General features: G+C 70.5%; 50 protein-coding genes and 1 tRNA gene (1 of these 51 cut by a window edge). 30 read left to right on the top strand and 21 right to left on the bottom strand.

The features are described 5' to 3' along the window. The 3 genes from rdgB to AC07PU_RS33510 all read left to right on the top strand — a co-directional run. Window positions 1-218 carry the 3' portion of an RdgB/HAM1 family non-canonical purine NTP pyrophosphatase gene (gene rdgB / locus AC07PU_RS33520; protein ID WP_495322572.1) on the top strand. 382 nt of this gene lie to the left of the window's left edge, so the window shows 218 of its 600 coding nt (coding positions 383-600); its start codon lies off the left edge, out of view; its stop codon occupies window positions 216-218. After that, window positions 209-1483 (top strand): radical SAM family heme chaperone HemW, encoded by a 1275-nt coding sequence (gene hemW, locus AC07PU_RS33515; RefSeq protein WP_495322571.1) that lies wholly within the window; start codon window positions 209-211, stop codon window positions 1481-1483. Before rdgB ends, hemW begins: the two co-directional genes overlap by 10 nt. Before the next feature lie 35 nt (window positions 1484-1518). Further along, window positions 1519-1606, top strand: a tRNA-Ser gene (locus tag AC07PU_RS33510). Between the two features lie 137 nt (window positions 1607-1743). Here the strand turns inward: AC07PU_RS33510 and AC07PU_RS33505 are convergent. Together AC07PU_RS33505 and AC07PU_RS33500 are read right to left on the bottom strand one after the other, a co-directional pair. Further along, on the bottom strand, window positions 1744-2817 hold the full coding sequence (locus AC07PU_RS33505) for a Shedu immune nuclease family protein (RefSeq protein ID WP_495322570.1): 1074 nt from the start codon (window positions 2815-2817) through the stop codon (window positions 1744-1746). A gap of 385 nt (window positions 2818-3202) precedes the next feature. Further along, a complete protein-coding gene (locus AC07PU_RS33500; protein WP_495322569.1) occupies window positions 3203-4885 on the bottom strand; it encodes an InlB B-repeat-containing protein in 1683 nt (560 codons plus the stop codon). Between the two features lie 188 nt (window positions 4886-5073). Here AC07PU_RS33500 and AC07PU_RS33495 point away from each other — a divergent pair, with 188 nt between their 5' ends. The 5 genes from AC07PU_RS33495 to paoC all read left to right on the top strand — a co-directional run bounded on the left by AC07PU_RS33495 (window position 5074) and on the right by paoC (window position 11574). Next, window positions 5074-5682: a response regulator transcription factor gene (locus AC07PU_RS33495; RefSeq protein WP_495322568.1), complete on the top strand. Its 609-nt coding sequence runs from the start codon at window positions 5074-5076 to the stop codon at window positions 5680-5682. Continuing rightward, on the top strand, window positions 5679-7466 hold the full coding sequence (locus tag AC07PU_RS33490) for a sensor histidine kinase (protein ID WP_495322567.1): 1788 nt from the start codon (window positions 5679-5681) through the stop codon (window positions 7464-7466). Before AC07PU_RS33495 ends, AC07PU_RS33490 begins: the two co-directional genes overlap by 4 nt. A 288-nt stretch (window positions 7467-7754) precedes the next feature. Further along, the gene (gene paoA / locus AC07PU_RS33485; protein ID WP_495322566.1) at window positions 7755-8411 is read left to right on the top strand and encodes an aldehyde dehydrogenase iron-sulfur subunit PaoA; all 657 of its coding nucleotides are present in this window, start codon (window positions 7755-7757) and stop codon (window positions 8409-8411) included. Next, window positions 8408-9358, top strand: a complete 951-nt coding sequence (locus AC07PU_RS33480; RefSeq protein ID WP_495322564.1) for an FAD binding domain-containing protein — start codon at window positions 8408-8410, stop codon at window positions 9356-9358. Before paoA ends, AC07PU_RS33480 begins: the two co-directional genes overlap by 4 nt. Before the next feature lie 5 nt (window positions 9359-9363). Continuing rightward, complete coding sequence (paoC, locus tag AC07PU_RS33475) at window positions 9364-11574, top strand: aldehyde oxidoreductase molybdenum-binding subunit PaoC (protein WP_495322563.1); 2211 nt, start codon at window positions 9364-9366, stop codon at window positions 11572-11574. Window positions 11575-11580: 6 nt separating this feature from the next. Here the strand turns inward: paoC and AC07PU_RS33470 are convergent, their stop codons facing one another. From AC07PU_RS33470 to AC07PU_RS33445, 6 genes are all read right to left on the bottom strand, one after another. Continuing rightward, complete coding sequence (locus tag AC07PU_RS33470) at window positions 11581-12672, bottom strand: agmatine deiminase family protein (protein ID WP_495322562.1); 1092 nt, start codon at window positions 12670-12672, stop codon at window positions 11581-11583. A 28-nt stretch (window positions 12673-12700) separates the two neighbouring features. Beyond that, a complete protein-coding gene (locus AC07PU_RS33465; RefSeq protein ID WP_495322561.1) occupies window positions 12701-13861 on the bottom strand; it encodes an agmatine deiminase family protein in 1161 nt (386 codons plus the stop codon). Between the two features lie 76 nt (window positions 13862-13937). Continuing rightward, window positions 13938-14822, bottom strand: coding sequence for a LysR family transcriptional regulator (locus AC07PU_RS33460; protein ID WP_495322560.1), 885 nt, complete (start codon window positions 14820-14822; stop codon window positions 13938-13940). 52 nt (window positions 14823-14874) lie between these two features. After that, window positions 14875-17943, bottom strand: a complete 3069-nt coding sequence (gene ydiJ / locus AC07PU_RS33455) for a D-2-hydroxyglutarate dehydrogenase YdiJ (protein ID WP_495322559.1) — start codon at window positions 17941-17943, stop codon at window positions 14875-14877. A 20-nt stretch (window positions 17944-17963) separates the two neighbouring features. Then, a complete protein-coding gene (locus tag AC07PU_RS33450) occupies window positions 17964-18956 on the bottom strand; it encodes a tripartite tricarboxylate transporter substrate binding protein (RefSeq protein WP_495322558.1) in 993 nt (330 codons plus the stop codon). A 22-nt stretch (window positions 18957-18978) separates the two neighbouring features. Beyond that, window positions 18979-19857 (bottom strand): amidohydrolase family protein, encoded by an 879-nt coding sequence (locus AC07PU_RS33445; RefSeq protein ID WP_495322557.1) that lies wholly within the window; start codon window positions 19855-19857, stop codon window positions 18979-18981. 116 nt (window positions 19858-19973) lie between these two features. Here AC07PU_RS33445 and AC07PU_RS33440 point away from each other — a divergent pair, with 116 nt between their 5' ends. From AC07PU_RS33440 to AC07PU_RS33420, 5 genes are all read left to right on the top strand, one after another. Beyond that, the gene (locus AC07PU_RS33440; RefSeq protein ID WP_256222360.1) at window positions 19974-20921 is read left to right on the top strand and encodes a LysR family transcriptional regulator; all 948 of its coding nucleotides are present in this window, start codon (window positions 19974-19976) and stop codon (window positions 20919-20921) included. A gap of 132 nt (window positions 20922-21053) precedes the next feature. After that, complete coding sequence (locus AC07PU_RS33435) at window positions 21054-22532, top strand: aldehyde dehydrogenase (RefSeq protein ID WP_495322556.1); 1479 nt, start codon at window positions 21054-21056, stop codon at window positions 22530-22532. 48 nt (window positions 22533-22580) lie between these two features. Beyond that, window positions 22581-24062, top strand: a complete 1482-nt coding sequence (locus AC07PU_RS33430) for an FAD-dependent oxidoreductase (protein ID WP_495322555.1) — start codon at window positions 22581-22583, stop codon at window positions 24060-24062. Between the two features lie 90 nt (window positions 24063-24152). After that, window positions 24153-25124, top strand: coding sequence for a Bug family tripartite tricarboxylate transporter substrate binding protein (locus AC07PU_RS33425; RefSeq protein ID WP_413762437.1), 972 nt, complete (start codon window positions 24153-24155; stop codon window positions 25122-25124). 60 nt (window positions 25125-25184) lie between these two features. Next, complete coding sequence (locus tag AC07PU_RS33420) at window positions 25185-26117, top strand: LysR family transcriptional regulator (protein WP_495322554.1); 933 nt, start codon at window positions 25185-25187, stop codon at window positions 26115-26117. Between the two features lie 78 nt (window positions 26118-26195). Here AC07PU_RS33420 and AC07PU_RS33415 read toward each other — a convergent pair whose 3' ends face one another. The 3 genes from AC07PU_RS33415 to AC07PU_RS33405 all read right to left on the bottom strand — a co-directional run bounded on the left by AC07PU_RS33415 (window position 26196) and on the right by AC07PU_RS33405 (window position 28723). Next, window positions 26196-26597 carry an HU family DNA-binding protein gene (locus AC07PU_RS33415; protein ID WP_093341107.1) on the bottom strand — a complete coding sequence of 134 codons (402 nt, stop codon included), beginning with the start codon at window positions 26595-26597 and terminating at the stop codon, window positions 26196-26198. Between the two features lie 130 nt (window positions 26598-26727). Next, window positions 26728-27924 carry an arabinose transporter gene (locus AC07PU_RS33410; RefSeq protein WP_495322553.1) on the bottom strand — a complete coding sequence of 399 codons (1197 nt, stop codon included), beginning with the start codon at window positions 27922-27924 and terminating at the stop codon, window positions 26728-26730. Window positions 27925-28057: 133 nt separating this feature from the next. After that, window positions 28058-28723: an O-methyltransferase gene (locus AC07PU_RS33405; protein ID WP_495322552.1), complete on the bottom strand. Its 666-nt coding sequence runs from the start codon at window positions 28721-28723 to the stop codon at window positions 28058-28060. An 83-nt stretch (window positions 28724-28806) separates the two neighbouring features. Between AC07PU_RS33405 and AC07PU_RS33400 the strand changes: the two genes are divergently transcribed. Continuing rightward, entirely contained in the window at window positions 28807-29439 is a 633-nt protein-coding gene (locus tag AC07PU_RS33400; protein WP_495322551.1) for a TetR/AcrR family transcriptional regulator, read from the top strand. A 68-nt stretch (window positions 29440-29507) separates the two neighbouring features. Here AC07PU_RS33400 and AC07PU_RS33395 read toward each other — a convergent pair whose 3' ends face one another. The 5 genes from AC07PU_RS33395 to AC07PU_RS33375 form a co-directional block, all read right to left on the bottom strand. Beyond that, the gene (locus AC07PU_RS33395; protein ID WP_057591388.1) at window positions 29508-30845 is read right to left on the bottom strand and encodes an MFS family transporter; all 1338 of its coding nucleotides are present in this window, start codon (window positions 30843-30845) and stop codon (window positions 29508-29510) included. A gap of 168 nt (window positions 30846-31013) precedes the next feature. Next, window positions 31014-31628 carry a response regulator transcription factor gene (locus tag AC07PU_RS33390; protein WP_209541795.1) on the bottom strand — a complete coding sequence of 205 codons (615 nt, stop codon included), beginning with the start codon at window positions 31626-31628 and terminating at the stop codon, window positions 31014-31016. After that, a complete protein-coding gene (locus AC07PU_RS33385) occupies window positions 31625-33793 on the bottom strand; it encodes a sensor histidine kinase (protein WP_495322550.1) in 2169 nt (722 codons plus the stop codon). The genes AC07PU_RS33390 and AC07PU_RS33385 overlap by 4 nt, the downstream gene beginning before the upstream one ends. 84 nt (window positions 33794-33877) lie before the next feature. Beyond that, window positions 33878-34864 (bottom strand): tripartite tricarboxylate transporter substrate-binding protein, encoded by a 987-nt coding sequence (locus AC07PU_RS33380; protein WP_495322548.1) that lies wholly within the window; start codon window positions 34862-34864, stop codon window positions 33878-33880. A gap of 116 nt (window positions 34865-34980) precedes the next feature. Next, window positions 34981-35652, bottom strand: a complete 672-nt coding sequence (locus AC07PU_RS33375) for a TetR/AcrR family transcriptional regulator (RefSeq protein ID WP_495322546.1) — start codon at window positions 35650-35652, stop codon at window positions 34981-34983. A 110-nt stretch (window positions 35653-35762) separates the two neighbouring features. Between AC07PU_RS33375 and AC07PU_RS33370 the strand changes: the two genes are divergently transcribed. Both AC07PU_RS33370 and AC07PU_RS33365 read left to right on the top strand, forming a co-directional pair. After that, the gene (locus AC07PU_RS33370; protein ID WP_495322545.1) at window positions 35763-36347 is read left to right on the top strand and encodes an SCO family protein; all 585 of its coding nucleotides are present in this window, start codon (window positions 35763-35765) and stop codon (window positions 36345-36347) included. After that, the gene (locus AC07PU_RS33365) at window positions 36344-37891 is read left to right on the top strand and encodes a linalool dehydratase/isomerase domain-containing protein (RefSeq protein WP_495322544.1); all 1548 of its coding nucleotides are present in this window, start codon (window positions 36344-36346) and stop codon (window positions 37889-37891) included. Before AC07PU_RS33370 ends, AC07PU_RS33365 begins: the two co-directional genes overlap by 4 nt. Before the next feature lies 1 nt (window position 37892). Here AC07PU_RS33365 and AC07PU_RS33360 read toward each other — a convergent pair whose 3' ends face one another. After that, window positions 37893-38573, bottom strand: a complete 681-nt coding sequence (locus AC07PU_RS33360; protein WP_495322543.1) for a class II aldolase/adducin family protein — start codon at window positions 38571-38573, stop codon at window positions 37893-37895. Between the two features lie 55 nt (window positions 38574-38628). Continuing rightward, entirely contained in the window at window positions 38629-39909 is a 1281-nt protein-coding gene (gene otnK, locus AC07PU_RS33355) for a 3-oxo-tetronate kinase (protein WP_495322542.1), read from the bottom strand. A gap of 111 nt (window positions 39910-40020) precedes the next feature. On the opposite strand from otnK, the gene AC07PU_RS33350 reads away from it, so the two are divergent. The 13 genes from AC07PU_RS33350 (at window position 40021) to alkB (ending at window position 52905) form a co-directional block, all read left to right on the top strand. Beyond that, a complete protein-coding gene (locus AC07PU_RS33350) occupies window positions 40021-41274 on the top strand; it encodes an aminotransferase class III-fold pyridoxal phosphate-dependent enzyme (protein WP_495322541.1) in 1254 nt (417 codons plus the stop codon). A gap of 39 nt (window positions 41275-41313) precedes the next feature. Then, window positions 41314-42456: an ABC transporter ATP-binding protein gene (locus tag AC07PU_RS33345; protein ID WP_057591381.1), complete on the top strand. Its 1143-nt coding sequence runs from the start codon at window positions 41314-41316 to the stop codon at window positions 42454-42456. Beyond that, on the top strand, window positions 42453-43358 hold the full coding sequence (locus AC07PU_RS33340; RefSeq protein WP_296785415.1) for an ABC transporter permease: 906 nt from the start codon (window positions 42453-42455) through the stop codon (window positions 43356-43358). Before AC07PU_RS33345 ends, AC07PU_RS33340 begins: the two co-directional genes overlap by 4 nt. Continuing rightward, entirely contained in the window at window positions 43355-44185 is an 831-nt protein-coding gene (locus tag AC07PU_RS33335) for an ABC transporter permease (protein ID WP_495322540.1), read from the top strand. The genes AC07PU_RS33340 and AC07PU_RS33335 overlap by 4 nt, the downstream gene beginning before the upstream one ends. A 46-nt stretch (window positions 44186-44231) precedes the next feature. Further along, window positions 44232-45302, top strand: coding sequence for an extracellular solute-binding protein (locus tag AC07PU_RS33330; protein WP_093341086.1), 1071 nt, complete (start codon window positions 44232-44234; stop codon window positions 45300-45302). Window positions 45303-45399: 97 nt separating this feature from the next. Further along, window positions 45400-46149, top strand: a complete 750-nt coding sequence (locus tag AC07PU_RS33325; protein ID WP_093341085.1) for a GntR family transcriptional regulator — start codon at window positions 45400-45402, stop codon at window positions 46147-46149. Next, window positions 46146-46484, top strand: a complete 339-nt coding sequence (locus tag AC07PU_RS33320; RefSeq protein WP_177239245.1) for a N,N-dimethylformamidase alpha subunit family protein — start codon at window positions 46146-46148, stop codon at window positions 46482-46484. The genes AC07PU_RS33325 and AC07PU_RS33320 overlap by 4 nt, the downstream gene beginning before the upstream one ends. 22 nt (window positions 46485-46506) lie before the next feature. After that, the gene (locus AC07PU_RS33315) at window positions 46507-48756 is read left to right on the top strand and encodes a N,N-dimethylformamidase beta subunit family domain-containing protein (RefSeq protein WP_495322539.1); all 2250 of its coding nucleotides are present in this window, start codon (window positions 46507-46509) and stop codon (window positions 48754-48756) included. 8 nt (window positions 48757-48764) lie between these two features. Continuing rightward, the gene (locus tag AC07PU_RS33310) at window positions 48765-49577 is read left to right on the top strand and encodes a shikimate dehydrogenase family protein (protein ID WP_495322538.1); all 813 of its coding nucleotides are present in this window, start codon (window positions 48765-48767) and stop codon (window positions 49575-49577) included. Between the two features lie 145 nt (window positions 49578-49722). Further along, on the top strand, window positions 49723-50283 hold the full coding sequence (locus tag AC07PU_RS33305) for a TetR/AcrR family transcriptional regulator (protein ID WP_093341080.1): 561 nt from the start codon (window positions 49723-49725) through the stop codon (window positions 50281-50283). A gap of 118 nt (window positions 50284-50401) precedes the next feature. Then, complete coding sequence (locus tag AC07PU_RS33300) at window positions 50402-51142, top strand: SDR family oxidoreductase (RefSeq protein WP_495322537.1); 741 nt, start codon at window positions 50402-50404, stop codon at window positions 51140-51142. Between the two features lie 46 nt (window positions 51143-51188). Continuing rightward, window positions 51189-52169 carry an NAD(P)H-dependent flavin oxidoreductase gene (locus AC07PU_RS33295; protein ID WP_057591373.1) on the top strand — a complete coding sequence of 327 codons (981 nt, stop codon included), beginning with the start codon at window positions 51189-51191 and terminating at the stop codon, window positions 52167-52169. 82 nt (window positions 52170-52251) lie between these two features. After that, window positions 52252-52905, top strand: coding sequence for a DNA oxidative demethylase AlkB (alkB, locus tag AC07PU_RS33290; RefSeq protein WP_495322536.1), 654 nt, complete (start codon window positions 52252-52254; stop codon window positions 52903-52905). A gap of 9 nt (window positions 52906-52914) precedes the next feature. On the opposite strand, the gene AC07PU_RS33285 is transcribed toward alkB, so the two are convergent. After that, a complete protein-coding gene (locus AC07PU_RS33285) occupies window positions 52915-53712 on the bottom strand; it encodes a 2-keto-4-pentenoate hydratase (RefSeq protein WP_495322535.1) in 798 nt (265 codons plus the stop codon). Between the two features lie 115 nt (window positions 53713-53827). Between AC07PU_RS33285 and AC07PU_RS33280 the strand changes: the two genes are divergently transcribed. After that, window positions 53828-54349, top strand: coding sequence for a hypothetical protein (locus AC07PU_RS33280; RefSeq protein ID WP_495322534.1), 522 nt, complete (start codon window positions 53828-53830; stop codon window positions 54347-54349). Between the two features lie 10 nt (window positions 54350-54359). Here the strand turns inward: AC07PU_RS33280 and ureG are convergent, their stop codons facing one another. Next, window positions 54360-55010, bottom strand: a complete 651-nt coding sequence (gene ureG, locus AC07PU_RS33275; RefSeq protein WP_093341072.1) for an urease accessory protein UreG — start codon at window positions 55008-55010, stop codon at window positions 54360-54362. 23 nt (window positions 55011-55033) lie between these two features. Beyond that, complete coding sequence (locus tag AC07PU_RS33270) at window positions 55034-55705, bottom strand: urease accessory protein UreF (protein WP_296785431.1); 672 nt, start codon at window positions 55703-55705, stop codon at window positions 55034-55036. Between the last annotated feature and the right edge of the window lie 117 nt (window positions 55706-55822).

The following is a 55822-nucleotide window of genomic DNA, read 5'->3' as shown; positions in this document are numbered from 1 at the left end:
ACGACGACCCCGAGCCGCTGATCGCGGTGGGCCGCGTCGCCGGCGAGATCGCACCGGCGCCGGTCGGCGACAACGGCTTCGGCTTCGACCCCGTGATGTACCTGCCCGCCTTCGGCAAGACCTTCGCCCAGCTCACGCCCGAGGTGAAGAACGCCCACAGCCACCGCGGTCAGGCCGCGCGCGCCATGCTGGCGCTGATGCGCGAGCGATGGCTGTGAGCGGTCCCTCGTCCGTGGTTCCCATCCAGCCCGCGGCGCCGGTCGGCGCGCCGCATGCCAACGACGTGCTGCACTGGATGCGCCCCGGCCCGCTGCAGCTGACGGCGCTGCCGCCGCTCACGTTGTACATCCACCTGCCGTGGTGCCTGCGCAAGTGCCCGTACTGCGACTTCAATTCCCACGAGTGGCGCGCCACGAGCCCCGCCGAGGCCGACGGCATGCCCGAGTCCGCGTACATCGACGCGCTCATTGCCGACCTCGATGCCGCGCTGCCGCTGATCTGGGGCCGCGGCGTGCACGCCATCTTCATCGGCGGCGGCACCCCGAGCCTGTTCTCGCCCCAGGCCATCGACCGCCTGCTGGGCGACGTGCGCGCGCGCTTGAAGCTCACGCCCGACTGCGAGATCACGCTCGAGGCCAACCCCGGCACCTTCGAGCGCGACCGCTTCCGCGCCTACCGCGCGGCCGGCGTCACCCGGCTGTCGCTGGGCGTGCAGAGCTTCAACGACGAACACCTGAAGGCGCTGGGCCGCGTGCACGACCGCGCCCAGGCGATCGCCGCCGCCGAGGAGGCCGCGGCCTCGTTCGACACCTTCAACCTCGACCTCATGTACGCGCTGCCGGGCCAGTCGCTCGAGCAGCTCGACGCCGACCTCACGCAGGCGCTCGCGCTCGCGCCGCCGCACCTGTCGGTCTACCACCTCACCATCGAGCCGAACACCTGGTTCGCCAAGTTCCCGCCGCAGCTGCCCGAGGACGACATCGCCTACGCCATGCTCGACCGCATCACCGAACGCACCGGCGCCATCGGCATGTCGCGCTACGAGGTCTCGGCCTATGCGCGGCCCGGCCATACCTGCGCGCACAACCTCAACTACTGGCAGTTCGGCGACTATCTCGGCATCGGCGCCGGTGCCCACAGCAAGCTCAGCTTCGCCCACCGCATCGTGCGCCAGGTGCGCTTTCGCGAGCCGCGCCTGTACATGGACAACGCCCGTGCCGGCACCGCCGTCGCGCAGAGCGACGAGGTCGCGCTGGCCGACCTGCCGTTCGAATTCATGCTGAACGCCATGCGCCTGAAGGCCGGCTTCACGCTGATGCAGTTCGGCGAGCGCACCGGCCTTGCCTTCACCGCGATCCAGCGCGGTCTGGAGGAGGCCGAGCGCAAGGGCCTCGTCGAACGCGACCTGAGCCGCGTGTGGCCCACCGAGCGCGGGCTCGATTTCCTCAGCGACCTGCAGACCCTGTTCCTGCCCGAGGACTGAGCACGGGCCGAGGTCGGCATAGAATCGCCGGCTCCGGAGAGTTGGGTGAGTGGTTTAAACCAGCAGTCTTGAAAACTGCCGACGGGCGACCGTCCGTGAGTTCGAATCTCACACTCTCCGCCAGCCATCGATGTCTCTCATCGGTGCTCGACCAATGGAAGCCTAACTTTGGCTCATGAGTTGGTTGATCACTTGCCCAGAAGCTAAGACCCGAGTGGAATCGGTTGTATGACACCTGCTACTGTGCTTCGTGCCAGGGTTCAGGGGCGACGAAGCTTTCTCAGCCATGAGTCCCACGATTCGAGCTTGATCGACGGGGTGAAGGAGCGTTCGTATTCGTTTCGCATGCGACTTTCGACGGCATCGTCCCGAGTCCGGCCACCAATGACGATATAGCGCACGTTCACGTCCTTGTTCGGATCGACCTCCAGCGGAGTGCGAGGCCCGAGTAGGGCGTTGTGGATTGACGTGCCTGCCTCTGCTTTCTTGCGGATAGCGTGGACGTGCTGCCTAAAGGGCTCGTAGTTTCGGACAAACGCGCCGAGCCGGGTTCGGATCTGGTAAGCGCCCTCTTCGATCTTGCTGGCGAACTTTCCATACGAGCCGCCGTTCGCGAGGTGAAAGTCAGCGCCCTTGATCTCTACAAATATCACGTCCATTCGAGAGCGGCCTGTAAAGATGGCGAAATCTACGAAGCCGTCTTCCAGCGGAAACTCGGAGAATGCAATGTATTCCTCATCAGGAGCATAGATCTCGCCAAAGATCGATAGATCGGTCTTCAAAAGCCGCTGCAACTCGCGTTCGCCAGCACCCGCCTCGACGATGGACGCCAAACCGGCCTTCGAGATTTTTCGCTCATCGATGTTCAGCCTCTTAAGCGTAACGGATCGAGGCTCGGAAATTGGGGAGTCGATGAATGGATCGATTTGATTACGGATGCGCTCGATCAAAGTCATGAGGCGCGAATTGTTTCGAGTTTCGGAATTGAGTTCATCCGCTGAGCAGCCCAGCATCGATATTGCTTGACCGATGGGGACCGTTGCCCAAGACGGAGAGCCGTTCGCCGAAAAGGTGACGACGTCGAGACTCGGCCCCGAGCTGTGCTCATAGTGTTCGATCACCGAGGCATTGGCGTCAACCAAACCTACTTCGACCGCAGTTCGATGGATCATTTCGATCGCGTTGGTTACGGACTTACCGGTGTTGAGATCTCCCAGATCCGTCAATAGCAAAGCGATACCGCTTGTTGGAGCGAACACCCGTACGCGGCAAATTCCGTCGCGACGTGATGCTTGGCCTATGGGGAATCTAAGAATTGTGTCAACGATTTTCATGAATTGGCGGTAATCGCAATATCGAGAAAATCTTTATTTTGCCAGCTGTCGCAAAAATCTTAGGGATGAGGCTCGGCTATCGACATCTGTGAAACGCGATCTGAGGGGCAACGACTGCAGCCACAGCCAGCACGTCAGCGGGATCATTAAGGGCTAGCCGGCTTCGCCCCACGGCTATGTGAGGAGTCATATCTCAGTTTTCCGGCCCAACTAAGGCTGGAACTTGGCCCTGCTTGGCCTCTGCGCCGGCTCGATGTCTAAGAGGTGGTTGATATCCATCTTGCTGCTCATCCGCCGGGTGCAAGCTGCCTATGCAGTAAGCGAAGTTGCGCAGCAGGCCGGTGCAGCAGTCTTCACTCACGATGGACAAGTCCGAACGCAGACCCTACCGCCCCGCCCCATACCCCCGAACCATCACCCGCGTCCCGCTCCCCGCCTCGAACTGCTGCCAGGCCAGCACCGCATTCCCCAGCTCGTTCATCCCCAGATCCGGCGCAGCCGCCGCCTCATCCGTGCTCTCCTGCAGCGCAGGCGCTCCCCAGCCCCCACCCAGGGCATGTCGTGCCGCGTAGAGGTCCGCCGTCCCCAGGTCATTCGCCTGCGCCCACGCTGCGAACGCATTGCTCGCATCGTCGATCCCCAACGCAGGCAGGCTGCTCAAAGCCCGTGAGGCCGCCGCCCGCACCACGCTCCCCGCACCGAACGCAGCACCCTGCGCAGCCGCCGAAGCCATGAGCGCATTGTCGAGCCGCCCCCAGCTCAGCACCGCCGCACCGGCCGCGTTCATGCGCAGCACGGGCGTGCTGAGAAAGGCCTGCGTCGACGTGAACGGCGCACCCACGCGCGCGGTGCCGCTTTGCCAGGCGCCCGCCGAGAAGCGCTTGAACCACACCGCGCTCTCCCATTGATTGCTGCCGCCGGGCAGGTCGGCCTGGCCCCAGGCCAGCAGCGCGTTGCCGCCTGCGTCGATCGTGAGGTCATGCGCACCGATCGACTGCGCGGTGCCCGCATCCGGCACGAGCTCGGCCGCCGTGCCCCAGGTCCCGCTCGCGTTGGCGCGGTTGGTCCATAGCGAGGCGCTGCTGCCGGTGGAGCGCTTCCAGACGGCCAGCGATTCGCCCGAGCCCGCCACCACCACCGCGGGATCGCCGTTCACGACACCCACGGTCTCGTCGGTCTCGATCAGCGCAGCCGTGCCCCAGCCACCGGCCTGCGTGAAGCGGTTGGCGTAGATGCTGAAGCGCGTGGCCGGGCCGATCTGCGACCAGACCGCCACGGCGTTGCCATGGGCGTCGACGCCGACGCTCGCGTTGCCGACGGTGCCGCTGCCGGTCTCCAGCAGCGCGGGGCTGCCCCAGCCGGCGGCGAGATCGACCGGCAGCGCCCACAGGTCGTGGCCGGTCGCAGAGCTCAGTTGGGTCCACAGCACGACGGCGCGGCCGCTGGGCTTGTCGATGGTGACGCGGATGTCGCGCACCGATCCCGCGTTGGCCTCCAGGCGCTGCGGCGCGGTCCAGCCGCTGCCGGGCAGGTAGCGGCTGCCCCAGAGGCGGTCCGCCTGCGGGTTGCCCTCGATCTGGCGCCACACGACCAGCGCGCGGCCCTGCGCATCGATCGCGACCTTGGGCAGGCTGGCGCCGGCGGCCGAGAGCGCGATCGCATCGCTCCAGCCCGCGGTGGGCGGCGCGGCGACGAAGGCGGCGCTGACGCTGCGTGCGGCGTCCATGCGCACGCGGCAGGTGCTGGCATTGCCGCTGCAGGCGCCGCTCCAGCCGCCGAGGACCTGGCCCGCGGCCGGGGAAGCGCTGAGGAGCACCTCGGTGCCGGTATCGAACTCGGCTGCGCAGCGGTCGGTGCAGTCGATGCCCGCGGGTTGCGATGCGACACGGCCCCCGCCGGTGATGCCGACCTCGAGGGTGTGGCGCACGACGATCGGCGCGGGTGGGGGCGGCACGATGCCGAGAGGCGGCAACGCGCCGCCGCCCGAGCCTCCGCCTCCGCAGGCCGCCAGCAGGGCCAGGGCCCCCGCGCACACGATCCATCGTCCATAGCCGCTCGTCTTCGTCATCTCGCAGTCCTCGCTCGTAAAGAGGGGCGGATCGTAGGGACGGGACCGGCCCTCGCCCATAGCACCTTCGGGCACCTGCCCGAAGGTGCTGTTGGCCCGTGCGCCGCGCGCCTGTAGGCTGCCGGCATGGACAATGCGGCCCACGAGGAGAGGGCGCGGGCGGATCCCGCCCCGAGGATCACGGCACCATGAAACTCCTGCTCGTCGACGATCACCCGCTCTTCGGCATCGGCTTTGCGCATGCGCTGACGCACGCCCGTCCCGACTTCGAGGTGCAGACGGCGCTGTCGCTGGCGCAGGGCGTGGAATGCGCCGCCCAATGCGCGCCCGACATCGTGCTGATCGACTACCGCCTGGGCGGCGAGGACGGACTCGAAGGCCTGCGCCTGTTCGGCGCCCGGCATCCGCTGGTGTCGCGCCTGATGATCTCGGGCGACGAGGAACCGGTGCTCGCGGCGCGCGCACGCGCGGCGGGCGCGGCCGGCTTCATCGGCAAGTCGCAACCGGTGGCGCGCATCGCGCGCGCGCTCGACGAGGTGGCCGCGGGCGGCGAGTCCTTCGACCTGCTGCAGGCGCAGGCGGGCCTGCCGGCCGCGAGCCTGACACCGCGCCAGCTCGAGGTGCTGCTGCTGGTGGCGCAAGGGCGGCAGAACAAGCAGATCGCGGCCGAGCTCGAGATCGCGGAGCGCACGGTCAAGCTGCACATCACGGCGCTGCTCGACACCATGGATGCGCGCAACCGCACGCACCTGCTGGTGCAGGCGCGCCGCGCCGGCCTGCTGCTGGAGCAGCGGTGAAGCCCGCGCTCGGCGCACGCCTGGCCTTCTCGGACCTCCAGCTGCAGCAGCTGGAGCAGATGATCCGCTCCACGGTCTGGTCGTGGCTGCTGGCGGCGGTGGGCGGGCTGCTGTGCTACCTCGAGTACGCGGCGGGGCTCGACGGCGCGCGCGTGCAGGCCTGGTTCGTCGTCTACTGCGGCATCGTCGCGGTGCGGCTGGGCCTCTGGGTCGCCTGGGCGCTGCGGCCCGGCATGCGCGCGAACCCGCAGGCCATGGTGCTGCCGATCATGGCCAGCAACCAGGTGCTGGCGCTGTCCTGGGGCGTGCTCAGCGTGCTGCTGCGCCACGAGGGGCCGGCGCAGGCCGAGGCCATCCTTCACATCGCGATGGTCACGGTGGCGCTGGGCGGCGCAATCCGGCTCTCGACGATGGGGCGCGCGGCCATCGCCTACGTGGTGCTGATCCTCGGGCCGCTGGTGCTGCGCGACATCTGGTTCGGCGGCAGCTACCACCTGGCGATGGCGCTGATCGTGACGCTGATCGGGGTCTACACGCTGCTGAGTTCCAGGGAGCTGTCGTCCGCGCTGCACGAGATCCAGGCGCAGCGCCGGCGCAATGCGGAGCTGGTGATCGCGCTGCGCGCCGAGAACGAGCGCAGCAGCGCGGCGCGGCGCACGGCCGAGGAAGCGGTCGCCGCGCGCATGCGCTTCTTCGCCTCGGCCAACCACGACCTGCGCCAGCCGCTCAATGCGATGGCGCTGCTCGCGCAGACGGTGCACACGGTGAGCACCGAGCGCGCGGTCAAGGAGATGTCGGAGCAACTGGTGGCTTGCGCCGATGGCATGACCGATGTGGTGGACGACCTGCTCGACATCACGCGCGCCGATGCCGGCTCGGCCAGCCCGCAATGGGCGCCGCTGGCCATCGACGAACTGGTGCGCGAATGCTGCCGCCCGCACCAGGCGATGGCCGCGGCCAAGGGCCTGCGTTTCGAGACGGCGATCGAGCCCTGCATGGTGCACAGCGACCGTGCCCTGCTTGCGCGCGTACTCACCAACCTGCTGGCGAATGCCATCCGCTACACGCACGCGGGCCAGGTGCGCGTCGACGGCCGCATCGACGACGGCCGGCTGCGGCTGCGCATCGAGGACACGGGCATCGGCATCGCCGCCGAGCACCTGCCGCAGATCTTCGACGAGTTCTACCAGGCTGGAAATCCCGCGCGCGACCGGCGGCTGGGCTATGGCCTGGGCCTGGCCACGGTGAAGCGATTGAGCGACCTGCTCGATCTTCGCGTGGCCGTTCGTTCCTCGGCCGGGCAGGGCAGCGTGTTCGAACTGCATCTGCCGCTGGTCGATGCCGGAGCGAGCGACGGCACGGGTGACGCAGGGCGGCCCCTGCCAGCGTCGCCGACCGCCTTGGCGGCTCGCGTGCTCGTGGTCGACGACGATCGCGATTCGCTGCAGGCCCTGCGCGGGCTGCTCGTGTCGTGGGGCATGGACGTGCGCTCCGCGAGCGGCATCGCGGACGCGCAGGAGGTGCTGCAGGCGGGCTTCCGCCCGAACGCGCTGGTGGTGGACCTGCGCCTGGGCTCGCAGGCCGGCGGCATCCAGGCCATCGAGGCATTGCGTTCGTCGCTGAACGATGCGGCACTGCCCGCGCTGATCGTCACCGGCGACGTGGGCGGCGACTACCTGAGCGCGGCGCAGGCGGCGGGCCTGCCGGTCATCGTCAAGCCGGTGCGACCCTCGCAGCTTCGCGCCTTCCTCGGCCATGCGCAGGCCGTGCGCGATCCGGTGTAGGGCGCCCGGCGTACTCGCGCCGACGCTGTAAGGCCGCCTTCTTACACGCGCACCATCGCGCGGCCGCAAAGCGGCGCAAGCTCGTTGGATCAGGCAAGAAAACGCGTGAAACGCGCCATCGATCCCACGGGCCGTTCCCAAGAATGGTGCTTCGCCTCACCGGCGTCCTCGCGCGACGAGCCCCCCACGGGACCCAACAACATCCCTTCTCCTACTGCGAACCCCGGTGGCTCGCGCTATCAGAGTGTTCCCACGCGCACCCGACCCTCGAACAACAGGAGTCCCCCCATGGAAAGCCCCACGACATCGCCTACGACGTCAATCACCCGGCGCGACGCGCTCATCGCGACCGCCGCCACCGCCGCCGCGGTCTCGTCTCATTTGCCCGCCGCGGCCGCGCCGGCCGCGGCATCACCACCGCCCACGAACATGCCTCCCACCAGACTCTCGCTGCAGGTCAACGGCCAATCGCATGCGCTCGAGCTCGACACGCGCACGACCCTGCTCGACGCACTGCGCGAACACCTGCACCTGACCGGCACCAAGAAGGGCTGCGACCATGGCCAGTGCGGCGCCTGCACCGTGCTGCTCGACGGGCGCCGCATCAATTCCTGCCTCACGCTCGCGGTCATGCACGAGGGCGCCCAGGTCACGACCATCGAAGGACTGGGCACGCCGCAGGCCATGCATCCGCTGCAGGCGGCCTTCGTCAAGCACGACGGCTACCAGTGCGGCTACTGCACGCCGGGCCAGATCTGTTCGGCGGTCGGCGCTATCGACGAGGTGCGCCGCGGCGTGCCCAGCCACGTGAGCGCCGATCTCACGGCGCGGCCGCTGCTGTCGGCCGACGAACTGCGCGAGCGCATGAGCGGCAACATCTGTCGATGCGGCGCCTACTCGAACATCGTCGATGCCATCACCGAGGTGGCCGGGAGCCGCGCATGAAGCCCTTCACCTATGAACGCGCGCAGACGCCCGCGCAGGCCGCGGCGGCCGTGGCCGGCCATCCCGGCGCCAAGTTCATCGCGGGCGGCACCAACCTGCTCGACCTGATGAAGCTGCAGATCGAGGCGCCGGTGCACCTGGTCGACGTGAACCCGCTGAAGCTCGACCGCATCGAGGCGACCACCGACGGCGGCCTGCGCATCGGCGCGCTGGTGCGCAACACCGACCTGGCCGCCGACGAGCGCGTGCGCCGCGATTACGGCGTGCTGTCGCGCGCGCTGCTGGCCGGCGCCTCGGGCCAGTTGCGCAACAAGGCGACCACGGCCGGCAACCTGCTGCAGCGCACGCGCTGTCCCTACTTCTACGACACCGACCAGCCCTGCAACAAGCGCCGCCCCGGCAGCGGCTGCAGCGCGATCGGCGGCGTGACGCGGCAACTCGCGGTGATCGGCGCCAGCCAGGCCTGCATCGCGACCCATCCGAGCGACATGGCGGTGGCGATGCGCGTGCTCGACGTGGCCGTCGAGACCGTAAAGCCCGACGGGCGCATGCGCGTGATTCCGATCGCCGACTTCCACCGGCTGCCCGGCGACACGCCGCACATCGAGACCGCGCTCGAGCGCGACGAGCTGATCACCGGCGTGACCTTGCCGCGGCCCGTGGGCGGCACGCAGGTCTACCGCAAGGTGCGCGACCGCGCCTCCTACGCCTTCGCGCTGGTGTCGGTGGCGGCCATCGTGCAGCGCGATGGCACCGGGCGCGTGGCGCTCGGCGGCGTGGCGCACAAGCCGTGGCGCATCGAGGCTGCCGAGGCCGCGATGCCGCAGGGCGCGCGCGCGGTGAGCGCACGGCTGCTGGCCGATGCGCAGCCGACCCACGAGAACGCATTCAAGTTGCCATTGGCCGAACGCGCGCTCGCGGCGGCCCTGGTGCAGGCGAGGAGCTGAACATCATGAAATTCGACACCCCCGCGACCACCAACGCGATCGACCAGCTCAAGGTCATCGGCCGCCCGACCGACCGCATCGACGGCCCGGTCAAGACCACCGGCAGCGCGCGCTATGCCTACGAACGCCATGCCGAAGTGCCGGGCGCGGCCTACGGCTACGTGATCGGCGCCGGCATCGCCAAGGGCCGCATCGCCTCGATGGACCTGCGCGCGGCGCAGGCCGCGCCGGGCGTGCTGGCGATCGTCACCGCGCGCAATGCCGGCAAGCTGGGCAAGGGCGACTTCAACACCGCCAAGCTGCTGGCCGGGCCCGAAATCGACCACTACCACCAGGCGGTGGCCGTGGTGGTGGCCCAGAGCTTCGAGCAGGCGCGCGCCGCGGCGCAACTGGTGCGCATCGAGTACACGCGCGCGGCCGGCCGCTTCGACCTCGCGGCCGAGATGGCGTCGGCCAAGCCGCCGAAGGCCAGCCCCATGTCGGGCGAGCCGGAGACGAGGGTCGGCGATTTCGCGGGCGCCTTCGCCGCGGCGCCGGTGCAGCTCGACGCGACCTACAGCACGCCCGACGAGTCGCACGCGATGATGGAGCCGCATGCCTCCATCGCGCAGTGGCAGGGCGACCGGCTCACGATCTGGACCGCCAACCAGATGATCGCCTGGGGCGTCGGCGACGTTGCCAAGACGCTGGGCATCCCGAAGGAGAACGTGCGCCTGGTCTCGCCCTTCATCGGCGGCGGCTTCGGCGGCAAGCTGTTCGTGCGCGCCGATGCGCTGCTCGCCGCGCTGGGCGCACGTGCCGCGCGCCGGCCCGTGAAGGTGGCGCTGACGCGGCCGCTGATGATCAACAACACCACGCACCGGCCCGCGACCGTGCAGCGCATCCGCATCGGCGCCGCGCGCGACGGCCGCATCACGGCCATCGCGCACGAAGGGTGGTCGGGCGACCTCGAGGGCGGCCAGCCCGAGACGGCGGTCAACCAGACCCGGCTGCTGTATGCCGGCGCGAACCGGTTCACGGCCACGCGGCTCGCGGTGCTCGACCTGCCCGAGGGCAACGCGATGCGCGCGCCCGGCGAGGCGCCGGGCCTGATGGCGCTAGAGGTCGCGATGGACGAGATGGCCGAGAAGCTGGCGCTCGATCCGATCGCGTTCCGCGTGCTCAACGACACCCAGGTCGATCCCGAGAAGCCCGAGCGCCCGTACTCGCAGCGCAGCCTCATCGAATGCCTGCGCACCGGCGCCGAGCGCTTCGGCTGGAACCGGCGCAACGCGTCGCCGGGCCAACAGCGCGACGGCCGCTGGCTCGTGGGCATGGGCGTGGCCGCGGCCTTCCGCAACAACCTGCTCACGAAGTCGGCCGCGCGCGTGCGGCTCGACAACCGCGGCGTTGTCACGGTGGAGACCGACATGACCGACATCGGCACCGGCTCGTACACCATCATTGCGCAGACCGCCGCCGAGACCATGGGGCTGCCGCTCGACAAGGTGCAGGTGCGGCTCGGCGATTCGGCCTACCCGGCCTCGGCCGGCTCGGGCGGGCAGTGGGGCGCGAACAACTCGACCTCTGGCGTGTTCGCGGCCTGCATGAAGCTGCGCGAGGCGGTGGCGGGCAAGCTGGGCTTCGCGGTCGCCGATGCGAGCTTTGCCGACGGCATGGTGCGCGCCGGCGAACGCACGGTGCCGCTGGCCGAGGCCGCGGGCGCCGAGGGCCTGTCGGCCGAGGACGGCATCGAGTACGGCGACCTCGACAAGAAGTACCAGCAGTCGACCTTCGGCGCGCACTTCGTCGAGGTCGGCGTCGATGCCGTCACCGGCGAGATCCGCGTGCGGCGCATGCTCGCGGTCTGCGCCGCGGGCCGCATCCTCAACCCCAAGGCCGCGCGCAGCCAGGTGATCGGCGCCATGACCATGGGTGTGGGCGGCGCGCTGATGGAGGAGCTGGCGGTCGACAAGCGGCATGGCTTCTTCGTCAACCACGACCTTGCGGGCTACGAGGTGCCGGTGCATGCCGACATCCCGCACCAGGACGTGGTGTTTCTCGACGAGACCGATCCGATCTCCTCGCCGATGAAGGCCAAGGGCGTGGGCGAGCTCGGCATGTGCGGCGTCGCGGCCGCGGTCGCCAACGCGGTCTACAACGCGACCGGCGTCCGCGTGCGCAGCTATCCGATCACGCTCGACAAGCTGCTCGACCGGTTGCCGCCGGTGGCTTGAGGAACTTCAACGCGGCTGCTGCTGCGTGGTGCAGTGGATGCCGCCGCCGCCCGCGGCGATCGCATCGATGTCGAGCTGCACCACCTCGCGCTTCGGGAACAGCTCGCGCAGCAATGCGCGGGCGTTGCCGTCGGCGCGCGCATCGCCGAACTGCGGCGCGATGACGGCGCCGTTGCAGACGTAGAAGTTGATGTAGCCGGCCGCGAACTCCTCGCCGTCGTAGGCGTCGCGCACCGAGTCCGGCCCCGCGAGCACTTCCACGCGCAGGCGCTGGCCGCGCGCGTCGGTGGCCTGCCGCAGGATCTCGAGGTGGCGCCGGGTCACGGCGTGGTCGTAGGCATCGGGATCGTTCTCCAGGCCCGCCACCACGATGCCCGGCGCCGCGAAGCGCGCATAGAAGTCGGTGTGGCCGTCGGTGATGTCGCGGCCCGCGATGCCGGGCAGCCAGATGATCTTGCGCAGGCCCAGCAGGCGCCGCAGTTCGGCCTCGCAGTCCTCCTTGCGCCAGCCGGGATTGCGGTTGGCGTTGAGCACGCAGCTCTCGGTGATCAGCGCCGTGCCCGCGCCGTCGACCTCGATGCCGCCGCCCTCGAGCACCAGCTCCGTCGCCAGCGGCCGTGCCTTGGCGGCACCGCTCACATAGCCGGCCACCTCGGCATCGTCGGCATGGGCCTGCTTGCCGCCCCAGCCGTTGAAGTTGAAATCGACGCCGCCCCATTCGCCCGCCGCATTGCGCACGAACACCGGCCCGGTGTCGCGCATCCAGAGATCGTCCACCGGCTGCACCTCGAGCTGCACGCGGTTGCCGCACAGGCGCGCAGCCAGGTCGTGTTCGCGTTCGCGCACCAGCAGGTGCACGGGTTCGAACTCGGCGATGGTGCGCGCGATGCGGGCCAGGTGCTGGCGCACCGGCGTCAGCAGGCGCCGGCCCCAGATCGCCTCGCTCGGGCCGAAGGACATCCAGGTGGCGCGGTGCGGCGCGGCTTCGTCGGGCATCAGCCAGCTGTCGGGCGTGGCGGCGGGCGAGGCGGCGATGCAGCCCAGCGGCGCGAGGCCGAGAGCGCTGGTCAAGCGGCGGCGGGTCATCGAGAAATGCATGTCGGTCTCCTGGCGAAAGCGTTCGGGATCACGCCGGCTCCTGCTGCGTGGTGCAGTGGATGCCGCCGCCGCCCGCGGCGATGGCATCGATATCGAGCTGCACGATCTGGTGGCTCGGCAGTTCCGCGGACAGCGCCGCGCGGGCCGCCCCATCGGCCGCCGCATCGCCGAACTCGGGCAGGAACAGGGCCTTGTCGGTCAGCAGGAAATTCACGTAGCCGGCCGCGAACTCCTTGCGTGCGTAGGTGGGGCGCACCCGGCCCGGCGTGGCCAGCGTGACGATGCGCAGGGCGCGTCCGCGCGCATCGGTCGCCGTGCGCAGCAGGTCGAGGTGGCGCCGGGTCACGGCATGGTCGAAGGACTCGGGGTCGTTGTCCAGTGCCGCCACCACCACGCCCGGCTTGAGGAAGCGTGCATAGAAGTCGGTATGGCCATCGGTGATGTCGCGGTTGGCGATGCCGGGCAGCCAGATGATCTTGGTGAGTCCCAGCAGGCGCCGGAGCTCTTCCTCGGCCGCGGCCTTGGAGACACCCGGGTTGCGGTTCTCGTTGAGCACGCAGCTCTCGGTGACGATGGCCGTGCCTTCGCCGTCGACCTCGATGCCGCCGCCTTCGAGCACCAGGCGGCTGCGCAGCACCGGCACGCCCGCGAGCTCGGCCATGCGCGCCGCCACCGTGGCGTCGCGTGCATGCGGCTGCTTGCGGCCCCAGCCGTTGAAGTTGAAGTTCACGGCGGCCCGCTCGCCGCGGTCGTTGCGCACGAACACGCAACCGGTGTCGCGCGCCCAGAGGTCATCGATCGGGTGTTCGATCAGCTGCACGTTGGAGCCGCAGAGCTGGCGCGCCGTGGCGGCATCCTCGGCGTTCACGAGCATCTTCACCGGCTCGTAGACGCTGATCGCATTGGCGATGCGCGCCAGCGCGCGCTGCACCGGCTCGCGCAGCTCGGCGCTCCAGATCGATTCGCGCGCGGCGAAAGCCATCCAGACGGCGCGATGGGCACCGCCCTCGTCGGGCATGCGCCAGGTGCTGGCGGGCGCGGGGGAAGGCGCGGGCGCGGGAGCGGGCGCCGGCGGCGGAAAGGGGAGCGCGGGGCCGCCGGCATTGCCGCCGCCACCGCCGCAGGCGCTCAGCAGTCCATGGAAGAGGCCCAGGCCACCGAGGCCCAGGAGCGTTCGTCGAGTCGTCATAAGAATCAGGGTTTCTACGGAGTCCCGGATTCTGTAGACGCTCATTCATCCGCACAATTGATCTTTTCTGGCCATATCAATCGATCTGGCTCATGAAATGGCCGTCCTCGCGTGCAAACGCCCGCAGGCTGTCGAACACTTCGCGCACCAGCGGCAGCCGCGACGGGCCCTGGGTGCGAGAGATCCAGAGGCTGCCGAGCGGCAGGCTTGGGTACGTCGCGAGGTGGCGCAAGCGGCCGCTGCGCAGCGCATCGTCTGCCGAGAGCCGCGACACCAGCGCGAGGCCGCGGCCGCGCAGCGCGGCGTCGAGCAGCAGGCGCGGGTCGTCGTAGATCGCGGCCTTGCGCAGTTGGCCGAAGTGCTCGCGGATGAAGGGGCCGATGCGGTCGCTCGTGAGGTCGGCCTCGAGGCACAGCAGGCCGGTCGCGGCATCCGAGTCCTGGCCAGGCAGGCCGACCGCCACCAGTTCGTCGCTCAGCAGCGGCACCTCGAACACGTCCGGCTGCTGCAGCGGCTCGCGCGTGATCGCGATGTCCACGTCGAGCTCGTCGATGAAGCGGGCGCTCTCGTCGACCGAGACGATCGGGCACAGGTCGGGATGCGCCTGCAGCAGCCGGTCGATGCGTGGCTGCAGCCATCCGTGCGCGACGGGCGCGGGGCAGACCAGCGTGACGAGGCGGTCGTCCATGTAGGTTTCGATGCGATGCAGGCCGTGGCGGATCTGCTCGAGCGACTTGCCCACGCTGTCGAGCAGCAGGCCGCCGGCCACGGTCAGCTCCACGCCGCGCCCCTTGCGCCGGAACAGCGGCTGGCCGACTTGCTGCTCGAGCTGCGCGATCTGGTGGCTGATGGCCGATTGCGAGACGTGAAGCTCCTCGGCCGCGCGCGAGTAGTTGCCCAGGCGCGCGGCCGCTTCGAAGCCGATCAGGAATTTGAAGGAAGGCAGTCTGGCGTTGGACATGGGAACCCGGTCGATGGATCGGCGCACAAGATAGCGCCTTTCATCGATGGGTTCAGTGCGCGGCGTCGGCGTCCTTTTCGTCACCACCGCCATACAGCTGCGCCAGCACCTCCACCGGATGGCGCAGGCGCCGCGCCTGCAGCCGCTCGACCTGGCTGCGGCACGAATAACCGGTGGCGAGAAATTCCGCCGGCCCGGGCTCGGCCGCCAGCAGCGGCGCCCACGACTGCGAGAAGATCCGCTGCGAGGTCTGCAGGTTACGCTGCTCGTGGCCGTAGGTGCCCGACATGCCGCAGCAGCCGCTGGCCTGCGCCTCGAGCCGCAGGCCGGCGCGCGCGAACACCCGGGGCCACAGCGCGGCGGCCGCGGGTGCGTTGGTCTTCTCGGTGCAATGCGCGAGCAGGCGGAAGTCGCTCGGTGCGGCGCGCGGCGGCGCTTCGGCGGGCAGCGCATCGAGCAGCCATTCCTGCGGCAGCAGCACCGAAGGCAGGCGCGCCATCCGCGGCAGCTTGGCGTACTCCTGGCGGTAGACCAGCGTCATCGCGGGATCGAGGCCGACCAGCGGCACGCCGCATTGCGCCAGCGCATCGAGCATGTCGGCGTTGCGGCGCGCCGCGCGGTCGAAGGCGCGCAGAAAGCCCTGCACCTGCAGCGGCTTGCCGTTGGGCCGGAAGGGCGCGAGCCACACGGTGCAGCCCAGCCGCGCGGCCAGCGCGATGAAGGCCGCGAGCACGGGCGTCTCGAAGTAGCGCGTGAAGGCGTCCTGCACCAGCACCACCGAACGCGCGCGCTCGTCGGCGCTCAGCCGCGCCAGCGTCGAGGGCGTGGCATGGCGCACGTTCCAGCGCCGCCGGGTGGCGCCGAAATCGAAGCGGCTCAGCAGTGGCGCGTCGACCATGCCGGCATGCCGCGCGAGCAGGCCGCGCACCGCGGGCAGGGCCATCAGGCCGTTGTAGAGCGCCGGCATGCGCGCGAGGCCGGGCATGCTGTATTCGAGCGAGCCGATGAAGTAGTCCTTGAGCGGGCGCAGGTAGCGCGCGTGGTAGAGCTCGAGAAAGCGCGCGCGGAACTCCGGCACGTTGACCTTCACCGGGCATTGCCCCGCGCAGGACTTGCAGGCCAGGCAGCCGGCCATCGCCTCGTAGACCTCGTGCGAGAAGTCGTCTGCGTTCGAACGCCGCCGGCCGTTGCGCCAGCGCGCGGGCAGCCCGGCCAGGAACGAGGGTTGCCGCGCCGCGGCCTGCAGCACGTCGACGCCGGCCTCGCCCTGCAGCCGCAGCCATTCGCGCAGCAGCGAAGCGCGCCCCTTGGGCGAATGGCGGCGCTCGCGCGTGGCCTTCCACGAGGGGCACATGGCCTCGTCGGGGTCGAAGTCGTAGCAGGCGCCGTTGCCGTTGCAATGCATGCCGCTGGCGTAGCTTTGCCACACGCGCTCGTCGATGCGGCGGTCGGCGTCGGCGCGCATCGGCACCTCGTCGATGCGCAGCAGCGCCGCATCGATGCCCGCGGGCGTCGCGATCTTGCCGGGGTTGAGCTGGTTGTGCGGATCGAAGGCGGCCTTGAGTTCCTGCAGCGACGCATAGAGCGGGCCGAAGAAGGCCGGCGCGTATTCGGAACGCACGCCCTTGCCATGCTCGCCCCAGAGCAGGCCGCCGTACTTCTGCGTGAGCCGTGCCACCGCGTCGGAGAGCGGGCGGATCAGCGCGGCCTGGGCCGGGTCCTTGAGGTCCAGCGCGGGCCGCACGTGCAGCACGCCGGCGTCCACGTGGCCGAACATGCCGTACGAGAGGCCATGGCCGTCGAGCAGCGCGCGGAACTCGGCGATGTAGTCGGCGAGCCGCTCGGGTGGCACGGCGGTGTCTTCCACGAAGGGCTGCGGCCGCGCCTCGCCCTGCACATTGCCCAGCAGGCCCACCGCGCGCTTGCGCATCGCATAGACCCGGGTCACGGCGGCATGGCCGGCCGCGATGGTGTGGCCCAGGCGCGCCGCGCCGGCATCGCGCGCGAGGTGCGCGACGAAGGCCGCGACCCGGGTCTCGAGTGCCTCCAGCGAATCGCCGCTGAACTCGACCATGTTGATGCCGCGCGTGGGCGCGCTGTCTTCGCTCGAGGGGAAGTATTCGGCCACGCCCTGCCACACGATGTCCTCCATCGCGAGCATCAACACGCGCGAGTCCACGGTCTCGATCGACAGCGGCGCATGCGCCATCAGCGCCTGGGCATCGCGCAGCGCATCCATGAAGCTCGCATAGCGCACGTTGACCAGCACCGTGTGGCGCGGAATCGGCAGCAGCTTGAGCTCGGCCTCGACGATGAAGCCCAGCGAGCCTTCGGCGCCGCAGAGCACGCTGTTGAGGTTGAAGCGCCCGTCGCGCTCGCGCAGGTGCGCGAGGTCGTAGCCGGTGAGGCAGCGGTTGAGCCTGGGAAAGCGTTGCTCGATCAGCGCGGCATCGCGCTCGGCGATCCGGTGCGCGCAGCGCCAGGCATCGCCCACGCGGCCGGGTCGTGCCAGCTGGGCCTGGAGTTCGTCGGGTCCGGCAGGGCGGCTCGTGAAGCGTTCGCCGCCCGGCAGCACGACCTCGAGCGCGAGCACGTGGTCGCGCGTCTTGCCGTAGGCGCAGCTACCCTGGCCGCTCGCGTCGGTGCTGACCATGCCGCCGATGGTGGCGCGGTTCGAGGTCGACAGCTCGGGCGCGAAGAACAGGCCATGCGGCGCGAGCGCCGCGTTGAGCTGGTCCTTGACCACGCCGGCCTGCACGCGCGCCACGCGCCGTACTGGATCGATCCAGACGATGCCGTTCAGGTGCCGCGACAGGTCGACCGCGATGCCGTCGGTCAGCGACTGCCCATTGGTGCCGGTGCCGCCGCCGCGCGGCGCGAGCACCACGCGCCGGTGTTCGTCGCGGTCCATCAGCCTCGCGAGCCGCACCACGTCGTCGGCATGCTTCGGGAACACCACGGCCTGCGGCAGCCGCTGGTAGATCGAGTTGTCGGTCGCGAGCACCGTGCGGTCGGCATGGCGCTGGCTGATCTCGCCCTCGAAGCCTGCGGCGGCCAGCGCCGCGAGAAACTGCCGGTAGTGCTGCGCCAGCGTGACCGGGGGTGGAACGTGGGCGATCATGGCCGGCCGTGCAGCGCCGCTCAGTCCGCCTTGAGGCGGCCTTGCTTGACCAGCCGCATCGCCAGCACCGCGTCTTCCTGCACCAGCCGCTGCAGGTAGGCCGCGCTCTCGGCGAGGGGCTCGCTGCCCAGTTCGCGGATCGGCTTCGAGAACTCGGGCTCGGCCACCGACTTCGAGATCCAGCCCTGCAGGCTCGCGACGGTCTGCGGCGCGATGCCCCTGGGCGCGAACACGCCGACGAAGGTGGTGGCGTCGAAACTCGGAATGCCCTGCTGCGCCAGGTTCGGCACGCCGGCCAGCATGCCGCCGACCTGCGGGCCGAGCACCAGCAGCGCGCGCAGGCCGCCGCTCTTGAGGTGCGGCGCCGAGCTCGTGACCTGGTCGATCACGGCGTCGATCTGGCCGCCGAGCAGGTCGACCACGGCCGGGCCCGAACCCTTGTAGGGCACGGCATTGACGCGTGCCTTCGCGGCGTCCTCGAGCTGCAGCAGCGCCAGGTGATTCGGCGAGCCCGGGCCCGCATGGCCGATGGTCACGTTCTCGCTCTTGGCCTGGATCGCCTGCAGGAAGTCGCCGGCGGTCTTGAAGCGCGCATCGTTGGCGCGCACCACCACCACCACGGGCGTGCGGCTCAGCACGGCCACGGGCACGAAGTTGTCGGCGCGGTAGGGCACCTTGATCATCTCGGGCAGGGTGCCGAGCTGGCCCGGCGTGGCCACCAGCAGCGAATGGCCGTCGTTCTCGGCGCGCGAGGCCCAGCCCGTGCCCACGGCACCGCCGCCGCCGGCGCGGTTGTCGACGATCACCGACTGCCCCGCATGGCGCGTCAGCGGCACGCCCAGGGTGCGGGCGGTGATGTCCACGTTGCCGCCCGGCGCGAAGGGCACGATCAGCGTGATGGGCTTGGTCGGAAAGGCGCGGCCCTGCGCCATGCCGGGCCATGCCGCCGCCGCTGCGGCGAGCGCGACGCCGCCCTGGATGAAGGCCCTGCGGTTGAAGTTGTTGTCGGTCATTCGAACGTCTCCCTGTGATGAATCAATGGTTCCAGTAAAGCTGCGTGGGGTTGCGCACCAGCACCTGTCGAAGGTCGCCGTCGGGCAACCAGGCGCGCAGCGCCCCGGCCAGTTCGCTGCCGGCGGTGGCGCGCGCGTCGATGCCGGGATGCGGCCAGTCCGATCCCCAGAGGATGCGTTCGGGGTTGGCGCGCGCCAGCGCATGGGCCAGCGGGATCACGGCGGGGTCGGTGGCGCAGGCCGATGCGCTGAGCCGGTAGGCGCCCGAGAACTTGACCCAGGCGCGCCCTTCCGCGAGCAGCGCGCGCAGGTTCGCGAGCCCGGGGCCCTGCGGTGTCGCGCCGGGCGCCGGATGGCCGAAGTGGTCGACCACCACCTGCAACCCAGTGGCGGTTACGCGCGGCACCAGATCGGGATCGTGCTCGACGTCGACCAGCAGCTGCAGGTGCCAGCCGAAGGCCGCGATGCGGTCGGCGATGGCGCGCAGGCTGGCGGCCGACACGCCGCCCGAGAACAGCGCGTTGCAGCGCGCGCCGCGCACGCCTAGCGCGTGCAGTTCCTCGATCTCGCGCTCGCTCGTGTCCTCGAAGATCACGGCCACGCCGCGCATGCTGCCGGGCGCCGCCTCGCGCAGCATGCGCTTGAGCAGCGAATGGTCGCGGCCGTAGACGCTGGGCTGCACCAGCACGCAGCGCTCGACGCCCACCGGGCCGAAGGCGGCCCAGTAGTCGGCCATGGAGGCCGGGGCCGGTGTGTACGAGCGCTCGTCGATCAGCGGGAATTCGCGCGCGTCGCCGAAGACGTGGAAGTGGGTGTCGCAAGAACCTTCGGGGAATATCCGGGCGCTGTCGGGAATGGCGGAGGTCGGGGGAAGCCGGTCGTGCATGGAAAGCGATGCCATGGAGAAGAAGATCGATGCCATGGAGAGGGGGCTGGGGATGCGGGCTATTGTTCTGAGAGCCCCCCGCGTGAGGCAAGATCATCTTTGTCATCTTCATCGTGAACCGGATTCATCCCATGAACGCCGCCGGCGGCCCGCCCCTGAACCTGCGCAGCATCGACCTCAACCTGCTGGTCATCTTCGAAGCCCTGTTCGAGGAGCGCAGCGTGGTCAAGGCCGCCACCCGGCTGGGCCTGACCGCCTCGGCCGTGAGCCATGCGCTGCGCCGCCTGCGCACGCAGTTCAAGGACCCGCTCCTGACGCGCACGCCGCAGGGCATGGCGCCCACGCCCGAGGCCGTGCGGCTGGCCACGAGCTTTCGCAAGGCCTTCAGCGAGATCGAGAGCGCGATCGAGGTGCGCGGCGGCTTCGATCCCGCGACCGCGCGCCGCACCTTCCACCTGCGGCTGTCCGACTACGTCGGCGTGCTGCTGCTGCCGCGGCTGTGCATCCACCTGAGCTCGGTGGCGCCCGGCGTCAGCCTGTCGGTGCAGTCCTTCGACATGTACCAGCCCTCGGACCGCGTGGAGTACGAGGGCGTGGAGATCCGGCTCTCGGTGTCGCGCGGCCGCTCGGTGCTGTCGGCCTCGCGGCGCATCCTCGACGACCAGTGGATGGTGCTGATGCGCAAGGGCCATCCCGCGGCCTCGGAGCCGATGACGCTCGACAGGTACCTGTCGCTGGGCCATCTCAAGGTCTCGGGCGTGGGCAGCAGCATCCTCGACGAGATCCTGGCCGAGCGCGGGCTCGCGCGCCGCGTGATGATCCAGGTGCCGACCTGGCTCGGCATGGTGCCCGTGATCGAATCCACCGACCTGATCGCGGCCATGCCCGCGCACTGGATGGACAGCGTGCTCTCGGGCTCGGACTGCGTGGCGATGCCGATGCCGCTGCCCGAGCTGGGCCTGTCGATCGACGCGGTCTGGCATCCGCGCAACGAGCACGACGCGGGCCACCGCTGGTTCCGCGAACTGATCCACCAGATCTTCGAGGAGGCCTACGACAAGTCGCGCGTGCTGCGCTGAACGCCGCCGCGGCCATCGATGACGAAAGCTCACGAGAGGCCCAGGACTCATCGCTTGTGCCCCCGCGTGCCGCGCCGGAAACTGAAAGCCATTCATCCAGTTCACCCGGCCCACCCACGGAGCACGCAAGCAATGCAGCAGTACAGACTCTTCATCGGCAACGAATGGCAGGCGAGCGCATCGGCGCAGTGGTTCGATTCGCTCGACCCGTTCACGGGCGAGCCCTGGGCCCGCATTCCCCAGGGCAATGCCGAGGACGTCGACCGCGCGGTGAAGGCGGCCGAGGCCGCGATGCAGGGCCCCTGGGGCCAGATGTCGGCCACGCAGCGCGGCATGCTGCTGCATCGCCTGGGCGCGCTGATCGAGGCCAACCTCGACACCCTCACCGAGGCCGAGGCGCGCGACAACGGCAAGCTGCGCAGCGAGGTGCGCGGCCAGGTGTCGTACATGGCGAAGTACTTCTATTACTACGGCGGCCTGGCCGACAAGATCCAGGGCGCGGTGATCCCGATCGACAAGCCCAAGGTCTTCAACTACACGCGCCTCGAGCCGATCGGCGTGGTCGGCACCATCACGCCGTGGAACTCCTCGCTGCTGCTGACGGCCTGGAAGGTGGCGCCGGCGCTCGCGGCCGGCAACGCCATCGTCGCCAAGCCCTCGGAGCACACCTCGGTGTCGCTGCTCGAGCTTGCACGACTGTTCGCCGAAGCAGGCTTTCCGCCCGGCGTGTTCAACGTGGTCACGGGCTTCGGCAAGGAAGTGGGCGAGCCGCTGGTCGAGCATCCGGGCGTGGCCTGCATCGCCTTCACCGGCGGCGACGAGGGCGGGCGCCGCGTGAGCGTGGCGGCGGCGAAGCACTTCAAGCGCGTGACGCTCGAGCTCGGCGGCAAGTCGCCCAATATCGTGTTCGACGACGCCGACCTCGCGCGCGCCGCCAACGGCGTGATCACCGGCATCTTCTCGGCCGGCGGCCAGACCTGCATGGCGGGCTCGCGGCTGCTGCTGCAGGAGAGCATCCACGACGAGTTCGTCGAGCGGCTGGTCGCGATCGCCTCCAAGGCCAAGCTCGGCGACCCTTCGCTGCCCGACGTGCAGGTGGGCCCGGTGGCCACGCGGCCGCAGTTCGACAAGGTGGTGAGCTACATCGACATCGCCAAGGCCGAGGGCGCGCACTGCGCCTTCGGCGGCAAGGTGCGCAGCGGCCCGGGCTACGGCGCGGGCCAGTTCGTCGAGCCGACCATCTTCACGGGCGTGGACAACGGCATGCGCATCGCGCAGGAGGAAGTGTTCGGGCCGGTGCTGTCGGTGCTCAAGTTCAAGGACGAGGCCGACGCGGTGCGCATCGGCAACGACATCCGCTTCGGCCTCGCGGCTGGCGTGTGGACGCGCAGCCTGCACCGCGCGATGCACATGTCGGAGCGGCTCAAGGCCGGCACGGTGTGGATCAACAACTACCGCTCGACCAGCTTCACCACGCCCTTCGGCGGCTTCAAGGACAGCGGCCAGGGCCGCGAGGGCGGCGTGGAGGCGGTGAAGGAATTCCTCGAGACCAAGAGCGTGTGGATCTCGACCGAGCTCGACATGCCGGACCCGTTCATCCGCAAGTACTGAGCGGGTTCGCTCCAGGCATGCCGGCGCAAGAAGAAGGAAAGTAGAGACATGAACGAAGCATCCCTGCCCATCGACCGCTGCGACGTGCTCGTCGTCGGCTGCGGCATCTCAGGCCTGAGCGCGGCGGTGGCCGCGGCCGCCGCGGGCGCGACCGTGACGGTGCTGGAACGCGCCACGCCCGAGGAGTTCGGCGGCAACACGCGCTGGACCGAGTCCTACTTCCGCATGAAGAGCGAGACCGAGGTCAGCGACGATTTCGAGGAACTGCTGGTGGCCAATGCCGGCCACCACATCGACCCCGAGATCGTGCAGCATGCGGCCGCGCCCTACGAGGACTGGCCGCCGCACGTCAAGGCGCACGGCATGCCCGACCCCGAGCTGGTCGCCACGCTGGCCGGCGAGGCCGGCGCCACGGTGCGGTGGCTCCAGGGCTTCGGCGTGCGCTTCGCGGCGCTGCCGACCTACTTCGTGACCGCGGCCGCGCCGCGGCTGATGCCGGTGGGCGGCGGCCTCGCGCTGATCGAGGCGCTGCGCGAGGAAGCGCTGCGCCTGGGCGTGTCGATCCGCTACCGCAGCACCGCGCAGCAACTGCGGCGCGCCGATGCGCGCGGCGAGCTGGCGGTCGACACCGTCGGGCCCGACGGCAGCGTGCGGCGCATCGTGGCGCGCGGCGTGGTGCTGGGCACGGGCGGCTTCGAGGGCAACCCCGAGATGCTCACGCGCTACATCGGCCCGCAGGCGCGCTACCTGCGGCCGGTGGCGCGCGGCGGCTACTACAACCGCGGCGAGGGCATTCGCATGGCGCTCGACGCCGGCGGCGCGCCGGCCGGCGACTTCGGCTCCTACCATGCCGAGCCGATGGACCCGCGCTCGGCCCAGGTCGAGCCGCTGGTGATGAGCTTCTCGTACGGCCTGCTGGTCAACAAGGAGGGCCGGCGCTTCGTCGACGAGGCGCCGGGGCCGGTCGACGTGCACTACGACCCGATCGCGCGCGCCATCAAGGACCAGCCCGACGGCATCGCCTTCATGGTCTACGACCAGCGCATCCACGAGGTACCGAACTGGAAGAAGGGCATCCGCACCGACCAGCCGCCGCTCGAGGCCGAGTCGCTGGAGGCGCTCGCGCGCGCCTGCGGCATCGACCCGGCCGGCCTGCTGGCCACGGTGGCGGCCTTCAACGCGGCCTGCGCGGGCGATGCCGACGCGCGCTTCTCGCCGCTCGCGGTGGACGGCGTGGCCACCGCGGGCCTCGCGCCGCCCAAGTCGAACTGGGCGCTGCCGCTGGCGCGCGGTCCCTTCTGCGCCTACCCGGTGATGTCGGGCATCTGCTTCACCTTCGGCGGCGTGAAGACCAACCGCGATGCGCAGGTGGTCGACAACGACGGCCGCACCATCCCCGGCCTCTATGCGGCCGGCGAGGCCGCTGGCCTCTACCACCAGGTCTACACGGGCGCGACCTCGGTGCTGCGCGGCGCCGTGTTCGGGCGCATCGCGGGCGCGCATGCCGCGCGCCAGGCGGCGCCGCGCTAGCGCGCCCCCCGCTTTTTTCCCGGCTGCTTCGCCATCGCCGCACGCGCGGTGCGGCGCGGCACGTCCACACACACCACCAAGGAGACAGACATGCCCTTCATCACGACGCGCCGCCTCGCGGCCCTGGCCATCGCCTGCGCGGCCCTCGGCGGCTTCGCGGCCCGCGCCGACTGGGCACCGCCCGGGCCGATACGCCTGGTCGTGCCCTATGCGCCCGGCGGCGGCACCGACGTGCTCGCGCGGCTGGTCGCCACGCAGATCGGCAGCACGCTGGGCCAGCCGCTGATCGTCGAGAACCGGCCCGGGGTCAACGGCATCCTCGGCGCCAACTACGTCTATGCCGCGCCGGCCAACGGCACCACGCTGCTGTTCGCGGCGGCCGACTTCATCTCGGTCTCGCCGCACATCTACAAGAAGGCCGTGCGCTACGACCCCGACGGCTTCCAGCCCGTGGCACTGGTCGCGAAGATGGGCTTCGTGATGGCCGCGCGGCCGGCGAGCGAGACCAAGGACGTGGCCGACTTCGTGGCCCGCGCGCGTGCCAAGGAAGTGACCTATGCGCATTGGGGCCCGGGCAGCATGGCGCAGATGGGCATGGAGCTGCTGCGCTCGCGCGCCGAGGGCACGAAGGCGCTGCCCGTGCCCTATGCGGGCGCCGCGCCCGTGATGTCGGCCGTGATGGCCGGCGACGTCGAGTACGGCTTCGTGCCCACGCCGCTGGCGGTGGCGAGCCGCAGCAAGCTCAAGCTGTTCGCGCTCGGCTCGCCCGAGCGCTTCGCGGGCCTGCCCGACGTGCCGACGCTCAAGGAGCTCGGCTACGCGGTCGATGCCGACACCTGGTTCGGCATCCTCGCGCCACCCGGCACGCCCGCCGCCGTGGTCGAGGCGCTGCAGGCGCAGGTCGAGAAGGTGGTGCGCGATCCGGCGGCGCGCGCGCGAATGACCGACATCGGCTACACGCCCTCGAACATCGCGCCGCGCGACTTCGGTGCCTTCGTGAAGAGCGAGAACGCGCGCTGGGGCGCGGTGGTGCGTGCGGCGCGCATCCAGGTGGAGGAATAGGTGCCGCCGCGGCTGGTCCTGGTCAAGAATGGGGCCTCGATCCAAGGGCCGCGATCCGTCATGAAGCGAAAAATCCCCAGCACCGTCGCCTTGTCGCTGTTCGAGTCGGCCGCGCGCCACGAGAGCTTCGCGCGCGCCGCGGCCGAGATGTACCTGACCGAGAGCGCGGTGAGCCGGCAGATCGCCGTGCTCGAGGGCTTCCTCGGCGTGAAGCTGTTCAGCCGCGGCAAGAAGCAGGTGGTGCTGACCGACGCGGGCCGGCTCTATGCGCGCAACATCCGCGGCAACCTCGACGAGATCGAGCTGCACACCAAGTCGCTGATGCAGCACAAGGGCGCGGGCGGCGTGCTCGAGCTCGCCGTGATCCCGACTTTCGCGAGCCGCTGGCTGCTGCCGCGGCTGCACGACTTCCTGCGCAAGAACCCGGGCATCACCGTCAACCTGTCGGAGCGCGCCGAGCCCTTCGCGTTCCGCGGCACCAACCTCGATGCCGCGCTGCACTTCGACGACCCGGTGTGGGATGCGGTCGAGAAGGTGCATCTGTTCGAGGAGGAGGTGGTGCCGGTGCTGAGCCCGGCCCACTTCGACCTCTCGAAGCTGAAGAAGCCTGCCGGCCTGATCGCGCTGCCGCTGCTGCACAAGCGCGTGCGGCCCGAGGCCTGGCAGCGCTGGTTCGAGGCCGCGGGCGTGGCGCAGCCGGTGCCGCCGCCGGCGATGCGCTTCGAGCTCTATGCGATGGTGATCGATGCCGCGCGCGCGGGCCTGGGCGTGGGGCTGGTGCCGCGCTTCTACGTGCAGGAGGACGTGGCGCGCGGCACGCTGGCCGTGCCCTTCGACATCAGCCTCAAGCACGAGAAGCGCTATTGCCTCGTCTACCCCGAGCACAAGCGCGATTCGCAGGCGGTGCAGCTGTTCAGCGAATGGGTGGTGGAGGCGGCGGCCGAATTCAGCACGGGTGCGCAAGCGGTGCGGCGGCCTAAGAAGCGCGCCTGATCGCGGCGCGCCAAAAGAAAACGGCCCCGCGGGGCCGTCTTCATCGCGTGCATGCGGCCTGCGAGAGGCCGCGGTGCATCACTTCTTCTTCGCGGCCACGGCCTTCTTGGCGGGAGCGGCAGCAGCCTTCTTCGCGACCGGCTTGGCAGCGGGCTTCGCAGCCGACTTGGCGGCGGGCTTGGCATCGGCCTTGCGCTTGGCGGCCTTCGGGTCCACGGCGGCCTTGAAGGCGGCGCCCGGCACGAACTTCGGCACCTTCTGGGCGGCGATCTTGATCTTGGTGCCGACGCTCGGGTTGAAACCGGTGCGGGCTGCGCGAGCAACTTGCTTGAAGGTGCCGAAGCCGACGATCTGGACGGGGTCGCCCTTCTTCACTGCGGCGACGATGGAGCTGGTGACCGTTTCCACGATGCGCGCGGCTTCTGCCTTGCTGACGTTGTGGGTGGTGGCGATTTTCTCAACGAGTTCGATGCGGTTCAACTGAGTTCCTGATAGGTTTGATTCGTCATGTTGCCTATGACGGCGCAGCCTCGGATGCAGGCTGCAAGCGGCGTGGAGTGTATTCGAACGCGAGAGAGGGCCCGCGGTGCGAAGGGAGAGTGGGGCTTTCTCATGCACGCGAGACGCTGCGCAGCCGCAGTGCGATCGCGAGGCCGGCGAGCGCCGCGCCCGCGCCGATGAGGAACACGCCGCCATAGCCCGCGCGGTCCGCGAGCAGCCCGGCCACGGGGCCGGTGAGCCCGTAGGCCAGGTCCTGGAAGGCCGAGAAGCCGCCGAGCGCGGTGCCGCGCAGTTGCGGTGCCACCAGCCGCACGACCTCGCGGCCCATGGCCGGAAAGATCATCGAACAGCCGAGGCCGGTGAGGAAGGCACCCGCAAGCGCGGCGACGGGGCTCGGCGCCTGCCAGATCAGTGCCTGGCCGAAGGCCTCGACCGCCAGCGACACGATCGCCACCGGCAGCCCGCCGATGCGGTCGGGCAGGTGGCCGAACAAGATGCGCACCAGCACGAAGCCGCTGCCGAAGGCCGTGAGCCCGAGGCCCGCATGCGACCAGTGCTGGCCGCGGAAGTGCAGCACGAAGAAGGCGCCGATGGCCGCGAAGCCGATGCCCTGCAGGCACACGATCAGCCCATGCGGCCAGATGATGCCGAGCACGCTGCGCAGCGAGGGCCGGCTCGCGCCCGGCTGCACCGCCACGCCCTCGAGCCGCCACACCGCCAGCAGCCCGATGCAGGGCAGCAGCGCGCTCGTGGCCATCGCACCGGCGAAGCCGAAGCGTTCGAGCAGCGCGAGGCCGACCGGACCGCCGACCGCGAGCGCGCCGTAGATGGCGGCACCGACCAGCGCGAGCACCTGGCCCGAGCGCGCGGGACCGACGAGGCCGATGCCCCAGCCGATCACGCCGACGGCCACCAGGCTCTCGCCCAGGCCCAGCAGCAGGCGGCCCGCGACCAGCAGGCCGAAGCCGATCCACGGCGAGGGAATCCAGAGGCCCGCGAGCCACGCGACCAGCGCGCCCGCGACATAGAAGGCCAGTCCGCGCACCACGGCGCGCTTGGGACCCTGGCGGTCCGACAGGCTGCCCGCGGGGGCGCGCGTGAGCACGGTGGCGAGGAAGGCGATGCCGACCGCGAGGCCGGCCCAGAAGTTGCCGAGGCCCAGCCGCGTCGTCACGTGGACCGGCACCACGGGCAGCGAGAGGCCGACGCAGAGGTAGGAGATGAAGAGCACCGCGGCGAGCAGCAGCAGGCGGCTTTGCGCGGAGCGGGACGGCGCGGGAATTGCCGGGGCGGAAGTGGAGGTCATGGGGAGGTCCAGGTTGTTCCTCGGACGGCCGGTGCGAAAAGGAAAACGCACCCCGGCCGCGAGGATCGCGGGGGTGCGTTGCTTGACGTCAGACGCTTACGGCCAGCGGGACTGGCGGGAAAAAAAGAAAGGCTCAGCCGAGCCGCATCGAGAGCTCGACGTCGGACGCGAAGGGCACCGACAGATAGCCGGTCGCGCTCGAGCGCACGCGTGCGAGGTACTCGGGGCTGTGGTCGGCGTTGTCGGCGATCACGAGCGCGCCGGGACGCAGGCGCGCCTCGACCAGGGCCAGCACCTCGGGATAGAGCGCCTTGGCGCCGTCGAGCAGCAGCAGGTCGATGCGGTCGGGCAGGTCGCTGGCCAGCGTGCGCAGCGCATCGCCTTCGCGGACCTCGACCAGGTCGGCGAGGCCGCCGGCCGCGAGGTTCTCGCGGGCGCGCGCCACCTTCGAGGCTTCGAACTCGGTGCTCAGCAGCCGGCCGCCGCCGTTGTCGCGCAGGGCCGCGGCCAGGTGCAGGGTGGAGATGCCGAACGAGGTGCCGAACTCGACGATGCTGCGCGCGCCGTTGCCGCGCGCGAGCATGTAGAGCAGCGTGCCGGTCTCGCGCGAGACAGCGAGCGGGAAGTCCTTCAGGCGTGCGTAGAAATCGAGGTACTCGGTGCGGCTTTGCATCAGGCGCGCGAGCTCGTCGCTCGACAGGCCGGCAACGGCGGCGCTGGTGCGCGGCGAGGAGGCATCGGCCTCGGCGAACAGGCGCTCCAGCAGGGGCGCGAGCGGTGCGGTGGTCAGTGTGTTCATGGTGTTCTTCAAGAGTCGGACGGTGTGCGTCGATAATATGAAGGAAGCTTCAGATTTTCCATTCGCGTTCCGAAAGCCACGCCATGCCCACCCGCCGCAGCGCCCCGCTCTCCTCGAGAAGACAGCCCCAGCAGGCCCGTTCGAGCGACCTCGTCGCGGCGATCCTCGAAGCCGCCCTTCAGGTTCTGGCCAAGGAGGGCGTGCACCGCTTCACCACCACGCGCGTGGCCGAGCGCGCGGGCGTGAGCGTGGGCTCGGTCTACCAGTACTTTCCGAACAAGGCCTCGATCCTGTTCCGGCTGCAGAGCGACGAATGGCGCCAGACCACCGAACTGCTGTGCGGCATCCTCGAGGACGTGGCGACGCCGCCGCTCGATCGCCTGCGCCGTCTGGTCCATGCCTTCGTGCGCTCGGAGTGCGAGGAGGCCGGCATGCGCACCGCCTTGCACGACGCGGCGCCGTTCTACCGCGACGCGCCCGAGGCGCAGACCGCGCGCGCCGCGGGCGAGCGCGCGATGCAGGCTTTCCTGCGCGAGGCGCTGCCCGGCTTGTCGAAGGCGCGGCGCGCGCTGGCCGGCGACCTGGTCGCCACCACCTTCGGCGCGGTCGGCAAGCAGTTCTCGGAAACGCCGCGCACCGAGGCGCAGATCAAGGCCTACTCCGAGGCGCTGGCCGACATGCTGTGCGCCTACCTGCGCAGCCTCGGCGCGGAGTAGTCGGGCCTCAAAAAAAAAGAGTCCCGACGCGGACCCCGCGGCGGGACTCTTCTTCATGCGCGAGCGCCTTACTTGTCGTGATGCAGGTAGGTGGCCTGGCGCGGCAGCAGCAGGCTGACCAGGAAGGCCACGCCCATCATCGCCGTCACGTACCAGTAGAAGTAGGACTCGTGGCCGATCGACTTCAGGCCCAGCGCCACGTACTCGGCGCTGCCGCCGAAGATGGCGTTGCCCACCGCGTACGACAGGCCCACGCCGAGCGCGCGCACCTCGGGCGGGAACATCTCGGCCTTCACGATGCCGCTGATCGAGGTGTAGAAGCTCACCACCGCCAATGCGACGGTGATCAGCACGCCGGCCATCAGCGGGCTCGCGACGTTCTGCAGGCTGCTGAGCACCGGCACCGTCATCAGCATGCCGAGCGCGCCGAACAGCAGCATGTTGCTGCGCCGGCCGATGCGGTCCGACAGCGCGCCGAACAGCGGCTGCATGCACATGTAGATGAACAGGCAGGCGGTCATCACGTTGCTGGCGGTCTTGATCGACATGCCGGCCGAGTTCACCAGGTACTTCTGCATGTAGGTGGTGAAGGTGTAGAAGATCAGCGAGCCGCCGGCCGTGTAGCCCAGCACCACGAAGAAGGCGCGCTTGTGGTGGCGGAACAGCTCGCCCATGGTGCCGGCGCCCTTGGCGGCGCGGGTCTTGGTGCTGGCGGTCTCGGTCAGCGTGCGGCGCAGCAGCAGCGCCACGATGGCCGCCACCGCACCCAGCACGAAGGGAATGCGCCAGCCCCAGGCCTTGAGCTCGGCCTCGTCGAGCACCTGCTGCAGCACCACCACGACCACCACCGCGAGCAGCTGGCCGCCGATCAGCGTGACGTACTGGAACGAGGAGAAGAAGCCGCGCTGGCCGCGCATCGCCACTTCGCTCATGTAGGTGGCGGTGGTGCCGTACTCGCCGCCCACCGACAGGCCCTGCAGCAGCCGCGCGAGCAGCAGCAGCGCGGGCGCGGCGGCACCGATCTGCGCATAGGTCGGCAGGCAGGCGATCACCAGCGAGCCCACGCACATCATCACGACCGAGGTCACCATCGAGGTCTTGCGGCCCTTGCGGTCGGCGATGCGGCCGAACAGCCAGCCGCCGATCGGGCGCATCAGGAAGCCGGCCGCGAACACGCCGGCGGTGTTGAGCAGCTGCACCGTGGGGTCGGACTTGGGGAAGAAGGCCGGCGCGAAGTAGATCGCGCAGAAGGCGTAGACGTAGAAGTCGAACCACTCCACCAGGTTGCCCGAGGAGGCGGCGAAGATGGCGAAGATGCGCTTGCGCTTCTCCTCGAAGGTGTAGGGCGTGGTGTCGGCCGGCGAGGCGCCGGCGGGGGCGCCGCCGGTGCGGGCGAGGGTGTTCATGGCGTGTCCTTGTCTCGGGTCGCGGCCGCTGGAGGCGGCCTGAATCGGTGCCCGGGAAGTCTGTCGCGGCACGCGCGCGCCGTCGTCCGTAGCCCACCGCCGCGCGGCTACGTAGCGGTACGCAAGGGTTAACCCTAGGTCGACGTTTCCGGGCTGGCGCGGCCCCGGCTACAGCCCGTGCTCGCGCAGGAAGCGGTCGAGCTGGTGGCTGTTCGCGAGGCCCAGCTTGGCGAACGCGTGGGCGCGATGGGTCTCCACCGTGCGCTGCTCGAGCGGCGCGAGCTCGAGCGCGATCTGCTTGTTCGGCTTGCCCTCGGCCACCAGCCGCGCCACCTGCATCTCACGCGGCGTGAGCTTGTCCCACAGCGCCTGCGCGGCCTGCCGCGCCTGGCGCTTCGCGGCGATCTCACCGGCGCGCTGCAGGGCGCGCGCGATGCTGTCGAGCAGCTGCTCGTCGTTGCAGGGCTTCTCGAGCCAGCCGAAGGCGCCGTTCTGCACCGCCTCCACCGCCATCGGGATGTCGCCATGGCCCGAGAGGAACAGCACCACCAGCGGGCTGTCCTGCGCGCGCAGCGCGTCGAACACCTGCAGCCCGCTCATGCCGTCCATGCGCAGGTCGAGGATGGCGCAGCCCGCGCGCTGCAGGTCGGCGCCGGCCAGGAAGTCCTCGCCCGAGGCGAAGGTCTGCACCGCGTAGCCGCGCGAGAGCAGCAGCAGGCCGAGCGAGCGGCGCACGGCCTCGTCGTCGTCGACCACGCAGAGGTTGTTGGCGGATGCGTTCATGGGGAGGGGATCTCCAGCACGAGGGTGAATACCGTGCCACCGCCCGGACGGTGGTCGAACACCAGCCGGCCGCGGTGTGCCTCGACGATGGTGCGGCAGATGTTGAGGCCGAGCCCGAGGCCGCCGGGCTTGGTGGTGAAGAAGGGCGCGAACACCTGCTCGGCGAGCGCGTCGTCGATGCCCGTGCCGCGGTCGAGCACGCGGATCTCCATGCGGCCCTCGACCACCTCGGCCTCGAGCTCGACCACGCGCCGTTCGACCGGCGTGGCCTGCATCGCCTGCAGGCTGTTGGACAGCAGATTGAGCAGCACCTGCTCGAGCAGCACGCGGTCGCCGCGCACCGGCGGCAGCGTGGCCGGGATGCGCACCTCGGCGCGCGACTGGCGCTGGCGCATCTCGCCCTGCAGCAGCGCCAGCGCATTGGCGGCCAGCGCGGCCACCGCGCAGTCTTCCGTGCCCGCGGTGCGCTGGCGCACGAAGCCGCGGATGCGCCGCACGATCTCGGCGCTGCGCCGCGCCTGCGCCATGGTCTCGTCGAGGCTGCTGGCCAGCAACGCCTGGTTGCCCTGTTCGGCGAAGGCCTTGGCCGCGCCCGCGAAGCTGCTCAGCGCCATCAGCGGCTGGTTGAGCTCGTGCGCCAGCGTGGAGGCCATCTCGCCCAGGCTCGCGAGCCGCTGCGCATGCTGCAGCTGCTCGTCGTTCTGGCGCTGGCGCAGCTCGGCGCGCTTCTGCTCGGTGATGTCGACCACCGAGCTCATCCAGCCCGCATGGCCGCCGTCGGCGTCGATCAGCGGCGCGGTGTAGACCATGGTGATGACCTCGTGGCCGTCGCGATGGCGCAGCCGCGACTCGAAGCCCGACAGCGCGGGCTGGCCGCTCATCATGGCGTCGTAGTGGTGCCAGTGGCGCGGCACCTCGTCGGGATGCCAGTAGGGGTAGGGCGGCAGCTTGCCGAGCAGCTCGTCGGCGCCGTAGCCGGTCATCTCGCAGAAGGCCGGGTTGACGTAGGTGATGCGTCCCTCGAGGTCGCGCGCGCGCATGCCGACCAGCAGCGAATCCTCCATCGCCTTGCGGAAGGCATGGGCCTCGTCGAGCTCGTGGGTGCGCTCGCGCACGCGCAGCTCGAGCTCGCGCCGCGCATCGCGCTGCTCGGCGAAGCGGCGCTCGCGCAGCCGCCAGTAGAGGCCGCCGAGCAGCAGCACGCCGGCACCCAGCAGGCCCAGCATCCAGGTGCGCTCGCGCGCGCGCGTGACCTCGGCATGGTCGACCATCACCGTGAGGGTCCAGCCCAGGTCGGGCAGCGGCTCGTCGATCGCGAGGAAGCTGCGCGGCTTGCCGCCGAGCGCGGTGCGCACCAGGTAGCCGGGCTCGCCGTCGCCGCGCTGCGTCTTCCAGGGCAGCGCGGGGAAGCTGGCGCGCGCGCCGTACTGCTGGTCGCGTCGCAGCCGCTCGAGCTGCACCGCGTCGAGCGGGCGCGTGGCCTGGTACATCCACGCGGGCACCGAGCTCAGGAACACGATGCCGCGCGCGTCGGTCAGCAGGATCGGGTCGCGCACGAAGGTCCAGGCCTCCTGCAGCGCGCGCAGGCTGACCTTGACCGTCACCACGCCGATCACCGCGCCCGCGTCCGAGCGCACCGGCGCCGAGATGAACAGGCCCGGTTCGCCGGTGGTCTGGCCCACGCCGTAGAACAGGCCGCTGCGGCCCGCGCGCGCATCGATGAAGTAGGGCCGGTTGGCATAGGACTCGCCGACGAAGCTCTGCGGCGTGGCCCAGTTGCTGGCCGCGAGCGTGAGGCCCTGCGGGTCGATCAGGTAGAGCGCATCGGAACCGGCCTGCCGGTTCACCTCCTCGATGTAGAGGTTGGCGCGCTGCTTCACGGCCGCGTCGCCGGGGTGCGCGAGCGCGGCCAGCACCTCGGGATGCAGCGCCGCGGTGAATGGCAGGTAGCTGTATTTGCCGGCCGAGTCGCGCAGGCCCAGCACATGCACTTCCATCGCGCGGCGGATCGAGTCGGCCTGGAAGCTGGCCTCGCGCGCGGCCGCCCATTGGCCGGCGGCGCCGATCAGCAGCGCCGCGAGCGCGAGCAGGCCGGCGCCCAGGAGCAGCGCGCGCCGGCGGCGGCGCGCGCGGGGATCGTGGGAAGAAGGCGAGGAAGGCGGCATGGACAGGCGGGCCGACCGGCGCGGCGCAGGGGATTCTGCCCTGATCGCCGTCGCGGCCCGCGCGCATGTGCCGCGCAGTGGCCGCTACTGCAGCTTGTAGTCGAGGGTCTTCACGAGCCGGCCGTAGGCGGCGCGCCCGCTCTCCACGCGCTGTGCGAGCGCCTCGGGCGTGCTGGTGGCCGCGGTCACGCCGAGGCTGGCGATCCTCTGCGCGAAGGCTGGCGCATTCACCACCTTGGCGATGGCCGCGTTGTACTGGCGCACCAGCGCGGCGGGCGTGCCGGCCGGTGCGAACACGGCCGTGAACATCATCTCATCGAGGCCCGCGATGCCGGCCTCGGCATAGGTCGGCACCTCGGGCAGCCGCGCGATCCGCTCGGGCCCGTTGACCGCGAGCAGGCGCAGCATGCCGCTCTCGACGTAGGGCAGGATCGCGCCCACGCCGCCGATGCCCGCGGGCACCTGGCCGGCCACGAGGTCCTGCACCAGCGGTCCGTCGCCGCGGTAGGGCACGGCCGTCATCGGCGTCGAGAGCGCGCGCCCCAGCACGCCGACCGCGAACTCGGGCCCGCTGCCGGGCGCGGGCACGCCCACGCTGTTCTGGCCGGCATGGGCTTGCGCCCAGGCCGCGAAGCCGCGGATGTCGGTCACGCCCGTGCCGACCACGGCGGGATTGACCGCGAACACGTCGGGGTTCGAAGTCACGAGGCCGACCGGCGCGAAGTCCTTCGCGACATCGAAGCCCGGATTCGCCATCGTCACCGGTACGATGGACACCGTGTGCCCGTTCGAGAGGAACAGCGTGTGGCCGTCGGGCCGCGCGGCCTTGAGCGCCTGCGCCGCGATCTGGCCGCCCGCGCCCGCGCGGTTCTCGACCACCACCGGCCGCGCCAGCTCGGTCTGCAGCCCGGCCGCGAGCTGGCGCGCGATCAGGTCGGTGGAGCCGCCGGCCGGGAAGCCGACCAGGATGCGCAGTGGCGTGGTGTCGGCGAGCGCGAGCGTGCAGCTCGCCATGACCGACGCGGCGACGAGGAGGCGCGCGGCGAGGGCGCGAAGGGAGGCGGGCTTCATGGCGTGCGGGGCGAAGGGGCCGAGTGGAGGGTGGCCGGATTGTTCGGCGCACGCCGCGCGGGCTCAACCGCAAGGACGCCGGATTTGGGCACCGATCGTTCGGCGCCCCGTGCCGCTCAACGCGGGCGCGCCGCGCCCTTCGCCGCCCACTGCGCGAGCATCGCCTCGACCAGCTGCGACACCATCGCGCGCGTGTCCGACCAGGCCATGGTGCGCGTCATGCACGGAAAGGCGATGGTGCCGAACACCGAGGCCAGCAGCGTGTCGGCCGCGAGCCGCGAGGACAGCGGCGGGCGCGGCAGCGTGGCGAAGAAGGCATCGACCGTGTCGTAGTAGAGCTGCAGGCTGTCGACCACCGCGCGCGAGCGGCCGAAGGGCCGGCCCTCGCTGTCGAGCGGCGGCGGCTCGCGCAGGCTGGGCGCGGGGAAGATCTCGAGGAACTCCTCCATGTGCGCGAGCCAGTGGTCGGCGGTGGCCATGAACAGCTTGTGCACGCGCCGCGCGGGATCGCGCGTGCGCGCGATGGCCTGGCGCAGGTGCTCGGTGGCGCTGTCCATGTCGCGGCCGCGGATGTGGAAGAACAGGTCCTGCTGGTCGTGGAAGTACTGGTAGATGCTGCCCGGCGCATAGCCGGCCTCGGCCGCCACGCGCCGCAGCGACACGCCGGCCGCGCCCTCGGCCGCGAGCAGACGCCGGCCCGCGGCGATGAAGTCCTCGCGCACCAGCGCCTTGTCTTCCTGGCTGCGCGCGCGGCGGCGCAGGTCGTGCTTCGGGTCGCGCAAGGGCATGGAGCGTGGGGCCGGCGAGGGGAGTGGGGGTCGATGGGACGGCCGAAGTATAGGTGGCGCTGCGGGAAAACCCGGGCTATAAATGAACGCGTTCAAATAAGAATGCGCCCATGTCCTTCCTCTCCACCTTCGCCGATGCCGCGCCCGCGTCCTGCTGCTGCGGCGGTGCCGCTGCCGCCGCGCCGGCTCCGATGCCCGCGCCGATCGATGGCGCCTTCTCGCTGGTCGACCACTTCGGCACGCCGGTCGACCAGCGCAGCTATGGCGATCGCCACCTGCTGGTGTTCTTCGGCTTCTCGCATTGCGCGGTGGTCTGCCCGCGTGAACTCGCCAAGCTCGGCGCGGCGCTGCGGGCGCTGGGCCCGCTGGCTACGCGCGTGCAGCCGCTCTACGTGAGCGTCGATCCCGCGCGCGACACGCCCGCGGTGCTGCGCGCCTGCGTGGCGCGCCATCCGGGCGGCTTCGTCGGACTCACGGGCAGCGAGGCGCAGGTCGAGGCCGCGAAGAAGAGCTTTCGCGTGTTCGCGCGCCGCGTGCCCGACGCGGCGGCGCCCGGCGGCTACGTGGTGCCGCACACCGCGCTGGCCTATTTCATGGCGCCGGGCGGCCGCTACCTCGCGCACTTCGCCGAATCGCTCGATGCGCCCGCGGTGGCGGCGCGCATGACCGACCTGATGCAGGGAGACACGCCATGAACAGCCCCGAAGCCTCGACGCCGCTGAGCGACCGGCAGGCCGGCCACCTGCGCCACTTCGCCAACCTCTCGCGCCAGCCGGTCAACGACTGGTCGGGCATGCAGGGCCGCGGCACCGGCCAGGACGACTTCGGCGGCTACCGCTTCCAGCTCGCCTACATGGCCTATGCGATCGCGCTCGCGCACCGCCACCGGCTGCCGGCGGCGCCCGGCGCCTTCCGGCCGGTGTTCGAGCGGCTGATCGCCAAGATGCTGCTGCCCGAGGTCTGGATGTACTGGGCGCGCGTGAGCCGCGGCGGCAGCGTGTTCAACATGCACCGCTCGCACGACTACGAGGAGGACTGGAACCCGGTCGGGCGCGACAACATCATGTACAGCGCCTACGTGCAGTCGATGGCGCTGCTGCACCACTACCTGTTCGACGACGACCGCTATGCGCAGCCCGGCGCGCTGACTTTCAGCTACTGGTCCTTCTTCTGGGGCGGCAAGGAGCGCCGCTTCGAATACGACCAGCGCAGCCTCAACCAGCACGTCTACTGGCAGATGGTCGAGAGCGGCTACCTCGGCGTGGCCTGCGAGCCCAACTGCGTGTTCCAGATCTGCAACCAGCCCGCGATCCTGGGCTTTCGCCTGCACGACCTGGTGCATGGCGGCGCGATGGCGGTCGAGGTCACGACGGCCTACCAGCAGGCCTGGGAGCGCTTCGGCCGGCTCGGCGCCAACGGCCACTACCTCACGATGATGGCGCAGGACACGCAGGCGCTGCGCGACAACGCCGGCCCCTCGCCCTGGGTCGATGCCTGGTGCGGCATGCTGATGAACATGTGGAACCGCGACTTCGTGCATGCGCACTATCCGGCGCAGCTCGCGGGCTGGCTGCTGCGCGGCGAGGACGGCGCCTGCTCGGTGCGCTCGGCCGAACGGCCGCCGGTGATGGGCCAGCAGGTGGTCAACGACGATTCCGATTTCGGCTGGGCCGCGGCCTGGGCCTCGGAGATGGGCGACGCGGCCACGCTCGAGGGCTTCATGCGCCATGCCGATCGCCACATGGCGCCGAGCTGGCGCGAGGGCGGCTTCCACTTCCCGCGCAACGACCAGCTCGAGGACGCGCAGGGCCATCGCACGCTGGTCGAGCCGATGACCGGCAACGTGCTGCTGGGCTATGCGAGCCTCAACGTGCCCGACGGGCTCTGGCGCCTCTACAACCAGCCCTGGCCCGAGGACCACCATCGCCAGCCCGCGCTGGTGCGCGTGGACGACGCGGTCGATGTGCTGCAGGCGGTGTTCGACACCGAGGCGCGCGTGCTGCGCTTCGCGCTGCGCCGCTGCGAGGGCGCGCGCGGCGGCGTCGAGGTCGAGATCGGGCGGCTGGCATCGCGCGGTGCCTGGACCCTGTGGTGCGATGGTGCCGAGGTCGCGCGCGGCGAGGCGGACCGCATCGAAGGCGGCGCGGCCCTGGCGTTGCGCGCGACGCCAGCAGGCTTCGCGCTGCGCTGCCCCGAGGGTGCGACCGCGGCCTTCGTGCTGGCGTTCGGCGCCGACTGACTCAGCCGCGCGTGGGCAGCCGCGACTTGCCGTAGCCGCGGTAGCGCTGGCGCACCGTCTCCATCTCCTGCGCGTCGAGGATCACGGGCGCGCCGAGCTGCGCGCTCATCCAGTACTGGCGCGCCAGGGTCTCGAGCTTGGCGGCGTTCGCCACCGCCTTCTCGACCGTGGCCGCGTAACAGATCATCCCGTGGTTCGCGAGCAGGCAGGCGCTGCGGTTCTCGAGCGCGTCGACCGCCGATTGCGCGAGCGCATCGGTGCCGAAGGTGGCGTACTGCGCGCAGGGAACGTCGTCGCCGCCGAAGCCCGCGAGCATGTAGTGGAAGGCCGGGATCGGCCGGCGCTGCGCCGACAGCGCCACGCAGGCATCCGAATGCGTGTGGACCACGGCCTCGGCCTGCGGGTAGCGGCGGTAGATCGCGGTGTGCATCGCCCATTCGCTCGAGGGGATGCCCGCGCCGCGGGTCTCGCCGTCGAGCGTGATCGACACCAGCGCCTGCGGGTCGATGGTGTCGGCGTCGGCACCCGTGGGGCTGATCAGCGCGCCGCCGTCGAAGCGGCAGCTGATGTTGCCCGCGCTGCCGTTGTTGAGGCCGAGCTGCGCGAGCCGGCGATAGCCCGCGGCCAGGGCCTGGCGCAAGGCGTCTTCGGACAGGGGGAGGGGAGACGGGGACGTGGTCATGGGCGGTTCCTTGCGCGCGTCGGCGCGGTGAAGCGAAGGTGGGACGTTCGGTTCTTCAGCGGGCCGCGTCGCGCATGCTCTGCAGCATGGGCAGCAGCATGTCGACCGGCCCCAGCTTGCCCGACTTGAGGCACAGCGCGAGCGGCGCGGCGCCGAGGGTCACCGCGCGCGCGATGCCGGGGCCGGCATAGGGGCCGACCTGCAGCCGGTCGATGGCGAGGTGCTCGAGCACCGAGCCCGAGGTCTCGCCGCCCGAGATCACGAAGCGCTTCACGCCCGCGTCGCGCAGCCGCACCGCGAGCCGGCCGAGGATGTCCTCGGCCAGCGCCGCCGCCTCGTGCCGGCCGATGCGCGCCTGCACGCGCTCGATCACCGGCGCATGCGCCGAGGTCGCGATCGCGACCGGGCCTTGCGGCAGCGCCGCGAGCGCCCAGTCCAGCGCTTCGCCGATCACGTCGGCGCCGTCGATCGCGCGTTCGACGTCGATCCAGTGCACCGGCCGTTCGCGCTCGAAGGCGCGCAGCTGTTCGATCGAGCGGTCGGCGCAGCTGCCGGCCAGCACCACGCCCGGGCCCTCGACCGCCGGCAGGCGCGGCGCGCGGTCGCCCGCTGCCAGCCAGCCATGCTCGCGCCACAGCGCGGGGTAGTAGGCACCGATCGAGGAGTTGCCGGTCATCAGCGGCCAGTCCCAGGTCAGGCCGGCGAGGGCGCGCAGGTCGTCGGGCTCGGCCGCGTCGGCGATCGCGAAGCCGGTGCCTTCGGCCTCGAGCGCGGCCACGTGCGCGCGCATCGCCTCGAGGCCCGCATGCACCACCTGCTGCGGGATCAGGCCGACCTTGGTCGCGGTCTGCCGCTGCAGCGTGCGCACGAGGTTGGGATCGAGCATAGGCGTCAGCGGGTCGAAGCGCTTGGGCGACTCCGAGATCAGCATCTGGTCGGCGAACAGATGGCCCTGGAACACGCGGCGGCCGGCCTCGGGGAACGAGGGGCAGAAGGCGGTGAGCTTCGCGCCCGTGAGCTCGCGCAGCAGGTCGGCGCAGGGGCCGATGTTACCGTCGTCGGTGGAGTCGAAGGTGGCGCAGTACTTGAAGAAGAGCTGGCGCGCGCCGCGCTCCAGCAGCGCGCGCGCGCCGGCCTCGAAGGCCGCGACCGCGTCGGCCGCCGGCACCACGCGCGTCTTGCGCGCGATCACCACCGCGTCGAGTTCGTCGCCGAGTTCGGCCAGGGCTTCGGGCCGCGTCACGAAGCCGCAGCGCACGCCGTGCGCCACCAGCATCGCGGCCAGTTCCATGCCGCCGGTCAGGTCATCGGCGAGGGCGCCGAACAGTAATGCCATGGGTGTCTCCGATCGTTCTCGTGCGAGGGCGGATGCCGGGTTTGTGAGCTATTGCGCTACAGTAAATATGATATATCATGCCTCAAAACTAACGCAACGAAGGGTTCCCGAATGTCGTCCGCCGCCTCGCAGAACAGGCCGAACCAGCACGATCTCCAGCTTCGGCAACGCGCCGCCAAGGTCGTGCCCGGCGGCATGACGGGGCACCTGAATGCGGCCTCGCTGCCCGCGGGCTATCCGCAGTTCTTCGAGCGCGGCCAGGGCTGCCGCGTCTGGGACGTCGACGGCAACGAATACATCGACTTCATGTGCAGCTGGGGCCCGAACCTGCTGGGCCACCACCATCCGGTGGTCGATGAGGCGGCCCGCAGGCAGCAGGCCCTGGGCGACTGCCTCGACGGCCCCACGGCGCGCTTCGTCGAACTGGCCGAGCGCTTCGTCGCGCGCAGCGCCCATGCCGACTGGGTGCTGTTCCAGAAGAACGGCACCGATGCCACCACCGTCTGCCTGATGGTGGCGCGCGCGGCCACCGGCAAGCGCAAGGTGCTGGTCGCGACCAAGGCCTACCACGGCGCCGATCCCTGGTGCACGCCGATCCCGCAGGGCATCACGCCCGAGGACCGCGCGCACCTGATCCACTACACCTACAACGACATCGCGAGCCTCGAGGCTGCCGTTGCTCAGGCAGGCACGGACCTCGCGGCCATCGTCTGCGCGGCCTTCAAGCACGACCTGGGCATCGACCAGGAGCTGCCCACGCCCGCGTTCGCGCGCCGTGCCCGCGAACTCTGCGACCAGGCCGGTGCCGCGCTGATCCTCGACGAGGTGCGCGCGGGCTTCCGAGTGCATGCGGGTGGCAGCTGGGAGACCGTGGGCGTGCGGCCCGACCTCAGCGCCTGGAGCAAGTCGATCGCCAATGGCTACGCACTCGCGGCCGTGACCGGCGTCGATGCGCTGCGCGAAGCGGCCACGCGCATCTACACCACGGGCTCGTTCTGGTCGGGCGGCGTGGCGATGGCCGCGGGCCTCGCGACGATCGAAGTGGCCGATGCGCAGGACGTGGTGGGCCATGTGCAGGCCATGGGCCAGCGTTTCCGTGACGGCATCGCCGCGCAGTCCGCGAGCCATGGCGTGCCGGTGCGCCAGACGGGTCCGGCCGCGTTGCCGCTGATCCTGTTCGACGAAGACCCGGGCTTCGACAAGGGGGCCGTGTTCACGGTCGAGGCGCTGCGCCGCGGCGTCTACCTGCACCCGAAGCACAACATGTTCCTGTCGCTGGCACACACCGTGCAAGACATCGACCTGGCCCTGCAGGCCACCGACGCGGCCTTCGCCGCCGTCGCAGCGCGCTTCGGCCGGCGCTGACGTCCCTATCTCCCGCACGCACCAAGAGGAATCCGCAGCATGGCATCCACGGCAACCCAACCGCCCGTTGCGGGCTCCGAACGCGTCGGCGGTGCCGGCATCGAGATCCGCGGCCTCGCCAAGCGCTTCGGCGCGGTGCGCGCGGTCGACGATGTGTCGCTGAGCGTGCAGCCCGGCGAATTCCTCGCGCTGCTCGGACCCAGCGGCTCGGGCAAGACCTCGATCCTCATGAGCATCGCGGGCTTCGAGCTGCCCGATGCCGGCAGCATCGCCATCGACGGCCGCGACGTCACCTACCTGCCCGCGAGCCAGCGCAACCTCGGCATGGTGTTCCAGAAGTACACGCTGTTCCCGCACCTCTCGGTGCTCGACAACGTGGCCTTCGGCCTCAAGATGCGCGGCGTGGCGCGCGCCGAGCGCCATCGCCTGGCCGAGCAGGCGCTGGCCACGGTGCGGCTCGAGGGCTACGGCAAGCGCATGCCGGCGCAGCTCTCGGGCGGCCAGCAGCAGCGCGTGGCGCTGGCGCGCGCCATCGTCTACAAGCCGAAGGTGCTGCTGATGGACGAGCCGCTGAGCGCGCTCGACAAGAACCTGCGCGAGGAGATGCAGCTCGAGATCAAGCGGCTGCAGTCGCAGCTCGGCATCACGGTGGTCTTCGTCACGCACGACCAGGGCGAGGCGCTGACCATGGCCGACCGCGTGGCGATCCTCAACCAGGGCCGCATCCAGCAGCTCGACGCGCCCAAGGCGCTGTACGAGCGGCCGCGCACGCGCTTCGTCGCGGGCTTCATCGGCGAGACCAACTTCATGCCGGCCGAGATCGGCCCGCTGCGCACCCAGGGCGCGCTGGTGCAGCTGCCCGGCGGCGCGAGCCCGCGCGAGGTGCGCACCGATGCGCTGGTGGGGCGCGTCGCTGCCGGCGGCCGCGCGGTGGCCGCGCTGCGCCCCGAGCAGATCGTGATCGGCAGCCCCGAGGACCCGGCCGCGCTGCGCGCCACCGTGAGCGGCGTGATCTACAGCGGCTCCACCGTGCTGTGCATCGCGCAGCTGTCCGACGGCACCGAGCTGCGCGCGCGGCTGCCCGACCCGAGCCGCGTCGCGCTCGCGGCCGGCGACCGCGTCGGCCTGCTGTGGCCCGCCGATGCGCTGCGCATCTATGGCGAAGAGGTGGCCGCGGCATGAGCACGGCGACCGCGCCCGCCATCGCGGCCTCGCCCTCGGCGTTCTCGCGCCTGTGGCTCGGCGGCCGGCAGCTCAGCGTGGCGGCCTCGGCCGTGCTGCTCGCGCCCTTCTTCGCGCTGCTGCTGCTGGTGTTCGTCTACCCGCTGCTGAGCCTGCTGTCGCTCAGCGTGCTCGAGCCGCATCCCACGCTCGCGAACTACGCGCGCGTGTTCGACAACCCGGTCTACGTGCGCGTGATGCTGCGCACCGGCTGGATCAGCCTGCTGACGACCGTGCTGGCGCTGGTGCTGGGCTTTCCCATCGCCTACATGATGACGCGCGTGAAGGGCGCCGTGGCCGCGCTGCTCACGGCCTGCGTGCTGCTGCCGCTGTGGTCCAGCGTGCTGGTGCGCACGGCGGCCTGGATCGTGCTGCTGCGCCGCGACGGCATCGTCAACAACGCGCTGCAGTGGCTGGGCCTCACGGGCGAGCCCGTGAAGCTGCTCTACACCGAGGGCGCGGTGGTGCTCGCGATGGCGCACGTGCTGCTGCCCTTTTTGATCCTGCCGATCTACTCGGCGCTCAAGAACATTCCCGACGACTACATGCGCGCGGCCGCCATGCTCGGCGCCAACCGCCGGCGCGCCTTCTTCGAGGTGCTGCTGCCGATGAGCCGCGCGGGCGTGTGGAGCGGCTGCCTGATGGTGTTCCTCTCGGCGCTGGGCTTCTTCGTCACGCCGGCGCTGGTCGGCAGCCCGCAGGAGCTGATGATCGCCACGCTGGTCTCGCAGCAGGTGCGCGAGATGCTCGACTGGCCCTTCGCGGCCGCGCTGATCGGCGTGCTGATGGTGGTGGTGGCCACGCTGACCATGGTCTTCAACAAGGCCGTGAGCTTCAACCGGCTGATCGGAGGCGGCGCATGAGCAAGAACGAGAGCACCGTGCGCCACCGGGCGCCCTTCGACTTCGGCGCCTTCTCGCTGCGCGCCTACGTCTGGCTGGTGGTGCTGTTCATCATGGTGCCCACGCTGATCATCGTGCCGATGTCGTTCAGCCCGGCCGACTTCCTCGAGTTCCCGCCCAGCGGCTTCACCCTGCACTGGTACCAGGAGTTCTTCGGCGATCCTCAGTGGCAGAAGGCGGCGCTGCTGAGCCTGCAGGTGGCGGCGCTGACCATGGTCTGCTCGGTGGTCATCGGCACCATGGTGTCGTATGCCATCGTGCGCGGCACCGAGCGCTTCCGCTCGGCCACGCAGCTGATGGTGATCGGCCCGGTGATTGCGCCGCACATCGCGGTGGCGGTGGCCTGCTACCTGTTTTACCAGCGCCTGGGCGTGGTCGGTTCGCTGGCCGGCTTCGTGGCGGCGCACACGGTGCTGGCGTTGCCCTTCGTGGTGTTCACGGTCTCGGCCGCGCTGTCGCGCGTCGACCCCGACCTCGAGTCGGCCGCCATGAGCTGCGGCGCGAGCCGCGCGCGCGCCTTCTTCCACGTGACCCTGCCGCTGATCGTGCCGGGCCTGCTGAGCGGCGCGCTGTTCGCCTTCATCATTTCCTTCGACGAGCCCGTGGTCTCGTTCTTCGTCTCGAGCGTGCGCCAGCGCACCTTGCCGCGGCGCATGTTCGAGGACATCGAGCAGAACCTCACGCCCGTGATCCCGGCCATCGCCACCCTGCTCACGCTGCTGTCGATCGCGGTGCTGATCGCCGTGGCGCTGCTGCGCGTGCTCGAGCGCCGGCGCCGCGCCGAATGAGCGCACCCCCCGTTTTTTCCTGGTCCTCACTCACAAGGAGTTCGCGATGATGAAATGTCTGGCTCGAAGCAAGGGTGCCGCCCTCGCGCTGCTCGCCTGCGCGGCGTTCACCGGCGCCTCGGCGCAGGGGCTCGAGAAGGAACTGGTGATCGCCACCACCGGCGGCCTGATGGAGAAGACGCTGGTGCAGTACTTCTACACCCCGTTCTCCAAGGCCAAGGGCGTGGAGGTGGTGCCCGCCGCCATCGAGGTGCCCGACCAGTGGGCCAAGGTGCAGGCCATGTCGCGCAGCGGCGGCATGGAGTTCGACATCGTGACCGCCACCCCGCCCGACCTGGTGCAGAAGAAGGAGCTGCTGCAGGCCATCGATTGCAGCAAGCTGCCCAACGTCACCGCCAACGGCGTGAAGGGCGCCTGCACCACCTACGGCGTGATGCGCACCGTGGGCGGCATGCAGATCGGCTACAGCACCGAGGCCTTCAAGGGCGCCAACGTGCCCAAGACCTGGGCCGACTTCTGGGACACGGCCAAGTTCCCCGGCCCGCGCGGCCTGCCCGACACCGGCGACCGCGAATGGTGGGTGCCGGTGGCGGCGCTGCTGGCCGACGGCGTCGCGCCCGACAAGCTGTTCCCGCTCGACCTCGACCGCGCCTACAAGAAGCTCGACAAGCTGCGTCCCAACGTCGCCGTCTGGTGGAAGAGCGGCGACCAGCTGCAGCAGATCATGCGCAACAAGGAAGTGGTCATGAGCATGGGCTACTCGGGCCGCCTGATCTCGCTGATGAACGCCAAGGTGCCGATCGCCGTGTCGTGGGACGGCGCCGTGCGCGACGTCGGCTACATGTCGATTCCCAAGGGCGCGCCGCATCCGAAGGCGGCCATGGCCTATCTGGACTTCTTCTATGCCTCGGCGCCCGAGCAGCACGTGAACTTCGTCAATGCCGTGAACTACGACACCGGCAACGGCAAGACCGCGAGCCTGTTCCCGCCCGAGCGCCGCGCCATGCTCGCCACCTCGGCCGAGAACTTCGACAAGCTGATCGTGGCCGACTACGAGTGGATCGGCAACAACCGCCAGATGCTGCGCGACCGCTGGATCGCCTGGCTGGGACGCTGATCCCGGTCGCGTGAGTGCCGCTCGCGGGGCCACGGCAGGGCCACAATACGCCGCCGCGCGAATCCCGGCACACACGCAATCAAGGAGAGAGAAGCCCATGGCAACCCCGGTCATCAACGTGGTCGAACGCACCAATCTGGCGAGCCAGATCTACGAGCACCTGCGCGAGCAGCTGATGTCGGCCACCTTCCAGCCGGGCCAGCGCCTGAAGATCCGCGAGCTGGCCAAGACCATGGGCACCAGCGAGACGCCGGTGCGCGAAGCCCTGATCCAGCTCGTGCGCGACCGCGCGCTCGAGATGAAGGAGGGCTACTTCATCCGCGTGCGCCAGCTCTCGCTGGCCGAGTACCTCGAGCTGCGCGACATCCGCCTCGCGCTCGAGCCGCTGGCGGCCGAGCGCGCGGTACCGCTGCTCGACAACGCCACCATCAAGCAGCTCACCGAGAGCCACCGGCTGCTGGTGCGCGCGGAGAAGACCAAGGACTACCGCGCCGCGCTGCAGCACAACTTCGACTTCCACTTCGGCATCTACCGCCACTCGGGCATGCCGCAGCTCACCGAGCTGCTGGACCGCATCTGGGTGCAGGTGGGGCCGATGATGAACTTCCTCTATCCCCACGGCCACCCGACCTACGACGCCGAGCACCAGCACGTGAACGTGCTGCGCGGGCTGCAGCAGCGCGACACCGCGCTGGTGCGCCACGCCATCGAGCAGGACCTGATCGAGGGCGGACGCGACTTCGTGCGCGTGCTCGGGGAGATCGATGCCAATCCCGCGCGCGCCGAAGAACTGCTCGCGCTGCGCAACCAGCCGCCACCGACCGGCAGAAAGCCTCCCACCCCATGATGGACCACACCAGCGACCCGAACGCGGCGCGCTACGTACTCGACCCCAAGCGCACCGACCTCGCGCGCGAATTCCGTGGCTGCATCCGCGGCCCCCACAGCGAGGAACTGAAGAAGCTCCTGCATCGCATGCGCTGGGGCGCCTTCCCCGGCCGCTATCTGCTGGTGATGGTCGAGCCGGGCCGCCGCTGGGCGCTGGCGCAGATGCCCGACGAGCGCGGCCAGAAGGTCAAGGTGTTCCACGACGTGGTGTTCGAGTCGCTCGACGACGCCGAGTGGCATGTGTTCGGCCTGCGCTGGAAGGCGCTGACCGGCACCGAGCTGAAGCTGGATTGAAGAAGAACACCGCGAGACGACCATGAGCGCCCCCATCGACACCAATGCCTTCGTCGGCTACCCCGACACCCTCAGCGTGCGCGCCGGCGAACGCATCCGATTCCATCTCAGCAGCGAAGCGAAGCAGCAGGCCGACGTGAAGTTCGTGCGCGTGCGCTGCGCCGACGCCGACGCCACCGGCCCCGGCATCAAGTACCGCGAGCTCGCATCGCCGATCGACGGTGTGCATGCGGTCGCGTTCCACGAGGCGCCCTGCGGCTCCTTCATGTCGGTGCCCGCCGATGCGCGCTTCGCGCCCGAGGGCGCGTTCTCGTTCGGCTGCTACGTCTGGCCGACGCGGCTGCTGGCCACGCCGCAGACCGTGCTCGCGCGCTGGTGCGAGGACAGCGGCCGCGGCTGGGCGCTGCAGGTGTCGCGCGAGGGCCTGCGCCTGCGCGTGGGCGGTGCCGATGGCGCGATCGAACTGAAGACCGATGCGCCGCTCGAGCAGCGCCGCTGGTACTGGGTGCAGGGCGCGCTCGATGCGACGACCGGCGAGATGGTGCTGTCGCAATGCCGGCTCGCCGACGGCGCGCTGCCCGAGCAGCGCCGCGAGGCGCGCGCGACGAAGGCGGGCGGCTGGCACCTCGACTCGCAAGGCCCGCTGACCGTGGCCGCGCATGCGCTGTCGGCCACCGGCAACCGCTGCGGCGCGCACTACGACGGCAAGATCGAGGCACCGCGCATCGCCGAGGGCCTCTTGGGCGTGGACGCGCTGCGCCGCTGCGACGACCTCGCGCGCCCGGGCCTGGCCGATGCCGCACTGATCGCGGGCTGGGACTTCTCGCACGGCATCGACACGCTCGAGGTGCTCGACCGCTCGCCCAACCGCCTCGACGGCCGGCTGCACCAGCTGCCCTGCCGCGGCATGACCGGCGTGCACTGGACCGGCGACGTGCACGACTGGCGGCTGGCGCCGCGCGAGTACGGCGCCATCCATTTCCACAGCGACGACATCTACGACTGCGGCTGGCCCGCGACGCTCGAGCTCGACGTGCCGGCCCACTGGAAGTCGGGCTTCCACGCGCTGCGCCTGCGGCCCGTGGACGGCAGCGCGGCCGAGACCTTCATCACCTTCTTCGTGACGCCCGCGGCCGATGCCAAGCGCGCACCGCTCGCGGTGCTGGCCGCGAGCATGACCTACATGGCCTACGCCAACAGCGCGTTGCGGCTGCACGCGGTGCACTTCGAGGTGCTGACCGAGCGCCTGCTGATGCTGACCGGCGACGACATCTACCTGCAGGAACATCCCGAGGTCGGCCAGTCGACCTACGACCACCACATCGACGGCAGCGGCCGCGCCTACAGCTCGTGGCTGCGCCCGGTGCTCAACATGCGGCCGCGCTCGCAGCCCGGCAACCTCGCGATCGACAGCCACTTCCTCGACTGGCTCGAGGAGAAGGGCATCGACTACGACGTGGTGACCGACGTCGAGCTCGACCGCCAGGGCGCGGGCGCGCTCGCGGGCTACCGCGTGCTGGCGACGCTGTCGCATCCCGAGTACTACAGCGAGGCGATGATGAACGGCATCATGGCCTTCCAGAACGCGGGCGGACGCCACCTCGCGCTCGGCGCCAACGGCTTCTACTGGCGCTGCGCCTTCCATCCGAAGGCACCGGCCGCGGTCGAGGTGCGGCGCGGCATGGCCGGCACGCGGACCTGGGAATCGCAGCCCGGCGAGGTGCACCTGGCCGGTACCGGCGAGCCCGGCGCGCTGTGGCGCCACAGCGGCTTCGCGCCGCAGAAGCTGATCGGCGTGGGCTTCTCGGCCATGGTCTACGACCACGCCGGCTACTACCTGCTGACGCCCGATGCGGCCGACGCGCGCGTGGCCTTCGCGGTCGAGGGCATCGCGCAGGGCGAGCGCATCGGCGACTACGGCGTGCGCATCGGCGGCGCGGTCGGCATCGAGATCGACCGCTTCGACGTCGGCCTCGGTTCGCCGCCGCATGCGGTGATGCTCGCGACCTCGCACGGCCTGGGCCCGGGCGCGCTGCCCACGCCCGAGGAGTACCGCACCACGGTGCACGGCCTCGACGGCGAGCAGAACGCGCTGGTGCGCGCCGACATGGTGTTCTTCGAGACCGCCAGGGGCGGCGCGGTGTTCTCCACCGGCTCGATCTCCTACGTACTCTCGCTGAGCCACAACGACTACGACAACAACGTGAGCCGCATCACCGGCAACGTGCTGCGGCGCTTCCTCGACTCGGCCCCGTTCGAGCTGCCTGCCTGAGCGTCGCCATGACCGAGATGCGCATCACCGGCCGCACCGGCATCATGCTGATGCTGGCCGATCCCGTGGCCCACGTGGTGGGCTCGCTGCGGCTCAACGACCGCTTCGCGGCCGAGGGCCTCGACATCGCGGTGTCGCCGCTGCACGTGGCGCCCGCCGACCTCGCGACCGTGATCGACGCACTGCGCCGCATGCGCAACGTGCTCGGCTTCGGCGTGACCATCCCGCACAAGATCGCGGTGCTGCCGCTGCTCGACGCGACCACGCCGCGCGCGGCGCGCATCGGCGCGGTCAACTTCGTGCGGCGCGATGCCGAGGGCCGGCTCACGGGCGACAACCTCGACGGCCGCGGCTTCGTCGACGGGCTCGCGGGGCAGGGGATCACGCTACAGGAGCGCCGCGTGCTGCAGCTCGGCGCGGGCGGCGCGGGGCGCGCGGTGGCCTTCGGCATCGCCGAGGCGGGCGCGCGCGAACTGGTGATCCACAACCGCACGAACGAGCGGGCCGAGGCGCTGGCGGCCGACGTGGCCACCGCGTACCCGGACTGCATCGCGCGCGCGGGCACGAACGATCCGCGCGGCTTCGACCTCGTGGTCAACACCACCTCGATGGGCATGCACGAGGGCGATGCGTTGCCGCTCGACGTGGCGCACCTGGCGGCAGGCACCGACGTGGCCGAGATCATCATGACGCCCGCGATCACGCCGCTCTTGGCCGCGGCGCAGGCGCGCGGCTGCCGCATCTCGCTGGGCACCTCGATGCTCGATGCGCAGTACGTGCTGGTGAAGGAATTGCTCGCGATCGGTGCGCCGGCGGCCTGAAAGAGGCTTCCGCAGCGGGCGCGGGCCTTGCAAGGGACCCGGGAAAACGAGCAGCGATCGATGGCCAGTCGTCAGGATGGCTGAACGATCGTATGTTATTTTTCCCTTCGTCCTGTCCACCGGAATCCCGCGCCGAGGAACCGCCATGCGCTACGCCCCCAACCACAAGGAAGAGACCCGCGAGAAGCTGCTCGAGAGCAGCCGAGCGATCGCCAAGAAGGGGGGCTTCAGCAGCACCGGCGTCGATGCGCTGATGTCGGCCATCGGCCTCACGGGCGGCGCCTTCTACAGCCACTTCGGCTCCAAGGGCGAACTGTTCGCGGCGCTGATCGAGCGCGAGATGGAGAACAGCGCCGAGATGCTCGCGGGCACGCCCGACTCGCCGCCCGACCATGTGGCGCGCTGCCTCAAGAGCTACCTCAGCAGCGCCCATGCCCTGCACCCCGAGACCGGCTGCGCGCTGCCCGCGCTGGGCGCCGAGATCGCGCGCTCCGACCCGGCCGTGCGCGCGGCGGTCGAGCGCGGCCTGAAGAAACTGCACAAGGCCTGGAGCCAGCGCCTGGCGGGCGACGACGACGCGGCCTGGGCCGTGATGGCGCAGTGCGTGGGCGCGCTGCTGATGGCGCGCGTGGTCGAGAACGACCGCACGCGCCAGGACATCCTGAACTCGACCCGCCGCGACATCGAGCGCAACCACCTGGACTGAACCGCGCCGCGCGCATGCGCCGCATGCACCGCCGGAATGCTGTCGCGCGCTCGATTGACAGCCCGATGCCTCTCCTTTACCGTGCTTTGGTCCACGAGCGTTCAATCAAGGAGACGACATGAGCCAGGGCAATGCGGGCGCCGGTGTGGCGCTGATCATCGGCGCCGGCGATTCCACCGGCGGGGCGATCGCGAGGCGCTTCGCGGCCGGCGGCTACACCGCCTGCGTGACGCGGCGCGACGCGCAGAAGCTGCAGCCGCTGGTCGAGAGCATCGAGGCATCCGGCGGCAAGGCCGTCGCCTTCGGCTCCGACGCGCGCAAGGAGGAAGAGGTGATCGCGCTGTTCGAGCAGGTCGAGCGCGAGGTCGGGCCGGTCGAGGTGCTGGTGTTCAACATCGGCGCCAACGTGCCCTCGAGCATCCTCGAGGAGACCGCGCGCAAGTACTTCAAGATCTGGGAGATGGCCTGCTTCGGCGGCTTCCTCAACGGCCGTGAAGCGGCCAAACGCATGGTCGAGCGCGGCCGCGGCACGATCATCTTCACGGGCGCCACCGCGGCCCTGCGCGGCGCCGCCAACTTCGCGGCCTTCGCGGGTGCCAAGCATGCGCTGCGCGCGCTGGCCCAGAGCATGGCGCGCGAGCTGGGGCCGCGCAACATCCACGTGGCGCACGTGGTGGTCGACGGCGCGATCGACACCGAGTTCATCCGCACCAGCTTCCCCGAGCGCTACGCGCTGAAGTCGGAGGACGGCATCCTGAACCCCGAGCACATCGCCGAGAACTACTGGCACCTGCACACGCAGCCGCGCGATGCGTGGACCTTCGAGCTCGACCTGCGTCCGTACATGGAACGCTGGTGAGCGGCAGCGCCGCGTTTCCCGTCCTCTTCCTCCACCCTCATCGACCATGAAAACTCGCATCACCGAACTCTTCGGCATCCGCCATCCGATCATCCAGGGCGGCATGCACTACGTGGGCTTCGCGGAACTCGCGGCCGCGGTGTCGAATGCCGGCGGCCTCGGCATCATCACCGGGCTCACGCAGAAGACGCCCGAGCTGCTCGCGCGCGAGATCGCGCGCTGCCGCGAGATGACCGACCAGCCGATCGGCGTGAACCTGACCTTCCTGCCGACCTTCTCCAAGCCGCCCTATCCCGAGTACATCGCCGCGCTCATCGAGGGCGGCGTGCGCATCGTCGAGACCGCGGGCCGCAGCCCCGAGGAGCACATGCCGGCGCTCAAGGCGGCCGGCGTGAAGGTGATCCACAAGTGCACCTCGGTGCGCCATGCACTGAAGGCCGAGCGCATCGGCTGCGACGCGGTCAGCGTCGACGGCTTCGAGTGCGGCGGCCATCCGGGCGAGGACGACGTGCCCAACATGATCCTGCTGCCGCGCGCGGCCGACGAGCTGCGCATTCCCTTCGTCGCCTCGGGCGGCATGGCCGACGGCCGCAGCCTCGTGGCCGCGCTGGCGCTCGGTGCCGAGGGCATGAACATGGGCACGCGCTTCATCGCCACGCAGGAGGCGCCGGTGCACGAGAACGTGAAGCGCGCGATCGTCGCGGCCAGCGAGCTCGACACGCGGCTGGTGATGCGCGGCCTGCGCAACACCGAGCGCGTGCTCAACAACAAGGGCGTGGAGGAACTGCTGGCGATCGAGCGCGCGAAGGGCGCGGACCTTCAGATCTCGGACATCCACGACCAGGTGGCGGGCATCTATCCGCGCGTGATGATCGAGGGCGACGTGGACGCGGGCGCCTTCAGCTGCGGCATGGTGGCGGGCCTGATCCACGACGTGCCGACCGTGCAGGAACTGGTCGACCGCATCATGGCCGAGGCCCATGGGCTGATCGCGGCGCGGCTCGCGGGCATGCTCGAGACCGCCTGAGACCACACCGGCGGCACCGGATGTCCGGAACCGGCCGGACCCAGTGCGCCGGCTTGCGGTATTTTCGAGGGCCGCATCCGCCATGACCCTCGAGCTCTTCCCCGCCACCGACGAACCGTTTCGCGCACCCGAGCCGCTGGGCCCGGGCGCCTGCGTGCTGCGTGGCTTCGCGCTGCCGTTCGCGAGCGAGCTGCTGGCCGCGCTGCCGCGCATCGAGGGCGTGTCGCCGTTCCGGCACCTGGTCACGCCCGGCGGCTACACCATGTCGGTGGCGATGACGAACTGCGGGCCGCTGGGCTGGGTCAGCGATCGCAGCGGCTACCGCTACGACGCGATCGATCCGTTGTCGCAGAAGCCCTGGCCCACCATGCCCGCCGCGTTCGCGCGGCTCGCGCGCGAGGCGGCCGAGACGGCGGGCTTCCCCGGCTTCGCGCCCGATGCCTGCCTGGTCAATCGCTACGAGCCCGGCACCCGGCTCTCGCTGCACCAGGACCGCGACGAACGCGACCATGGCGCGCCGATCGTCTCGGTGTCGCTGGGCATGCCGGCGGTGTTCCAGTTCGGCGGGCTCGCGCGCGGCGACGCGGTCGAGCGCGTGCCGCTCGCGCATGGCGACGTGGTGGTGTGGGGCGGTCCCGACAGGCTGCGCTTCCATGGCGTGCTGCCGCTCAAGGACAAGCCGCATCCGCTGCTGGGCAGCGTGCGCATCAACCTGACCTTTCGCAAGGCCGGCTGAGCCGCGCGCTCAGCGCAGCGTGACTTCGAGGCCGTCGAAGGGCGCGTCGAACTCGCTGCGCCAGACCTGGCCGGGCGCGATCGGCCAGGCGTCGGTCCAGGTGCCGGTGGTGACCACCTCGCCCGGTTGCAGCGCGGGTGCGCCGGGGCAGGCCTGCAGTTCATGCAGGAAGTGCAGCAGCGCATGCAGCGGGCCGTCGAGCACGTTGGCGCCCGTGCCTTCCTCGACCTGCGTGCCGTCGCGCGACAGCCGCAGGCGCGTGCGCGCGAGCAGCGCATCGAGCGCCACGCCGTCGCTCGCGAAGTCGCGCAGCGGCCGCTGCCGTCCGACCAGCAGGCGTGCATGCAACCCGCCGTCGGCCACGGTGTCGGCGGCGCCGAACTTCCAGCCTTCGCAGTGCGACTGCACGATCTCGAAGCCCGGCGCGATCCACTCGACGCAGGCGAACAATTGCTCGAGCGTGGCGCCCTGGGGCGGCGTGGCGGCGATGCCGAACACGACCTCGGGCTCGATGCGCGGCTGCACCGTGCCCGCGAGGTCGACGCTGCCCCGGCCGTCGCACAGCGTCAGCGTGGTGTTCCACACCGGGCCCCAGATCGGCGCGAAAACGCCATAGCGTTGCCAGATGGTGCGGTTGGTGAAGCCGACCTTGTAGCCCACGGGCCGTTCGCCGCGCGCGAGCCGCAGGGCGCGCAGCGCGAGCGCATCGGCATAGGCGGCGGGCAGGCCGGCGGCAGTGCGGTCGGGGCGATCGGCGGGCCACAGCGCGGCCCGGTCGTAGTGGTCGAGCACGTCCTGGGGTGTCATCGGGCCAGTCTACAAAGGGCCGACGGGTCGTGTATCGGCAGTTACACGGTGCCGTCGCGAACTCGGGGCGATACTGCGGGTCACAGGCCGCTGTCGCCCGTTTCGCCGTTGCCCGATGTCCATTCCCTCATTCTTTTCATCCGTAGCGCGCCTGTTCGGCGCCGGTGCCCTCTGTCTCGCAAGCCTCGCCGCGCAGGCGCAAGCGCTGCCGCCCGGCGTGCGGCTCGGCATGTCGGCCGACGAGCTGCGTGCCGCGCTGCCCTCGGCCGAGCGCGTGGCGCGGCCGCAGCGGCTCGCGGGCGGCCTGCTGGGCAGCTGGCATGGCGCGCCCCAGGCGCTGGCGGGGCTGGTGTTCGAGCCGACCTTCTTCTTCGCCGATGCGCAGCTGCGGCGCGTGGAGTACGCGGCCTCGGCGCAAGGCCTGCCCGATGGCGGCGGCGCGGCGTTTGCCGAACTGCTGCAGTGGGGCCGCGGCGCCTTCGGTGCCGAGCTCGCGGCCAACGACCCGGGCAGCGCCTATGCGGCCTGGAGCAGCGGAGAGATGGACGTCTACGTGCAGCGCGTCGGCGATCCGCGCCGCGCCAGCGTGCGGCTGGTCTACAAGCAGCGCCAGCTGCGCGACGGCAGCGAGCTGTGAGGCGACGGCCTCAGGCCGTCTTGAGCATCCCGCGCTCCTCGATGAAGCGCACGACCTCGGCCACGCCGGTCAGGGTCTTGAGGTTGGTCATCACGTAGGGCTTCTGGCGGCGCATGCGCTGCGTGTCCTGCTCCATCACGTCGAGGTTGGCGCCCACGTAGGGCGCGAGGTCGGTCTTGTTGATGACGAACAGGTCGCTCTTGGTGATGCCGGGGCCGCCCTTGCGCGGGATCTTCTCGCCCGCGGCCACGTCGATGACGTAGATCGTGAGGTCCGAGAGCTCGGGGCTGAAGGTGGCCGCGAGGTTGTCGCCGCCCGATTCGACGAACACCACGTCGGCATCGGGAAAGTCCTCGAGCATGCGGTCGATGGCCTCGAGGTTGATCGAGGCATCCTCGCGGATCGCGGTGTGTGGGCAGCCGCCGGTCTCCACGCCCATGATGCGTTCGGCCGGCAGCGCGCCGGCCACGGTCAGCAGGCGCTGGTCTTCCTTGGTGTAGATGTCGTTGGTGATCGCGACCAGGTCGTAGCTGTCGCGCATCGACTTGCAGAGCATCTCCAGCAGCGTGGTCTTGCCCGAGCCGACGGGGCCGCCGATGCCCACGCGCAGCGGCGGCAGCTTCTTGGTGCGGTTGGGGATGTGGTGCAGGGCGGAGGTCATGGTGGGTGCGTGAAGGAAAAAATCTAGCTGCGGAAGAGCCGCGAATACTGGGTTTCGTGCCGCGCCGACAGCACGGCCAAGAGCGGCGCGAAAGCCTGCCGATCGTCGTCGGACAGCTGCATCGCATGGTTCACGGCCGCTGGAATCTCCTGCGCGAGCCGCCCGAGGATGCGCTGTCCCGCGCTCTGTCCGAGCGGCACGGCCTTGACCGCGGCCGCGACCATGTTCTCGGCCCAGCCGAAGGCAAAGGCCAGGCAGCCGTCGTGCACCGAAGCACCCGAGCGGTGGGCCGCGAACGCGAAGGCCACGGGATAGCTCGCGGGCAGGCCGGCGAAGACCTCGGCCGTGTCGGCATGGTGCAGCTTGAGCCATTCGACGAAGGAGCGGCCCATCTGTTCGGTCTGCAGGAAGAACTCGGCCGATTCGCGGGTCTGCAGTACCCAGTCGTTGAGCGTGCGGATGCGCTGCGCATCATCGGCGCGCCAAGCCGCGATGGCCTGCGCGACCAGCGCGAGGTCGCCGCGCGCGAAGCTCAGGTGCAACTGGTCGGACAGCCATTCGGCGGCACTGGCCTCGGCGTCGACGCCGGCCCATTCGACCGCGGCCTCGACACCTTCGGAGTACGAGAAGCCGCCGACCGGGAGGGCGGGGGAGGCGAGCCAGATGAGCTGGAGGAGGCTTTGGGGGGCTGGCATGTCAGTGCGGCGTCGACTTGCCTTCCGGGACGCGTGTGTTCGGGGCGCGTGCACAGGACAGCGGGTACTTCCCTCCGCGAATGTCCCCCGGCCTTCGGCCTCCTCCTTTATTTCGCT

The organism is Variovorax sp. GW821-FHT10D07, from assembly GCF_059415325.1.
The sequence above is the reverse complement of the archived record's forward strand: the minus strand, read 5'-3'. Positions and strand labels throughout refer to the sequence as shown.

What these genes read in the sequence shown, in the direction of transcription:
- hemW (WP_495322571.1), top strand. Translation starts at nt 209, where the DNA reads ATGGCTGTGAGCGGTCCCTCGTCCGTGGTTCCCATCCAGCCCGCGGCG.
- AC07PU_RS33505 (WP_495322570.1), bottom strand. Translation starts at nt 2,817, where the DNA reads ATGAAAATCGTTGACACAATTCTTAGATTCCCCATAGGCCAAGCATCA.
- AC07PU_RS33500 (WP_495322569.1), bottom strand. Translation starts at nt 4,885, where the DNA reads ATGACGAAGACGAGCGGCTATGGACGATGGATCGTGTGCGCGGGGGCC.
- AC07PU_RS33495 (WP_495322568.1), top strand. Translation starts at nt 5,074, where the DNA reads ATGAAACTCCTGCTCGTCGACGATCACCCGCTCTTCGGCATCGGCTTT.
- paoA (WP_495322566.1), top strand. Translation starts at nt 7,755, where the DNA reads ATGGAAAGCCCCACGACATCGCCTACGACGTCAATCACCCGGCGCGAC.
- AC07PU_RS33480 (WP_495322564.1), top strand. Translation starts at nt 8,408, where the DNA reads ATGAAGCCCTTCACCTATGAACGCGCGCAGACGCCCGCGCAGGCCGCG.
- paoC (WP_495322563.1), top strand. Translation starts at nt 9,364, where the DNA reads ATGAAATTCGACACCCCCGCGACCACCAACGCGATCGACCAGCTCAAG.
- AC07PU_RS33470 (WP_495322562.1), bottom strand. Translation starts at nt 12,672, where the DNA reads ATGCATTTCTCGATGACCCGCCGCCGCTTGACCAGCGCTCTCGGCCTC.
- AC07PU_RS33465 (WP_495322561.1), bottom strand. Translation starts at nt 13,861, where the DNA reads ATGACGACTCGACGAACGCTCCTGGGCCTCGGTGGCCTGGGCCTCTTC.
- AC07PU_RS33460 (WP_495322560.1), bottom strand. Translation starts at nt 14,822, where the DNA reads ATGTCCAACGCCAGACTGCCTTCCTTCAAATTCCTGATCGGCTTCGAA.
- ydiJ (WP_495322559.1), bottom strand. Translation starts at nt 17,943, where the DNA reads ATGATCGCCCACGTTCCACCCCCGGTCACGCTGGCGCAGCACTACCGG.
- AC07PU_RS33450 (WP_495322558.1), bottom strand. Translation starts at nt 18,956, where the DNA reads ATGACCGACAACAACTTCAACCGCAGGGCCTTCATCCAGGGCGGCGTC.
- AC07PU_RS33445 (WP_495322557.1), bottom strand. Translation starts at nt 19,857, where the DNA reads ATGGCATCGCTTTCCATGCACGACCGGCTTCCCCCGACCTCCGCCATT.
- AC07PU_RS33440 (WP_256222360.1), top strand. Translation starts at nt 19,974, where the DNA reads ATGAACGCCGCCGGCGGCCCGCCCCTGAACCTGCGCAGCATCGACCTC.
- AC07PU_RS33435 (WP_495322556.1), top strand. Translation starts at nt 21,054, where the DNA reads ATGCAGCAGTACAGACTCTTCATCGGCAACGAATGGCAGGCGAGCGCA.
- AC07PU_RS33430 (WP_495322555.1), top strand. Translation starts at nt 22,581, where the DNA reads ATGAACGAAGCATCCCTGCCCATCGACCGCTGCGACGTGCTCGTCGTC.
- AC07PU_RS33425 (WP_413762437.1), top strand. Translation starts at nt 24,153, where the DNA reads ATGCCCTTCATCACGACGCGCCGCCTCGCGGCCCTGGCCATCGCCTGC.
- AC07PU_RS33420 (WP_495322554.1), top strand. Translation starts at nt 25,185, where the DNA reads ATGAAGCGAAAAATCCCCAGCACCGTCGCCTTGTCGCTGTTCGAGTCG.
- AC07PU_RS33410 (WP_495322553.1), bottom strand. Translation starts at nt 27,924, where the DNA reads ATGACCTCCACTTCCGCCCCGGCAATTCCCGCGCCGTCCCGCTCCGCG.
- AC07PU_RS33405 (WP_495322552.1), bottom strand. Translation starts at nt 28,723, where the DNA reads ATGAACACACTGACCACCGCACCGCTCGCGCCCCTGCTGGAGCGCCTG.
- AC07PU_RS33400 (WP_495322551.1), top strand. Translation starts at nt 28,807, where the DNA reads ATGCCCACCCGCCGCAGCGCCCCGCTCTCCTCGAGAAGACAGCCCCAG.
- AC07PU_RS33395 (WP_057591388.1), bottom strand. Translation starts at nt 30,845, where the DNA reads ATGAACACCCTCGCCCGCACCGGCGGCGCCCCCGCCGGCGCCTCGCCG.
- AC07PU_RS33390 (WP_209541795.1), bottom strand. Translation starts at nt 31,628, where the DNA reads ATGAACGCATCCGCCAACAACCTCTGCGTGGTCGACGACGACGAGGCC.
- AC07PU_RS33385 (WP_495322550.1), bottom strand. Translation starts at nt 33,793, where the DNA reads ATGCCGCCTTCCTCGCCTTCTTCCCACGATCCCCGCGCGCGCCGCCGC.
- AC07PU_RS33380 (WP_495322548.1), bottom strand. Translation starts at nt 34,864, where the DNA reads ATGAAGCCCGCCTCCCTTCGCGCCCTCGCCGCGCGCCTCCTCGTCGCC.
- AC07PU_RS33375 (WP_495322546.1), bottom strand. Translation starts at nt 35,652, where the DNA reads ATGCCCTTGCGCGACCCGAAGCACGACCTGCGCCGCCGCGCGCGCAGC.
- AC07PU_RS33370 (WP_495322545.1), top strand. Translation starts at nt 35,763, where the DNA reads ATGTCCTTCCTCTCCACCTTCGCCGATGCCGCGCCCGCGTCCTGCTGC.
- AC07PU_RS33365 (WP_495322544.1), top strand. Translation starts at nt 36,344, where the DNA reads ATGAACAGCCCCGAAGCCTCGACGCCGCTGAGCGACCGGCAGGCCGGC.
- AC07PU_RS33360 (WP_495322543.1), bottom strand. Translation starts at nt 38,573, where the DNA reads ATGACCACGTCCCCGTCTCCCCTCCCCCTGTCCGAAGACGCCTTGCGC.
- otnK (WP_495322542.1), bottom strand. Translation starts at nt 39,909, where the DNA reads ATGGCATTACTGTTCGGCGCCCTCGCCGATGACCTGACCGGCGGCATG.
- AC07PU_RS33350 (WP_495322541.1), top strand. Translation starts at nt 40,021, where the DNA reads ATGTCGTCCGCCGCCTCGCAGAACAGGCCGAACCAGCACGATCTCCAG.
- AC07PU_RS33345 (WP_057591381.1), top strand. Translation starts at nt 41,314, where the DNA reads ATGGCATCCACGGCAACCCAACCGCCCGTTGCGGGCTCCGAACGCGTC.
- AC07PU_RS33340 (WP_296785415.1), top strand. Translation starts at nt 42,453, where the DNA reads ATGAGCACGGCGACCGCGCCCGCCATCGCGGCCTCGCCCTCGGCGTTC.
- AC07PU_RS33335 (WP_495322540.1), top strand. Translation starts at nt 43,355, where the DNA reads ATGAGCAAGAACGAGAGCACCGTGCGCCACCGGGCGCCCTTCGACTTC.
- AC07PU_RS33330 (WP_093341086.1), top strand. Translation starts at nt 44,232, where the DNA reads ATGATGAAATGTCTGGCTCGAAGCAAGGGTGCCGCCCTCGCGCTGCTC.
- AC07PU_RS33325 (WP_093341085.1), top strand. Translation starts at nt 45,400, where the DNA reads ATGGCAACCCCGGTCATCAACGTGGTCGAACGCACCAATCTGGCGAGC.
- AC07PU_RS33320 (WP_177239245.1), top strand. Translation starts at nt 46,146, where the DNA reads ATGATGGACCACACCAGCGACCCGAACGCGGCGCGCTACGTACTCGAC.
- AC07PU_RS33315 (WP_495322539.1), top strand. Translation starts at nt 46,507, where the DNA reads ATGAGCGCCCCCATCGACACCAATGCCTTCGTCGGCTACCCCGACACC.
- AC07PU_RS33310 (WP_495322538.1), top strand. Translation starts at nt 48,765, where the DNA reads ATGACCGAGATGCGCATCACCGGCCGCACCGGCATCATGCTGATGCTG.
- AC07PU_RS33305 (WP_093341080.1), top strand. Translation starts at nt 49,723, where the DNA reads ATGCGCTACGCCCCCAACCACAAGGAAGAGACCCGCGAGAAGCTGCTC.
- AC07PU_RS33300 (WP_495322537.1), top strand. Translation starts at nt 50,402, where the DNA reads ATGAGCCAGGGCAATGCGGGCGCCGGTGTGGCGCTGATCATCGGCGCC.
- AC07PU_RS33295 (WP_057591373.1), top strand. Translation starts at nt 51,189, where the DNA reads ATGAAAACTCGCATCACCGAACTCTTCGGCATCCGCCATCCGATCATC.
- alkB (WP_495322536.1), top strand. Translation starts at nt 52,252, where the DNA reads ATGACCCTCGAGCTCTTCCCCGCCACCGACGAACCGTTTCGCGCACCC.
- AC07PU_RS33285 (WP_495322535.1), bottom strand. Translation starts at nt 53,712, where the DNA reads ATGACACCCCAGGACGTGCTCGACCACTACGACCGGGCCGCGCTGTGG.
- AC07PU_RS33280 (WP_495322534.1), top strand. Translation starts at nt 53,828, where the DNA reads ATGTCCATTCCCTCATTCTTTTCATCCGTAGCGCGCCTGTTCGGCGCC.
- ureG (WP_093341072.1), bottom strand. Translation starts at nt 55,010, where the DNA reads ATGACCTCCGCCCTGCACCACATCCCCAACCGCACCAAGAAGCTGCCG.
- AC07PU_RS33270 (WP_296785431.1), bottom strand. Translation starts at nt 55,705, where the DNA reads ATGCCAGCCCCCCAAAGCCTCCTCCAGCTCATCTGGCTCGCCTCCCCC.